The organism is Chromobacterium amazonense, from assembly GCF_001855565.1.
Lineage (GTDB): Bacteria > Pseudomonadota > Gammaproteobacteria > Burkholderiales > Chromobacteriaceae > Chromobacterium > Chromobacterium amazonense.
Genome location: NZ_MKCR01000032.1, coordinates 169059 through 224780 on the forward strand (window position 1 = coordinate 169059; position 55722 = coordinate 224780).

The following is a 55722-nucleotide window of genomic DNA, read 5'->3' on the forward strand; positions in this document are numbered from 1 at the left end:
CTGACCAGCGCCGATGATCGCCACATCGTTGAAGGCGTGATTCAGTTGGCGGCGATCTTTAATCGCAAGGTGATCGCCGAAGGCGTGGAAACGCTGGAGCATGGCGCCGCGCTGCGCGCGCTGGGGTGCCGCTATGCCCAGGGTTTCGGCATCGCCCGGCCGATGGAGGCCGCCGCCGTGCCGGACTGGTGCCGGCATTGGCGCGATGACGCGGTCTGGCGCCAGCTGGACCCCGGGGCGCCGGGGCTGGACATTCAAATGAAATGACATAGGGAATATTCGTCGCTAAGCTCAAGGCCTGCGGCACCGAACCTGTTGCTGGTGTGGGCCTGTTTTTATCGGAGTGAAGCGATATGGAAATGACTCGCCAAGATGACGGTGGCGAATGGATGGCAGTGTCGGGATCAGAGTTTGCGGTTGATAAGCCGCTGTTAAGGTGTTCCCAGTGGAAAATCCGTTTGGCTCTCGCAGCCGATGCGGCTGCGTTGACGGCACTCTATTCCCAACTGACTGGCGATCCGGCGGTGCGGGTATTGCCGGAGCGTCTAGCGTTGCTGGCCGATGGTCTGCGAACTCAGATTCTGGTGTGCGAATACGATGGCGAGCTGATAGCCACTGTTTGGCTCGGATTTTGCGAAGACGCGATGTATGGCGAACAACCCTTCGCCGTGCTGGAAAACCTGATAGTGGATGCGCGTTGGCGTGGCCGGGGGGCGGGGGAGGCGCTGCTGCGCGAGGCGGAGCGTCGTTGTATGGCTCGCGATTGCAGCAAGATCATGCTGCTCAGTTCGGCCAGCCGTGTGGACGCGCACAGATTTTTCATGCGGCAGGGCTTTCACGGCGATGCCAAGCGCGGTTTCGTCAAATACCGGCGCGATCTGGCGGCGCAGTCGATCTGAGCGCCCGAGCATTGCGTTGCATTCGATGTGGCGCAATGCCCGGATTCCCCATCATTCTGTTAAGCCGATGCCTCTGAGCCAGTTCTTGCCCCGCTAGGATCAAACCGGCTGCAGCGTTTGCTCTGTCGCCCCGCTCCGCAGCAGCCTCTGCAGGATCATCTTCAACACCACGCCATACATGGGCAGGAAGAACAGCATGCAGATCAGCACCTTGAAGCTGTAATCCACCAGCGCGATCTCCACCCAGTTGGCGGCCATGAAGGCGTCGCTGCTCTTGTAGAAGGCGATGAAGAAAAACGACAGCGTGTCGCTGACATTGCCCAGGAACATCGCCGCCGCCGGGGCCGCCCACCAGGCCTTGAGCTGGCGCAGCCGGTTGAATACCTGCACATCCAGTATCTGGCCCAAGGCATACGCGGCAAAGCTGGCCACGGCGATGCGGGCGACAAACAGGTTGAACTGCTGCAGCGCCTGCGCGCCTTGCCAGGCGCCCTGATAGAACAGCGTGGACACCAGATAGGAGATGGCCAGCGCCGGCACCATGGCCGCCAGAATGATGCGCCTGGCCAGCGGCGCGCCGAAGATGCGCACGGTCAGGTCGGTAGCCAGGAAGATAAACGGAAACGTGAAAGCGCCCCAGGTGGTGTGAAAGCCGAATACGGTGATCGGCAGCTGCACCAGGTAATTGCTGGACGCAATGATGGCGATGTGAAACAAGGAGAGCCACAGCAGCGCTGACAAGCGCTGACGGCTGGTAAAGGCAAACATCGGAATATCCTTTTTGCTGACTGGGGTGAGGGAACCCAGTGAATAAACGCCGCGGCAGCGGCAAGGGGCAGGATATTACCGGTTTGCCAGGGAGATGGGAAGCGCGCGCTGCGCCGTGCATCGGATATGCGGAACGATTTGTTGTTTGTTTGTCAGTCCTGTCTATAACTATTCTAAGTGATTTCCCTGGCACTGCGGATGGTTGGAAGGAGTGGGCGATGACGATAACCAAGCGGCTGATGTTGACGATAGCTCTCGCCCTGATCGCGATGATCGTGGTGGGCGTTCAGGGTTTGTGGCAGCAGAAGAAGGCCAATGAACGCTTTGATTATCTGAAGATCAATACCTTCCCCAGCATCCATGCTTTGGACGAGGGCAAGGAGGCGCTGGCGGGCATCCGGCTGACCCTGGCGCGCAGCGTGGCGTTGAGCGATCCGGCAGCCAAGGCGGCGCAGCAGGCGCGCATGCTGGAACTGGATAAGCGTTTCGACTCGACGATGGACAAGTACGAGAAGGATCTGGTCTCGGACGATACCGACCGCAAGATGCTGCAGGCTGACCGCGACGCCATGAAAACCTATAGACAGCAGCGCGAGAAATACTTGCAGCTGGTGCAGGCCAATGATGTGGCCGGCGCCGACAAGCTGATGCTGGGCGATATGGCGGAGGAGGCCAAGACGCTGAATCAATTGCTGCTGGACCACATCGAATACAACTACAAGCTGGCCGATCAGTTGTCGCAGGACAATGCATCGGCCTATCAGGCCGGCGTTGTCATGTCGGTGGTGGTGGTGGTGCTGGCCATATTGATCTGCGGCGGCTTGAGCGCGCATCTATACGTCAATATCCGCAACAGCCTGGCCAGCTTGCTTGGCACCATGCAGGCCGTGCGCACGCAGCTGGATTTCCGCCAACGCGCGCCGGTGGCGCGGATGGACGAGATTGGCCAGGCTGCGACGGCGTTCAACGAGCTGATGGGGCGGCTGCAGCAGAGCTTTCTGGAAATCCGCGGCAGCGTGAGCCAGATGCAAGGCGCCATCGTGATGATGGCTGATTCGTCCTCGCACATCGCCGGCAGTTCGGTGACGCAGAGCGAGTCGGCCTCGGAAATGGCGGCCGCCGTAGAGCAGGTGACGGTCAGCATCAACCATGTGGCGGACCGGGCGCGCGAGGCGAATGCGCAGGCGCGGGAGGCCGGCGAGATCGCCGAGCGCGGCAGCGGCGTGGTGCTGGGCACGGTGGACGGCATCAGCGCGGTGGCGCAGGCGGTGGGCGAGGCGGCGGACCGCATCGGCAAGCTGCGCGATGACAGCACCACCATCGCCACGGTTTTGGGGGTGATCAAGGACATTGCGGATCAGACCAATCTGCTTGCGCTGAACGCGGCGATCGAGGCGGCGCGAGCCGGCGAAATGGGACGCGGCTTCGCCGTGGTGGCGGACGAGGTGCGCAAGCTGGCCGAGCGCACCGCCAGCTCCACCACGGAAATTTCCGGCGTGATCGACAAGATGCAGCACGGCACGCAGGCGGCGGTGGCCGGCATGCAACAAGTGGTGGAGCGGGTGAATCTGGAGGCGGAAAAAGCGCGCGGCGCCAGCGAGGCGATTCAGGAAATCAAAACCAATTCCGAACGCAGCGTGGAGTTGATCAGCGAAATTTCCAGCAGCATTGTGGAGCAGGGCAGCGCCAGCAATATCATCGCGCAGAAGGTGGAGCAGATCGCCCAGATGGCCGAGGGCAGCTCCAAGGATGCCAATGATTCGGCCAGTTCCGCCAACCGGCTGAAGGATCAGGCGGAAAGCATACAGCGGACGGTGGCGCAGTATCAGGTATAAGACGAGGGTGCGGGTCGGGGAAAACAGGGCCGCCAGGCCCTGTTTCATTTTCGGCGTCAGCCGATCAGCCGCATCTTGAACTGCTTGCCCTTGATCTTGCCTTGCGACAGCTTGGCCAGGGCGGCTTCGGCGATGCTGCGCTCCAGCGCCACGAAGCTGTTGAATTCGAAGATGTTGATCTTGCCGATCTGGCTGCCGGCAAAGCCGGCCTCGCCGGTCAGCGCGCCCAAAAGGTCGCCCGGGCGCAGTTTTTCGCGCTTGCCGCCGGCGATCTCCAGCGTCACCATCGGCGGCAGCAGCGGGCCGCCCGGCGCCGGGGTCAGCTCTGCCACGTCGGCCCAGGTCAGGTCGGCCTGCTGGTAGTTTTCGATCTGCACCAGGCGCTTGGCTTCGCTGTCGGTGGCCAGGGTCAGCGCCAGGCCGTGCTGCTCGCCGCGGCCGGTGCGGCCGATGCGGTGGATGTGGACTTCCGGATCATGGGTGACGTCGACGTTGATCACCACGTCCAGTTCCTTGATGTCCAGGCCGCGCGCCGCCACGTCGGTGGCCACCAGTACGGTGGCGCTCTTGTTGGCGAAGCGCAGCAGGATCTGGTCGCGCTCGCGCTGCTCCAGGTCGCCGTGCAGCGTCAGCGCGTGGAAGCCCTGCTCCTGCAGCTCGCGCACCAGCTCCTTGCAGCGCTCGCGGGTGTTGCAGAAGGCCAGCGCCGAAGTGGGGCGTAGGTGGCGCAGGATGCGGCTGACCGTCTCCAGCCGGGTTTCCGGCTTCACTTTGTAGAACCACTGCTCGATGTGGTCGGCCTTGTGCAGCGACTCCACCTTCACTTCCACCGGATTTTTCAGGAACTGCGCGCTGGCCTTGCGGATGTCTTCCGGATAGGTGGCGGAGAACAGCAGGGTCTGGCGGTTCTTCGGGCAGGCGCGGACGATGCCGACGATCTCCTCGATGAAGCCCATGTCTATCATGCGGTCGGCCTCGTCCAGCACCAGCGTCTTCACGCCGGAGAGGTTCAGCGTTTCGCGGAACAGGTGGTCTTGCAGCCGGCCCGGCGTGCCCACCACGATGTGAGCGCCGTGCTCCAGCGAGCCGATCTGCGGCCCCATCGGGGTGCCGCCGGTCAGCGTCACCACCTTGATGTTGTCTATGGCCCGCGCCAGGCGGCGGATTTCCTGCGCCACCTGGTCGGCCAGTTCGCGCGTCGGGCACATTACCAGCGCCTGCACGCCGAACCAGCGCGGATTCAGGCTGGCCAACAGGCCCAAGCCGAACGCAGCCGTCTTGCCGCTGCCGGTCTTGGCCTGGGCGATCAGATCGCGGCCTTCCAGAATGGCGGGCAGGCTGGCGGCCTGGATGGCGGTCATCTGGTGGTAGCCCAGGCTGTCCAGATTGGACAGCAAGGGGGCGGGCAGGGGCAGGGTGGAAAAAGCGGCTGGTTTCACAATGACTTGGCGCGGTTGGCTAAAGGCTGGGCAGTGTAACAGCAGTGAGGCTCGCGGCCAAATGCCCAGCGCATTTTCAGTTGAAAAAACGCCCGGTGCAACCGGGCGCTGGTGTCTTCCCATCTAGTTTAATCAGATGCCGCGGTTTTTGCCTGGCTGGCGTCACACCCGGAAGCGCGACACCGAATCCGTCAGGCGCTGCGCCAGCGTTTCCAGCTCCGCCGCTGCGCCCACGGTCTGCTGAATATCGGCGTCGTTGGTGCGCGCCATGTCGGCGATGGCGTCGATGTTTTCATTCACCGCCTGGCTGGTGAGGCGTTGCTGCTCGGTGACTTCGACGATCTGCTGCAGGCCGTTGCGGACTTCGGCCACCGACTGGTTGGCGGCGCTCAGCACGTTGGCCACGCTGTTTGTGGAGTGCCGGCTGGCCTCCAACGATTGCAGGCTGGCGTTGACGGCTTGCCGCACCGCGTCGGTCTTGCTGTTCAGCGCGCCGGTGACCGAGTCGATCTCGCTGGCGGATTTGGCCGATTTCTCGGCCAGTTTGCGCACCTCGTCCGCCACCACGGCGAAGCCGCGGCCCATTTCGCCGGCGCGGGCGGCTTCTATCGCCGCGTTCAGCGCCAGCAGGTTGGTCTGCTCGGCGATCTCGCGGACTTCCTTGGTCATGCTGGTGATGACGGCGGTGGAGTTGACCAGATCGCTTTCCGCCTGCGCCATCAGCTGCACCGCGCTTTCCACCTGGCCCACTTCCTGTTGCAGCTGCTGCAGGCTGCGCTGGCCCTGCTCGGAACGCTGCAGGCTTTCCTCGGCGCCGTTGCTGACGTGTTCCGCCTTGCCGGCGATCTCGCCGATGTGGCAGGCCAGCTGTTCCACCGCCTCCGCTGCGGCCAGCGACTGGCTGTTCTGGCGGTGCGAGCTGGCGGCCAGCTGGTTGGCGCCGCCGGACAGGCGGCGCGAAGCCAAGGCCACCGCGTCCGCGCTTTCGCTGACCTGACGCACCAGGCCGGCCACCGTGCCCAGCATTTGGTTGAACAGGCGGGCGGTGACGCCGATCTCGTCGTTGCTTCTGGTCGGCAGCCGGCGCGTCAGGTCGCCTTCGCCCTTGGCCAGCTCGGCCAAGCCCTTGGCCATTTCCTGCAAGGGGTCGGTCACGAAACGGCGGATGAACAGATACACCACGCCCAAGAGCGGCAGCGAGGCCAGCAGGGCGAACAGGATGCTCTGCGTGCGGAAGCTGTCCACCGCGGCATACGGTTTTTCCAGCGAGATGCGCATGCTGACCGCGCCCAGCGGCGTTTTGTCCGCCACCTGGTGGCAGGCCATGCAGTTCTTGCCCAGATAATTGGATGAGGCCAGCGCCGGGTACACCACCCTCAAATGCTCGCCCAGCTCGGGTGTGGATTCGATCTGCACATGCGGCTTGCCGTCCTGCAGCGCGGCGCGTTCCAGCGCATCGGTGGCGCGCCCCTTGTCGCCGGCGTTGCCGGGGCCGAACTGCTTGTTGACGGGTTCGCCGCGTATCACCCGCAGGTCGCGCACGGCGGACAGCTCGCGGATCTGGTCCAGAAACACATCGCGCTGGCCCACGGTGCCGGTGATCATCATGCCGGTCAGCCCGGCCAGCGTCATTTCATTCATGCTGTGCGCCAGGTCCTTGGCCTGTTCTACCGCGATGTCGCGGCTGGCGCGCGTTTCCCACGCGATCAATCCCCCCCATGCCAGTACCAGGCAGCTCCAGATGGCGCCGGTCAGTCGCAGCCAGATCGGCCAGTCGGAAAATTTTCTCATTGCATGCCGGAGCGGCGTGGCCCCGTCTCCTGTGTGTGGTTTGTGTTTTGATCGTCGCTGAGCGGGCAGCTGAAAATAACTTTAGCATGGCTATGCCGTAGGAATTCTAGTTCGGAGAGTGTGGGCCGCGTCTGGCCAAGATCAAGGAATGCGCGGATACCGCTTGCCGCGGTGGCGGATTTGCTATCAAAGCCCGTTCAAGGCCTTATGGCTTGGGTTGGCCGGCTTTTTCTGCAACAATCGCGCCCTTGCCGACGCGGCTGACTGCGCCGGCTATGGTGAAATCGAGATCGGATAGCGTGGAGATGGGCATGAGTGACGGAGCGGGGCGCGGTGTCGCCATCATAGGCGGCGGGCCGGCGGGCTTGATGGCGGCGGAGATGCTGGCGCAACGCGGCATCCAGGTGGATGTCTATGACGCCATGCCCTCGGTGGGCCGTAAATTTCTGCTGGCAGGCATTGGCGGACTGAATATCACCCATTCCGAACCGTTTCCGGCCTTCGTAGGCCGCTATGGCGCGCGCGCGGCACAGATCGAGCCGTTGCTGCGCGCCTTTGACGCCGATGCGCTGCGCGCCTGGGTGCATGGCCTGGGGGTGGAAACCTTCGTCGGCAGTTCCGGCCGAGTGTTTCCGTGCGAAATGAAGGCTGCGCCGCTGCTGCGCGCCTGGCTCAGCCGGCTGCGCGAGGCGGGCGTGCGCATCCATGTGCGCCATCGTTGGCAGGGCTGGAACGCGGACGGCAGCCTGCGTTTCGATACGCAGGGCGGCGAACTGGCGGTGTGCCCGGACGCGGTATTGCTGGCGCTGGGCGGCGGCAGTTGGAAAAAACTCGGTTCGGATGGACGCTGGATGCCCTGGCTGGCCGAGCGCGGCGTGGCCACGGCGCCGCTCATGCCGTCCAATTGCGGATTTGATGTCGGCTGGAGCGCGTTTTTCTCCGACAAGTTCGCCGGCGAGCCGCTGAAGGCGGTGGGGCTTTCCTTCGAAAGCAGCGATGGACGTAGCTTCAAGCGGGTGGGCGAGTGCGTCATCACGCAGGGCGGCATCGAAGGCAGCCTGATTTACGCTTGCTCGGCGCTGCTGCGCGACGAGATCGCCCGCTCCGGCGCCGCCACCTGCCATCTGGACTTGATCCCGGCCTGGGACGAAGCCAGGGTGCTGGCCGAGGTGACGCACCCGCGCGGCTCGCGCTCGCTATCCAGCCATCTGCAGAGCAGGCTGAACCTGAAGGGTGCGCGCGCCGGCATCCTGCGCGAGTGCCTGGACAAGGAGAGTTTCCAGCATCTGCCGACGCTGGCCGCCGCGATCAAGCGCTTGCCGTTGAGGCTGGCGGCGCCCCGGCCCATCGATGAGGCGATCAGCACGGCCGGCGGAGTCTGTTTCTCCGCGCTGGACGAACGGCAGATGCTGAAGGCGCTGCCCGGCGTGTTCTGCGCCGGCGAGATGCTGGATTGGGAGGCGCCCACCGGCGGCTATCTGCTGACCGCCTGCTTCGCCAGCGGCCGCGCCGCCGGCATCGGGATAGCGGAATGGCTGCAGGCTGGCGCGTCAAAATAGTTTTACTTGAGGGCGGCAAGCGAGCCTGACAGAATACCCGGATCACATTATTTCGCCTGACCCAGGCGTGATTCGTAAACTGTTTTTCTTGCTTGCCATGAGTGAAAAAAGCAATCCCTGCCAATCCTGCGGCGCCTGCTGCGCCAACTTCCGCGTTTCCTTCTACTGGGCTGAGGCCGATGACGGCGGCGGCGCCATCCCCAGCCAATTCACCGAGAAAGTCAACGATTGGACCCGCTGCATGCGCGGCACCTGGTCCAATAGCCCGCGCTGCGTCGCCTTGCAGGGCGAGGTGGGCCGTAGCGTGGCCTGCGGCATCTATGCCGCGCGCCCGAGCGCCTGTCGCGAGGTGGAGGCAGGGTCGGCGCAATGCCATAAGGCGCGAGCGGCGCACGGGCTGGCGGTGTTGCGGGACGATGCGGTGGCCGTAAATGAGCCTCAGCCTTTGCTGACGGGCTAACCATCGTCCGCAACGCGCTACGCGGTTTTACAGGCGATAACGGTTGACCGCCTGGTTCATGGCCACGACGGCCTCGTCCAGTTGTTCCGCCGTCTTGGCGGTTTGATGGGCGGCGGCGCTGGACTGGGTCGCCATTTCCGCGATTTTTTCCACCTGCACGGCGACGCTGTTGCAGGCATGGGCCTGCTCGCGTATCGAGTCCGCGATTTCTCCCACCATCTGGCTGGCGGTATTGGACGACTTGCCGATTTCGCCGATCGTGATCAAGGCCTCGTCCGCCCGGACGACGCCCGATACCACCAGTTGCTGCGTTTCGCTCATGCGCGTGGTGGTCTGGCGCGAGGTATCGGTCACGCCGCGGATGATGTGGTCGATTTCGCCGGTCAGGATGGCGGTGCGCTCGGCCAGTTTGCGCACCTCGTCCGCCACCACGGCGAAGCCGCGGCCCATTTCGCCGGCGCGGGCGGCTTCGATCGCCGCGTTCAGCGCCAGCAGATTGGTCTGATCGGCGATGTCCTTGATGCTGCTGACCGAGTTGGCGATCCGGTTGTTCTGCTCTTCCAGTTCATGCAGGCTGGTGCTGGCATGGTCGACGGTATGGGAAATCGAGCGGATTTCCTCCACCGTGCGCGCGATGACCTGCTGGCCAGTGTCGACATGGCGGCTGGCTTCCTCGGTTTGCTGATTGCTGTATTCGGCCCGGTCTCCCACCTGATGGATGCTGACCGACAGCTGTTGCATGGTGGCGGCGATGGCGGAGGAGGCCTCGTTTTGCCTTTCCGCCGCCTGCAGCACATTGCCGGCGGCGCTGGCCAGGTCGGTGGCGTAGGCTGCCACCTTGGCGCAATTGCCGGCAATATCGCTCATGCTGTGGCGGATGCGCTCTATCAGCAGGTTGAAGGCGGCGGCGGTATTGCCGATTTCGTCGCTTGGGTTATGTACTTTGACCTGCAGCGTGAAGTCCAGCCGCTCGCCTATCCGGTTCATGGTCTGGTTCAGGTCGTGTAGCGGCCGGCTGATGGAGCGGTGGCAGCGCAGGCCGATGGCGATGAGCAGCAGCGCCAGCAGCGCCGTGGCGGCCAGGGTGATGTCGCGGGTGGTTTCGATCAGCCTATGGGCAGTCGCCACCTCCTGCTCCACATGGCGCTTGTTGTAGTCGATATGCGCGGCGATGCCCTTGGTCAGCGCATTGCCGGCAGGCAGGGCAGAGGTGGCGCGCAGGCGCAGCGCTTCGGCCAGATTGCCGCGCAGCGCCGCGTCCATCAGCGGCACCATGGTGCCCCAATAGCGGTCCAGCAAGCGAACGTTTTCCTGGTATAGCGCGCGGTCATCTTCGTTGTCGACCTGCGCTCCGTACTGATCCAGCGTTGATTTGGCGGCTGCATAGGCGGCATCGACCTTGGTTTTGGCCGCCAGGCGGTCCGCTTCGCTATCCGCCACCAGCACTTGCATCCCCACCAGCCGGATGGAGGCGATGGCGTTGCCGAATTGGTTCAGCGTGATCAGCTTGGGATAGTCCGCTTGGGAGAAATTGCTGGCGGTATCCGCCAGCCGGGACTAGGTGTACAGGCTGTAGGCGCTGATGCCGGCCAAGGTAAGGATGGAGAGTAAAATCAGCAGCAGGATTTTTTTGGAAACCGACATGGCAATGGACTCCGTCAAGGTGCGAGTGCTTGATAAGTATTGCGGGCTACTGGAATATTTCTGTTTGGATATTTATATATAAACAATATTAAAGTTATGGTTTATTGAAAAATACATGCAATTGACAAGCAACTTCCTTGCCTGGCGATTAACCCATGTCTATGAATTTCAAGCAAGTGTTGTGGCGGTGATTGTGCAGTTTGGTGTGTAATCCATTAGGTGGATGTGGGATTGTATTACATTCGCAAGGCAGGAGGGCGTCGAGGCTCGCCATGTCCTAGTGGCATGGCAGATGAAGCGGGTTTTGCCTTTGGGTCGTCCAGGCTGCGTATTGCAAAAGAAAAGGCTTGCCGCGGCAAGCCTTTTGTCATGACGGGATGCGAAGATGTCCTACTCTGGCTGCTTGTCGTTGCTGGCCAGCTCGATCTGCGCTTTCTTCACCCGCTTGTCCGCCGCCAATTTTTGCTGCAGCGCCAGCAGGTCGGCCTGCGGCGGGCTGTCGAAGACCACTACGCTGGCGGTGCGGTAGCGCGGCGTCAGGCCGTGATCGCGGGCGAGCGCCGCCTCGTCCTGCGCGGAGGCCAATTGCACCAGCACGGCTCCGCTGACGGATGCCGGCACCGTCTGCTTGGCGCTTTGCACCACGTCGCCGCGCTTCAGCGTCGGCGTCGCGGTTGCTGGCGCGGCCGCCAGCTTGGCGGAAACGCCCATCTTGGGCTGCGGCGTCTGTTTGTAATACACCTTGCCGTTGATGGAAACGGCTTGTCCGGCAGGCTTGGGCAGGAAGGGCAGGTCGGCCGCGTGAGCCGTGGCGGAAAGCGCCAGCAGGGCGGGGATCAGGGAAAGAATGGCTTTCATGTTGCGCTCCGGTGGCCGAAGAAGCGGATCGACCACGATTTCAGTTTGCCCGCCGCGTTTGGCAGCGAGTAGGTGGTGTTTTTGCCGTTGACCCGATGGACGAACTGGTATTCGCCGCCATTGCTGTCTATCACGCGCAGCCGCCATTGGCCTTTGGCCGGTTCGCCATAGAAGTGGTTGGATAGCAGCCGCTGCTGGTTCAAGCCATATTCCTCCGCCACCAGCGCGGTGCGCGGCGACAGCAGCACCGAGCGGGTGCCGGACGGCGAGATCAGCTCCACCGCCAGGTCGCTGGCGCGGCCGTGCTGCGCATCCACCAGGATTTGCACGGCTTCCACCGTCAGGTTGTCCGGCTGGTTGAATACGCTTTCCACGCCTTTTTCATCGCCGTCCGGGATGGCAGCCTGCGCGTTCACGGTTTGCCAGCGGGTTTTTTCCAGCGGCGGCAGCGGGCGCTGATAGAACAGCGCTTTTTCCACCGCCTTGTCCACGTCTATCAGGCCAAAGCCATAGAACGGATGGAAAGACAAGCCTGCGGCGTTTTTCTGCCATCCCGGCAAGGCCTGGTAGCTATGGGCATTGCCTGCCGAATCCTTGAACGCCAGCGTCACGCCAGGCTGCGCGGCGTCCACCTTGCGGGCGGTGGTGATCAGCAGATGGCGCACGTCGCGGGCGGAGAGCGCGGGATTGGCCGACATCACCAGCGCGAACGAGCCGGATGTGGCCGGCGCCGCGGACGAGGTGCCGTTCATCACGCTGTTGTAATCGCAGTTCGGATCGAGCGCGGTGCCGCCATGCAGGCTGTTGGCGGCCTCGCCGCTTACGTTGTAGCCGCGATTGCAGCCGGAAAGGTCGGTGGTGACCATGGCCGGTGAGTCGGTGCCGTATTCGCCGCCTGGCGCGGTCAACAGCACGTTGGCGCCGACCGACGAATAGGACGAACGCACGCCGTCCGCGTTCAGGGCCGATACCACGACATTCCAGTAATTGCTGTTGTCGGTGGTGAGGTTGGAGTCCTGCACCGGCAGGCCGTTATTGCCTTGGTAGCCCAGCAGATAGCCGCCGCTGACGCGGAAATAGTTGTAGGCGTTGCCGGCGGATTTGACGAAAACCGCGCCGCGGCCCCAGTGGCTGTTGCGGCTGACTTCCTCGTAGGTTTCCTCTTCGGTTTTCAGTTCGATGTCGGCGTCGGGGTTGCCTGGCTGCGAGGTGATGGCGGACGAGCCATAGCTTTGGTTGAAAACCCGGGCGTCGGTAAAGGCTTCCAAGGGTTTGCCGCCAGGCTGCTTGCCATGGGAGAGCAGCCAGCCCTCCATGGTTTGCGACAGCAGCCAGTTGAAGCCCTTCAATCCAGCCGACGGCGCGACGCCGCGCCCGCCAATGCCGTTGTAGCCGACGGCGGCGGCGATGCCGGCGACCGAGGTGCCGTGGGCGTTGTCCGGCGATGCTGGCGTCGGGTCATCGCTGCCGGTCACCAGGTTTTTTGATCCCGGCACGATATTGGCCGCCAGGTCCGGATGGCGGATTTCCAGACCATCATCGATCACGGCGATGGTGGTGCCCACGCCGCGGATGCCGCGCAAATGGGTGAAGGCGAGATCAAGATCAATGCCCTTGGCCCCGCCGCGCTTGGAGAACGCATTCTGTCCGGTGTTCTGCAGATGCCATTGCTGATTGGCCAGCGGGTCGCCGGCCTGCAACGGGTAGGCCGGCTGGCCCGGCGCCGCGGCATGGCCGGCCTGCGAGGCCAGCGCCAGCGCGATGGCGCTGCTGATGAAACGAAGTTGCATGGTGGTTTCCTCTGTTTTTTCCTTTGTGCGGCATATTGCCGCTCCATCCATACTATTTGTTAATTTTTATTGCGTAAATACGTTTTTGTCATTATTTGATTCGAAAGGCGGATAAGCGTGCGCGCGCGCTTCGCCTGCTGTGGGCGGCAAGGAGGGGGCGTGTTCCGGCGGGGAGAGGAGGCGACGCGGCGCGGGCCGCGTCGTGGAGGCGGCTTAGTCTATTTTGGCCAGCGTATCGAAGTTGCTGTGGTTGCAGTCTTCGAATTCCCGTCTCGGCTCTTTCAGCTTGATCTGGTAGGATTTGCCCTGGGCGGTGAGGATCAATTCCTTGTCGGCGCTGGCCAGCGGTTTGGGCATGAGGAACCAGCGCTGCCCTTGGCGGGAGTTGGGCTGGGTGATGTAGATGCCGCTGGAAGGAGGGTTTTCCGGTTGCTGCGGGTCCAGCAGAGACACTCCGACCGGCGTTTGCCCCAGTATCTCAATGCCGACCTTGGTGCCGTTGTTCTGGCGCAGGATGCGCCGGATGATGCCCAGCAGCGGCGGGTGACTGTCGGTGCGCACCAGAATCAGCCGTCCGATGGCCAACTGCTCGATGGCCTTGCCGATGAAGGTCAGGCCCATGCCGGTGCTGCTGATGTCGTTGATGCGCCATTCATCGACGCGGTCGGCTTCCAAGCCGCTGACGTCCTGCACCTTGATCTGGAAGGCCACCCGTTCGAAGCCGATGGAGACGTGCGCGCTGGAGGCGTGCAGCGATCTTTCCGATTTGCGCAGCGATTTGCCGCCGTCGTTTGACCAGCGGATAGCCAGCTTTTCGCATAAATCCGCCCATTCCTCGCGCTCCAGTTCGCAGTCCAGCGCGGCCAATTGCGACGGGATGCGAGTGTCTAGGTCGAACATCAGGTCGGCCAGGCGGGTGCTGATTTCATATGACGACCAATAGCGGTGCCATTTGCCGGCCATGCCCCGCAGCATCGGTTGAGGCGGCTCCGCCATCGACAAATTGAAGACGAAAACCGGCGTCTCCAGCGGCGGCTGCCTCTCAAGCGGAATCTGCTGGCAGATCAGCAGCAGCAGTTGGTCGACCGCGATGATCTCCTTGTGCAGCATGTTTTCCGTCTGCGCCAGATACAGCATGCCCGCCTGCAGCAGCAGATGCTCGCAGGTGATTTCCTGGCGCGAGTGGGGATACAGCAGCAGCGGGGTGCGGGCGAAGCCGGCTTCCTCGGCGTAGATGTAGAAGCGGAAGCCCTGCTGCCAGGCGCTGCCTTCCGGCTTCAGGTAACGCAGCGCGTTCCAGGCCAGCAGACGCATCTGGTGATGCAGCCCGCGTATGGTGACCAGTTGCAGTTCGGCCTCGGCGGTTTGGCTTGGCGCGTTTTTATGCAGCCTCAGGCAAATCTGGTAAGCGGTGGACAGCTCGTGCCAATACGCCAAAATGGTGGGCAGATAGCCTTTGCTGCCTGGTTTGGCATGCAGGTAGTCGCTGCACAGCTGCTGATGGATGTCGGCGGCCTTGTCGTCCACGTAGAGCAGCGTTTTGACGCGCTCTTTCAACGATATCTCGGTATCGGCGTTAATTTTGGAAATAGCCTTGATGATTTCCACCAAGGCAGTAAAGTATTCAGCCTGCGGCAAGTCTCGTACCAGCAGGGTTGCCGATTGCGCCACGCCGGATGCCGGCGTGTTTTTGCTCAGAAGCGAAGTGACTAGCGATTTGAAATCAAACATTGAGCCCAGCTTTATTAATGAAAGTGATGTACTCGCTTATTTGTCACTCTATCTTACGTCACGCGTTGATGATGGTGAAACTACAATCTCAAAATTAACAAACATGGCCTTGATAAGGAAATTCTCATTTTGGGTATCGGTCGCGGCGTTCGTTTTGGCGGCCTTGGCCGCGGTTCCATCCGCGCACGCGGCGGATGAGGCGCAAGTGTCTGAAGGGGTTGGGGTTGTGCTCGGCGGCGGCGGCGCGCGCGGTTTCGCCCATCTTGGGGTTTTGAAGGAGCTGGAACGGCTGCGCATTCCGATTTCCTGCATCGCCGGCACCAGCGCCGGCGCCTTGATCGGTGGCATTTACGCCAATGGCTTGCCGCTGGACGAGATGGAGAAAGAGTTCAACGGCGCCGACTGGGATCTGATGCTGTCCGGCCGGCCGGCGCGGGCGAATATCCCGTATGACCGCAAGCGCAATGACTACAAGAATTATCTCGATGCCAGCTTTGGCCTGAAGGGCGGCGAACTGCGCCTGCCGCGCGGCGCCATCAACTCCCAGGGCATCGAGATGTACATCCACAACATCACGCGCGACCGCAATATCGACAGCTTCGACAAGCTGCCCATCCCGTTCCGCGCGGTTGCCGCCGATTTGCTGACCGGCGACGCGGTCGTGTTCGACAAGGGCTCGCTGTCGCGCGCTCTGCGCGCCAGCATGGCGGTGCCGGGCGTGTTCGACCTGGTGGAAGACGATGGCCGCCTGCTGGTGGATGGCGCGATTGCCCGCAATGTGCCGGTGCAGGACGTGAAGGGGCGCTGCGCCAAGCATGTGATTGTGGTGGATGTCGGCTCGCCGCTGATGAAGGCCGACGAAATCCAGTCCTGGTTCGACGTAGTGGCGCAAAGCTCCAATCTGGCGGTGATGCGCAACGTCAGGCAGCAGATGAAGTTGCTGGACAAGAACGACATCGTGATCCGGCCGGACCTCACCGGCTATACCGCCGCTTCATTTGGCGACCACCGCGCCATCGTCAAACGCGGCGAGGAGGCGGCGCGCAAGATGGATGCCCAGCTGTCGGCGCTTTCGGTCTCGGAAGAGCAGTACGCGGCATGGAAAAGCCGCTTGCAGCGGCCGCGCTATCCGGTGCTGGACGAGGTCAAGGTGGAAGGCAAAGACGGCACTTTCACCAAGGTGGCCACCTTGCAGCAGTCCTTGAGCTTCAACGGACCAGCCGTCCCTGTCGGCGTGGTGCGGCAACGCCTGGATGAAATCTTCGCGGGCGGCGAATACGACAAGCTGTCTTATCGAGTCGATAACATCACCGGCCGCAACGTGATGACAGTGATGCCGGTGGAACGCAGCATAGGCCAGAACTCGCTGCATTTTGGACTCAATCTGAACAGCGACACGCCGGGCGACAGCGCATTTACTTTCCGCGCCGCACATGAGTGGGCGGCGCTGAACGATGCGGGCGCATCCTGGCGCAATGACGTGGCGATCGGCTACCAGCGGATGTTCAATAGCGAGCTGTATCAACCGCTGTGGCGCGGCAGCCCGTTTTTTGCGGCGGCTTCGCTGGGCGCTTACCAGAAGCAGTTCCGTTTGTTTGATGCCAACCATACCGCCCTCTCAACCATTAATGACGATGTGGTGGGCGGTCAGCTCAACCTTGGCTTGGCGCTGGGCAAATACGGCGAGTGGCGTATCGGGCTGTATCACGAAAACAATCGCATATCCGTTGCGCAGGGATATCCGTTTGATATCGACGACGGCGGCCGTTTCCGCGATGTCGGCTTGAGCACCCGCTTGGTGGTGGATCAATTTGACAATCCGCGCTGGCCGCGCGCGGGTTACTACTTCAGCGGCAAATTGCGCAAGGGCATGCCGGGCCTGGGCAGCGATACCGACCAGCAAGCTTATGATCTGGTGGGCGAGGTGGCCAAGACCTATGGCGACTTTACGGCGCGCTTCACGCTGAAAGCGAGCGGGGATCGCAAGAAGAATGTTCCCCAGGAGTTGGGCGGCTTTTTGAATCTGACCGGTTATCAGACTGGCGAGCTGGTCGCGGACCAAACCGCGCTGGCGCGCTTGATGGTTTATTGGCGTGCCGCCTCCTTGCCGCCAGTGCTGGGCTCTGGCGTCTATGCCGGGGTGTCGCTGGAAGGCGGGCGGCTGTGGGGGCAGAACAATCTCGATTTTCAACCCAATAGAGAGAAAAGCTGGATTCCAGCCGGTTCGCTGTTCTTGGGCGCGGATACCATCCTGGGGCCGTTCTTTGTCGGGGTCGGCACTGCCCGCGGCGGGCAGTTGACCGGGTATATCTACCTCGGCGTCGATTATTGAGCGCGCGGCGCGCTGTGATGGCCCGGCGATCCATTGGCGATGGAGCGCGGGGCTGTCCTTAAGGTCTGCTGCATTGCGATATTGGTACGAACGTTTGATTTAGTCCTGGCATTTGCGCTTGTCATGTCCTATCCCGGTTAAGGGCCGCCATCCGGCGGCCCTGGTCAAGAACACATCGGGAGAGATAATGAAACGTTTGTTGTCGCGCAGCGCGTTCGCGCTCGTTCTGCTGCTGCTGCCGTTCGCATCGGCTCTGGCATCCGCTGGCTATACCCAAACCCGTTATCCCATCGTACTGGTGCATGGCCTGTTTGGTTTCGGCCAATTGCTGGGCGTGGACTATTTCTACCAGGTGCCGGCGGCTTTGAAGGCCGACGGCGCCCAGGTGTTCGTGGCCGAGGTGTCGGCCACTGACAGCAATGAGGCGCGCGGCGAACAGCTGCTGCAGCAAGTGCGGCAGATATTGGCCATCACTGGGGCGCAAAAGGTCAATCTGATCGGCCATAGCCAGGGCGCGCCCACCGCGCGCTACGTAGCCGGCGTGCGGCCGGATCTGGTAGCCTCGGTCACCACGGTGGGCGGCGTCAACAAGGGTTCCACCGTGGCCGACATCGTGCGCGGCGTGGCTCCTCCGGGAACGGTCAGCGAAGCGGTCGCTTCGGCCATCGCCGGCGCCCTGGCCAAGGTGATCGCCTTCTTCTCCGGCACCAGCGACTTGCCGCAGCAACCCATCGCCGCGCTGAACTCGCTGACCACCGCCGGCTCCCTGGCCTTCAACGCCAAGTTCCCGGGCGGCGTGCCGGCATCGGCCTGCGGCGAGGGCGATTACCAGGCGAATGGCGTGCGCTACTACTCATGGACCGGCGCGGCCACCACTACCAATATCCTCGATCCGCTGACCATCCCGATGGGTGTGTTGGGCCTGGCTTTCGGCTCCACGCCGTCCGATGGTCTGGTTGGCGTGTGCTCGGCCCACCTGGGCCAGGTGATTCGCGACAATTACCAGATGAACCACGTCAACGAGATCAATCAGAGCTTCGGCTTGGTCAGCCTGTTCGAGGTGAGTCCGGTCACGCTGTATCGTCAGCAGGCCAACCGGTTGAAGAACGCGGGGCGGTAAGATGAGACGCCGCAGTGGGTGGGGATTGGCCTTGCTGGCCGGCTGCGCGGCGCTGGCCTGGTGGTATTGGCCACCCCCCGCCTCGGGACCGTCCAGCTTGCCGGGCGCCGTGGCATGGGGCGGTCCGGCGGCCTCGCTGCGCGGCACCTCGCCGGACGGCGCGGTCAAGGCCGATGGCGCGGGCGCGCTGCGGGTCGATCAGGAGCTGCGCCGTTTGTTCGACTATTACCTGGCCACGCTGGGCGAGCGCACTTTGCCGCAAATCCGCGCCGAGCTGCAGCGTCATCTGCAAACACGCTTGCCGGCCAAGCCGTTGGCGCAGGCGATGAACCTGTTCGACCGTTACGTCGCCTATCGCCAGTCGCTGGCCGGCATGGCGGTGGCGGCCAGCTCCGACCTGTCGCAAAGGCTGGCCAGGGCGAGGGCGGTGCGGCTGCAGTATTTCAGCGCGGCCGAGGTGGCGGGGCTGTTCGGCGACGAGGACCGCTATGACGCGTTCACCGCGCAACGCTTGGCCATTCTGGCCGATGCCTCATTGAGCGCGGCGGAAAAGCAGCGGCGAATCGCCCTGCTGGAGCGGCAGCTTCCGCCTGAGCTGCGCGCGGCGCGCGAGGAGCCGGTCAAGCACCTGGCGCTGGCGGAGGCGGAGGCGGCCTTGCGCCAGCGCGGCGGGGGCGAGCAGGAGCTGTACCAGTTGCGCGCCTCCATGGTGGGGCAGGCAGCGGCCGATCGCTTGTCTGAACTGGACAGGGAGCAGGCGGCATGGGGGCAGCGGGTCAATGATTTCACCCGCGAACGCGCCGCCATCCTGGCCAATGGCCGACTCAGCGCCAAGCAGCAACAGCAGGCGGTGGCGCAATTGCAGGCGCAGCGTTTCTCGGCGCAGGAGGCCTTGCGTCTGCCTGGCTTTGTCGCCAGTCATTGAGTGTCGGCTGCAACGAAAACAGGCGCCCCATGGCGCCTGTTTCTGTTGGAGCAATCAGGGTCAGGGCTGGTTGAAAAACAGCCGCTGCAGCGCCTCGCCCGGTTCCGCTTCCCGCATGAAGGCTTCGCCCACCAGGAAGCTGTGCGCGCCGCTGGCCTGCATCAGCCGCACGTCTTCCACGCTGGCGATGCCGCTCTCGGTGACGGCGATGCGGCCGTCGGTGATGCGCGGCAGCAGTTTCAGCGTGGTGGTTAAGCTGACTTCGAAGCTGCGCAGGTTGCGGTTGTTGACGCCCACCAGCTCGGTCTTCAACTGCAGCGCGGCGTCCAGTTCCGCCTCATTGTGCACTTCCACCAGCACCGCCATGCCCAGCTCGTGGGCCAGCGCTTCCAGCGCCATCATCTTGGGCAGCTCCAGCGCGGCGGCGATCAGCAGGATGCAATCCGCGCCCATGGCGCGGGCTTCGTACACCTGGTATTCGTCGACGATGAAGTCCTTGCGCAGCGCCGGCAGATGGCAGGCGGCGCGGGCGGCTTCCAGGTAGGCGGCGTCGCCCTGGAAGTATTGGCGATCGGTCAGCACCGACAGGCAGGCTGCGCCGTGGGCGGCGTAGCTGGCGGCGATGGCGGCGGGCTGGAAGTCGGCGCGGATGACGCCCTTGCTGGGGCTGGCCTTCTTGATTTCGGCGATGACCGCGGCCTTGCCCAGCGCGTGCTTGGCGCGGATGGCGGCGACGAAGTCGCGACGGTCGCCGCGCGCCTCTGCCTCGGCGCGCACCGCGGCCAGCGGACGCGCGGACAGCGCCGCGGCGATTTCCTGGCGTTTGGTGGCGATGATGGTGTCGAGAATATCGGACATGCTGATTCGGAGGTTGAAAGTCGAATTGGCCATCATGCAGAACATCCCGCCCGATGGCAAGCCGGATCGGGACGGGATGGGGGCGATTCAAGGGCGGCTCAGGCCGCCGTTGGGCTCGTCAGCAGGCTCAGCGCGATACGAAACCGCCGTTGATGAACAGGGTCTGCGCGGTGGTCCAGCGGTTTTCAGGCGATACCAGATGCTTGACCAGCGGCACCAGGTCGGCCACCTGGCCCAGCTCGCCGTTGATGCTGGCGGACTTCAGATAGGCCACGGTTTCCGGCGTTTCCACCGAGTAGAAGAAGGCCGTGTCCATCGGGCCGGGAGCCACCACGTTGACGGTGACGCCGCGGTGGCCGATTTCCTTGGCCAGCGCGCGGGTGAAGTCCTCCAGCGGCGCCTTGCTGCCGGCGTAAGCGCCGTAGTGGCCGGTGGTGGCCGCCAGCAAGGAGGTGCCGATGCTGAGGATGCGGCCGTTGTCGCGGATGCGGCGGCCGGCTTCTTGCAGGCAGAAGAACGCCGCTTTGGTGTTCAGCGCGAAGATGGCGTCGAATTCCTCCTCGCTGACTTCCGTCACCGGCTTCTTCACCATCATGCCGGCGGTGTTGATCAGGATGTCCAGATGGCCGAAGCGTTGCTCCACCGCGTCGAACAGGCGGCGCACTTCCGCCGTCTTGGTGATGTCGGCTTGCACTGCGAAGGCCTGGCCGCCGGCGGCGTGGATCTTGGCCGCGGCTGCTTCGGCGTCGGCGCGCGAACCGGCGCTGTTGTAGTGGATGGCAACGGCGGCGCCTTCTGCTGCCAGCGCCTCGGCAAAGGCCCGGCCCATATTGCGCGATGCGCCGACGACCAGAGCAACTTGACCTGCGAATTGGGATTGGCTCATTTCACTTCTCCGTAAGATTGACCGCAAAGCGCGGCGGGCTGTGGATGCTTCGCAGTGTATTGCTGGCATAGGGCAAGATAAATCGGCCTGATTTGATTACACTGTCCAAAAAATCGTGCTAATTGGAGGGCGGATGGATCGGATACAAGCCATGCAGGTATTCGTCACCGTGGTGGATGCCGGCGGCTTCACCAAGGCGGCGCAGCAATTGCAGCTGCCGCGGGCGACGGTTTCCAGCGCGGTGCAGCAGCTGGAGGCGCAGCTGGGCGCGCGGCTTTTGCACCGGACCACGCGGCGGGTGCAGCTGACGCTGGACGGCAGCGGTTTCTATGAGCGTTGCCGCCAGCTGCTGGCGGATTTCGACGAGATCGAGGCGTTGTTCAGCCAGCAGGGCGCCGGGCCGCGCGGCAAACTGCGCATCGACGTGCCCGGGCCGATAGGCCGCCAGGTATTGGCGCCGGCCTTGCCGGATTTTTTTCGGCAATACCCGGACGTCCAGCTAGAGCTAGGCGTAACCGACCGGCCGGTGGACTTGATCCAGGAGGGCGTGGATTGCGTGATCCGCGTGGGATTCCTCAGCGAATCGCGCCTGGTGGCGCGGCGCATCGGCTTGATGCCGCAAGGCAATTACGCCAGTCCGGATTATCTGGCGCGGCATGGCATGCCGCAGTCGCCGGACGATCTGGACGCTCACCTGGCGGTCACTTATGCCTCGCCGGCCAGCGGCAAGGCGCTGGGCTGGGAGTATGCGCAGCAGGGCGAGTGGCGCGAGCGGCCCATGCGTTCCTGCGTCAGCGTCAATCACGTGGAAACCTACACCGCCTGCGCGCTGGCCGGGCTGGGCCTGATCCAGCTGCCGCGCTACGACGCCGCGCAATATGTGGCGGCGGGCCGGCTGGTGGAAGTGCTGGCCGACTGGCCGCCGCAGGCTTTGCCGGTGTCGGTGCTCTATCCGCATCGCCGCCATTTGTCGCGGCGGGTGCAGGTGTTTGTCGAGTGGGCGGGCGCCTTGATGCGGGAGCAGCTGCAATTGCTGGCGTGAGCCGGCGCTTAACTCTCTGCCGGCTCGCGGCTGGAAATGCCCAGCCGCTGCATGCGCGATAGCAAGGTGGTGCGCTTCAGTCCCAGCTTGGCGGCCGCGCCGCGCGGGCCGGCGACGATGCCGTTGCATTCCTTCAGCACCCGGAGGATGCGCTCCTTTTCCGGCTCGCAGGCGTCAAACAGCGACGTTTCCCGCCGCGCGGGCGCGGCGGGCGGCGTACAGGAAGGCGCGGCCTGATGATAGGCGAGATCGGTTTGCGGCAGATTCAGCACCGGGCCGCGCGTCAGAATCACTGCCCGCTCGATGACGTTTTGCAGCTCGCGCACATTGCCTGGCCAGTTGTGCCGCTGCAGCCGCTGCAGCGTTTCCGCTGGGATGCTTTCTATGCAGCGGTTCATGCGCCGCGCGAACTTCTGCGTGAAGAATTGCGCCAATAACGGAATATCGTCCGGCCGCTCTCGCAAGGGCGGCAACAGGATGGGAAACACGTTGAGCCGGTAATACAGATCGCTGCGGTAGCGCTTGTCGGCGATCATGCCCATCAGGTCGCAGCTGGTGGCGGAGATCACGCGCACGTCCACCGGAATGATCTTCTGCCCGCCCAGTCGCTCCACCTCGCGCTCCTGCAGCACGCGCAAGAGCTTGGGTTGCAGCTCCAGCGGAATGTCGCCGACTTCGTCGAGAAACAGCGTGCTCTGGTCGGCCATTTCAAAGCGGCCGAGGCGCTGCGCGGTGGCGCCGGTGAAAGCGCCTTTTTCGTGGCCGAACAGCTCGCTTTCCAGCAGGCCGGCGGGAATGGCGGCGCAGTTCATATTCACCATGCGCTTGCTCGCGCGCGGGCTGTGGGCGTGGATGGCGCGCGCGATCAGTTCCTTGCCGGTGCCGGTTTCGCCAAGCAGCAAGACCGAGCAGTCGCTGGCGGCGACGATCTCCACCTGTTCCAGCACGGCGGACATGGCCGCGCTATGGCCGATGATTTCGTCAAAGTTTTGATAATGCTGGATTTCGTTGGTCAGCTGCAGGTTCTCGCTGGCCAGTTGGTCCTTCAGGCGCGAGATTTCCTGATAGGCCAGCGCATTGTCCAGGCCCAGGGTCAGCCGCGCCGCCACCTGCTGCAGCAGCGGCAGCACCGCGCGGAAATAGCCGCTGTCGCCGGGATAGGCCAGCAGCAACGCTCCCACGGTGCCGGAAGCGCCGCATAGCGGCAGCACGCACAGCGAGCGGCAGCCGGCGCGCATCACGTCGGCAAAGCGCGGATGGACGGCGGCCATTTGCTCCAGCGTCGGCTCGCTGGCCAGCAAGAGTTGATGGCCTAGCATCGCCTCGCGCGCCGGCAGGCGGTCGCGCGGGTAGCGGGTGTGGCGGCAGCGTTCGCGGCCTTCGCGCTCCAGGAAGATGTCGTGCACTTGCAGCTCGCCGTCGTCTTCGCCATGCAGATTGAGGCCGACGAAGCTGACGCCGAAGGCCAGTTGCAGCGCCTGGGCCACTTTTTCCGCCAGTGCTTCCAGCTGCAGCGTGGACAGCACCGCATTGGTGACATCCACCAGGATTTGCAGCTGATCGCGGTCGGCGCGCAGCGTGGCGTCCGGATCGACGGGCGGCGCAGGCTGGCCGCAGGGTTGAGGCGCGAGTATCGGCATGGGTGGGCTCGGAAATGGCGGAAACTTGCAGAGCAAATTTTACCGGCCGGCCGCACCTGCTCAAAGCATATGTGCCGCTTAATCGCCATCGGTTTAATCTGCGTCAGACAGCCAGGGCAAATGATCCAGCGCCGGATCATCGCGCAGCGCGGCGTAAAGCCGGCTCACCGCCTGGCGCACCTGCTCGGTCATCGGGCAGTAAAACGCCACCAGATCGGGCTGGATGCCGATGAACTCCACCACCGGCACGGTTTCCGCCAGCCGCTCCATCACAAAGCTCAGCGGCAGGTCGTGGGTGCTCATGATGAACATCTCGGCCAGCGCATCCGGCGGCACGCGGCGGATTTCGCCGGGGGGCAGGCCCATGTCGGCGGCGTCCACCAGCACCACGCGGCGCGGCGAGCGCGCGGCGATGCGGTGGGTGGCGTTTTCCGGCGCGCTGCCGCCATCCTCCACGTCCCAGCCCGGCAGCGGCTGCTGTTTCATCATGTCAGCGAGCAAGGGGCCGGCGCCGTCGTCGCCCATCATGCTGTTGCCTATGGCCAGGATCAGATCGGGCGTGTCAGTCTTCATGTCGTTTCACCATCAGGTAGAGCGCCGGTTCGGCGTCCATCGCCGCCAGCGCGCGCATCAGCGCGTCGCTCCAGCCGCGCTGCGTGTCGTCCATGGCGTCGCGTCCGCGCGTCAGCGCCAGGGCCAGCATGGCGGCGTGGCTGGCGTCTATCATGATCTCGCCGAAGCGCAAAACGCCGGCCAGCTTGCGCCGCGCCTCGCTCTCGGGCAGCGTCTCCAACCATGCCGCGTAGCCGTCTTCTGGGCAGCTGAGCATGGTTTGCAGGCAGTCGATCACGCCGATGTGGTGGCCCAGCGCCAGTGTCTGGTAGATCACCTGCCGCGCGCCGTCGTCGTCCGGCATGTCTTCTTCGCGTTGCAGGAATTTGCGTCCTAGGGCGTGGAACACGATGCGGCTCATTTCTGGCCTCCTTCCATGCTGATGTCCCACAGCCGGGTGAAGATTTCGTTTTCGCGCGGGTCGTCGATGGCGCACAGGAAGCGCTTGACGCGTTCATCCAGCGTCAGGCCGTCGGCCTGGCTGGCCAGATCCATGAACTGGTCGGCAAGGAGGCGGCCGCTGCGGTAGCCGGCCAGCCGCCGCGCCTCGCGTTCGATGCGCACGCGCGTATCGAGCGGCAGGGACGGGTGCGGTAGCAGGGCGCGGTCGCATTCGCCTTCTACCTGATGGCTGGCGTGCAGCTTTTGCTCCAGCAGCCCCAACGCCATGGCGAAGCCATAGATGGTGGCGGCAGGCGTCGGCGGGCAACCGGGGATGTAGACATCCACCGGCACGATCTTGTCGCTGCCGCCCCATACGCAGTAGAGGTCGTGGAAAATGCCGCCGCTGCAGCCGCAGGCGCCGTAGGAGACCGATATCTTGGGGTCCGGCGCGGCCTGCCAGGCGCGCAGCGCCGGCATGCGCATGGCGCGGGTGACGGCGCCGGTGAACAGCAGAATGTCGGCGTGGCGCGGCGAGGCCACCACCTTGATGCCGAAGCGCTCGGCGTCGAACACCGGCGTGATGGCGGCGAAGATTTCGATCTCGCAGCCGTTGCAGCCGCCGCAGTCCACGCGGTAGACATAGGCGGAGCGCTGGATGTCCTTCAGCAGTTTCTGCTTCAAGTGGGCGATGCCCTCGCTTTCGGTCAGCGGCTTGGGCATGCCGTATTCGTCGCGCGGAATGATCAGCTTGCTGTCCGGTTGGATGGGAATCATATTCTGTTCTCCTCGGCTCTGGTATGGCGCAGCGCGTCGCGTTCTATGGTCTGCTTGCGTTTGCACTCGGGGCAGGCGGCGTACAGGCCGCGCAGCGTGTCGTCCAGATGGAGGCCGCTCTGGCGCAGCAGATCCATCGCGTGGTGGACTTCCTTGCGCGGCGCGAAGGGTCTGCCGCAGCAGGCGCAGTTTTCCAGCCGGAAGCTGGCGCGCTGGATCAAGTCCGCCTTGCTGGCCACCGCCAGCTCGAATTCCTGGGTCAGCTGGATGGCGCGGGTGGGGCAGACTTCCTCGCATCGGCCGCAGAAGATGCAGCGGCCCAGGTTCAGCGCCCATTCGCGCCGCCCGGCGCGGCTGTCGGTTTGCATGGTCAGCGCGCCGGCCGGACAGGCCTGGGTACAGGCGGCGCAGGCGATGCACTGGCAGGCGTTCAACTCCGGCTTGCCGCGAAAACCGGGACTGACCGGAAACGGGGCGAACGGGTATTTCGTGGTCGGCTCGCCCGCCTTGGCTATGATCTTGAATAGCTTGAACATGGCGTTTTCCTATTTCAGCGGCGAATCTTTGCGCTCGCGGCCGTAGCGTTCGATTTCCTTGTACGGCACGGTGGTGGATTTTTTCTTCTTCACGTCCACCAGGGTCACGCGGTCGGTGCAGGAGTAGCAGGGGTCGATGCTGGCCACGATCAGCGGCGCGTCGGACACGGTATTGCCGCGCAGCATGTAGCGCAGCGGCGGCCAGTTGGCGTAGGTGGGCGCGCGGCAGCGCCAGCGGTACAGTTTCTGGTTGTCGCCGGTCATCGCCCAGTGGATGTCCTCGCCGCGCGGCGCTTCGGCGAAGCCCAGCGCGAACTGGTGCGGCTGGTAGGCGAATCCTTCCAGCAGCACCGGTCCGGCCGGCAGGTTTTCCAGCGCGTGCTGGATCATGGCCAGCGAGTCGAAGAACTCGCGGGCGCGGATCAACACCCGGCCCAGCACGTCGCAGCTGTTTTCGGTGTGCACGTCGAAAGGCAGATTGGCGTAAGCGCCGTAGGCGTGGTCGGCGCGGATGTCGCGGGCGAAGCCGCTGGCGCGCAGCAGGGGGCCTACCGGGCTGAAGTCGCGCGCCACTTTGCGGTCCAGTATGCCCACGCCGCTGGTGCGCTGGCGCAGATTGGGCGTGGACAGCAGCATGTCCACCAGCCGGGTGGTTTCCTCGCGCAGCTCGGCCACCAGTTTCAGCGTGCGCTGGCGCTCTTCTTTCAGGATGTCGCGGCGCACGCCGCCTATCAGGTTCATGCCGTAAGTCTTGCGCGCGCCGGTGAGCAGCTCCGCCATGGTCATGGCTTTTTCGCGGACGCGGAAGAATTGCATGAAGCCGGTGTCGAAGCCGACGAAGTGGCTGGCCAGCCCCAGGTTCAGCAAATGGCTGTGCAGCCGCTCCACCTCCAGGAACACGCTGCGTATCATCTGCGCGCGCGGCGGCACCGCCAGGCCCAGCGCGTTCTCCACCGCGCTGGCGTAGGCCACGCTGTGGGTGAAGCCGCAGATGCCGCAGACACGGTCGGACAGGAAGGTGACTTCGTCGTAGCCCATGCGTGTTTCGGCCAGCTTTTCCATGCCGCGGTGCACGTAGAACATGCGGTAGTCGGCGTCGACGATGGTTTCGCCATCCACAAACAGCCTGAAGTGGCCCGGCTCGTCCGAGGTGATGTGCAGCGGCCCCAGCGGCACGTCGCGGGTGACGCCGGCCGCGTCGTTGACGAAGGTGTAGGTTTCGGTGTCGGTGGTGGGGGCGGGGCGCTGGTTATAGGCCATCGCGTCCTTGCGCAGCGGGTAGAGATCGTCCGGCCAGTCGTCCGGCAGCACCAGCCGGCGCTCGTCCGGCAGGCCGACCGGCGTCAGGCCGTACATGTCGCGCACTTCTCGCTCGCCCCACACCGCGGCCGGCACGCGCGGCGTGACGGAGGGGAACTCGGGCCGCTCCGGGTCGATCAGCGCGCGCACCACCAGCCAGCACTTGACCGGCCCTTCCATCGACAGCACGTAGTAGACGGCGAAATGGCCGTTCAGCGGCCGCTCGTCGTTGCCGAACAGCACCGACAGCCAGCCTTCGTTCTGGTAATACAGCCACTCCACCACCTCGGGCAGGCTGGAGAGCTTGACCGTGACCGTCAGTTGATCGGCGGTTTGCCATTCCTCTTCCAGCACCGTGTGCGGGAAGCGTTGTTTCAGGCCGTCCAGATAGTTGCGGCCCAGTTTGTCGTCATTCATGTTTTTCTCCCAGGCCTCAGCGGATGACTACGGGGTGGTTGGCGGCGGCCAGCACCAACTGGCTGGCCTCACGAAGCAGGGTTTGCAGACTGTCCGGCATGAACAGGCCTATCGCCAGCATGGCCAGCATCAGCAGGATCAGCGGCAGCAGTGTCAACCAGCCGGCTTCGCCCGGCTCCACTTCGTCCGGCGCCGGGCCGAACAGCGTGGCCGCCAGCATCCGCGCCAGGCCAGCCAGTACGATGGTCAACAGCAGCAGCACGACGATGGTCAGCGCGACATGGCCTTGCTTGAAGCCGGCGGCCACGATCAGGAACTCGCTGTAGAACACGTTGAACGGCGGGATGCCGCCCAGCGCCAGCGCGCCGGCGCCAAACAGCATGGCCGTCAGCGGCGCGGCGCGCAGCAGGCCCTTCACCGATCCCATGTCCGGCGTGCCGTATTTGAGCAGTACATTGCCGGAGCCGCAGAACAGCAGCGCCTTGGCCAGGCTGTGGTTGACGGTGTGGAACAGCGCAGCCATCACCCCCAGCGGGCCGCCCAGGCCCAGGCCGATGGCGATCAGCCCCATGTTCTCCACGCTGGAATAGGCCAGTAGCCGCTTGATGTGGCGCTGCGACAGGATGAACAGCGCCGCCACCGCCACCGACATCAAGCCGAAAACCAGCAACAGCGTTTCCGAAAAATCCGGCCCCAGCGCGCCCGAAGCCAGCATGTGGAAGCGGATCACGATCAGCAGCGCGCAGTTGAGCAGCACCGCCGACAACAGCGCGCTGACCGGGCTGGGCGCCTCGCTGTGCGCGTCCGGCAGCCAGGCGTGCATGGGGAAGAAGCCGGCCTTGGTGCCGAAGCCGATCAGCACAAAGACAAAAGCGATGCGCGTCAGCGCCGGGTCCAGCTGGTGCGCCACCGTCAGCAGCGTGGTCCATTGCGCCGCGCCGCCGTGGTCGCCCAGCAGGCTGGCGGCGTTGGAGTAGACCAGCAGCACGCCGTACAGGCCGAAAGCCACGCCCACGGTGCAGATCACCATATACTTCCAGGCAGCCTCCAGCGAGGAGCGCTGGCCGTAAAAACCCACCAGAAAGGCCGAACCCAGCGTGGTGGCTTCCACCGCCACCCACATCATGATGACGTTGTTGGCGGTGACGGTCAGAAGCATGGTGAACAAAAACAGCTGGAAGATGGCGTAGAAGCCGGCCAGCCGCTCCGGCCCCACTTCGCCGTGCTGCAGTTCGTGGCGCATATAGCCCACCGCGTACAAACCGGTGGCGAAGCCCAGCACGCCTATCAGCGCCAGAAACAAGGCGCCCAGCGCGTCCACTCGCAGCCAGCCGTCCAGCGCCTCCAGCGGACCGCCGCTTACCACCTCGGCGCAAGCGGCCAGCGACAGCGCCAGCAGCAGCGACACGCTGGCCAGGTGCAGCGTGGACGCCAGCCACGCGCAGGCCTCGCCGGCCAGACGGCTGCCCGCGCACAGGGCGGAGGCGGCGAGCGGAATCGACAACAGAAAAACCAGCCAATGCGTAGCAGTCATGGCCTCAACCCTTCAAAGCGGTCAGTTGCCGCACGTCCAGCGTTTGCAGCGTGCGATGAATGCGGCGCGCCAGCAGCGCCATGATCAGCACCGCGCACACCGCGTCGGTGGCGATGCCTATCTCCACCACTTCCGGCGCCTTGCCGGCCATCAAGGCCAGCGTCAGGTGGGCACCGTTCTCCATCAGGTAGTAGCCGAAAATCTGCTTGAGGATGTTGCGCGAAGTGACGATGCAGGCCAGGCCCAGCAGGAAGTGGCCCAGCGACACCGCCAAAGCCGGCTTCAACTGGACCACCACCGCCAGCCGCACGGCGTCCACCGCATACCAGCTGACCAGCACGATCAGCGCCGCTAGCACGGCCATCCAGGCCGGGCCGAGCAGACCGGTCAGTTCGGGATCATCCGGCAGCGGGCCCAGCAGCTTGATCAGGATCAGCGGCGCCAGCACCACCTTGGTGACGAAGGCCGAGGCCGCCCATAGCGTCAGCTCGTGCGAGCCCTGGGTGATGGCCAGCGCCAGGAATACGCCCACCAGCGTCAGCGATTGCAAAACATAGAACCAGGCGGCCGTCGCCACGCGATTGGCGCAAATCACCAGTAGCGAAGTGACGATGAGCAGCCCGGCCAGATTGTTGACGATCAGCATGCCGTCCATCTGCGTCTCCTTATGCCAGCCACGCCGCGGCGATGAAGCTGGAAGCCAGGCTCATCGCCAGCAGCGCGGCCAGCACGGTTTTCATTTGCCAAGGCAGCGGCTGCGCCGCGGCCACCACGGGGGACGGTTCGCCCGGCGCCGTCTTGCCGAACCAGCGCAGGAACCAGGCGAAGCTGGCCACCGATTCCGCCATCGCCAGCAGCATCAGCGGCAGCAGCCACGGTTCGCTGGCCGACAATTGGAAGCCGGCGGCGAAGATGGCGAATTTGCTGAAGAAACCGTTGAACGGCGGCACGCCGGTAATGGCCAGCGCGGCCACGCAGAAGCTCACGCCCAAGAGCGGCGCGCCGCGCAACAGGCCGCGCAAGGAAGGCAGCAGCCGCGTGCCGCAGCTGTAGCTGAGCGCGCCGGCCACCAGGAAGAACAGGCTCTTGGCGAAGGCGTGGTTGAAAATGTGGGCGACGGCGCCGTTGAAGGCCAGGCGCGAGCCGAAGACCGACAGCGACAGCGCCAGGAAGATGTAAGACAGCTGGGTGATGGTGGAGTAGGCCAACAGCCGCTTCATGTCTTTTTGCGGCAGATACATCCAGAAGCCGTACAGCAGCGTGACGGTGGCCATCACCGCGCCCACCCAGCCCACCAGATGCGGCACGTTGCCGGCGGCGTCCAGCGCGCGGGCGAAGATGTAGACGCCCACCTTCACCATCGACGCCGCGTGCAGATAGGCGGAAACCGGCGTCGGCGCTTCCATCGCGTCCGGCAGCCACATGTGCAGCGGCAGCTGAGCCGATTTGCCCCAAGCCGCCCACAGCACGCCCAGCAGCACCACGATCTTGGCGGAGTCCGGCAGCGTGGCGATGGCGGACAGGCTGAAGCTGCCGCTTTGGGCGAACAGCCAGCCGGCGGCCAGGTACAGGCCCAGCGAGCCGATATGGGTGATCAGCAGCGCCTTCAATGCCGATTGCAGCGCCTTGGGCTTCTGGTAATAGCCAATCAGCCCCCAGGAGCAGGCGCCGGTGATCTCGAAGCACACCAACTGGCCCAAGAGCGTGGACGACAGCACCAGGCCAGCCATCGCGCCGATGAACACCAATAGGTAGGCGTAATAGCGCGGCGCGGCGGCGTGCGGGTGCTCGCGGTTGGCCGGCGTCATGTAGGCGGTGGAGTAGAGCGCTACCAAGAAGCCCAAGCCCACCACGGCCATGCCTATCAGCGTGCTGAGCCGGTCCACGGTGAGGCCCAAGAGCTCGATGCCGGCTAAGCTCAGCAGCGGGTAATGGGCGGCGACGGCGCCGCCTGCCTGGAAGTCGGCCGCCAGCCAGATGGCGCCTGCCGTGGCCGCGAGCGCGAACAGCGGCGCCAGCGCGCGGCCGGCTTCGCGCGGACTGGCCAATACCAGGGCCGCGCCGAGGAAAGGCAGCAGGATGGTCGCCAGAGCGAGGTGTTCCATGAATGCTCCTTAAAGACCGGTGAGATAAAAAACAAAGGACAGCGCGGCCAGGCCGAAGCCCACCCAGGTGACGCGCGCAGTCAACAGGAAACGTCCGCGCGCCATGCTGTTCTCGATGAGGGAAGCGACGACGAACACCGCCAGCAGCTTGAGCGGCAGCCAGCCCGCGGCGGCCAGCAGCGCCCCCGGCGCCAGGCTGTCCGCCGCGCCCAGCGGCAGGAACACGCCCAGCATGAACTGCGCCAGCACCACCTTCTTCAGCGCCAGACCCAGCTTGAGCAGCGCCAGCGAGGGGCCGGAGTACTCGGTCAGCGGGCCTTCCTGCAACTCCTGCTCGGCCTCGGCCAAGTCGAACGGCAGCTTGCCCATCTCGATGAATACGGCGAAGGCGAAGGCCGCCAGCGCCAGGCCGATGGCGGCCGGCGACTGCAGATAGCTGCCGGACATGCCGGTGGCGATGGCGCCCAGATTGGTGCTGCCCTCGATCAAGGCCACCACCAATAGCGAGAGCATCATGGTCGGCTCCACCAGAATGCCCAGCGTCAGCTCGCGGCCGGCGCCGATGCCGGCGAACGCGCTGCCGGAATCAATGCCGGACAGCGAGAAGAAAAAGCGCGCCAGGCCAAATAGATAGACGAAGGTGATGAGGTCGGCCAGCGCGCCGGCCGGCGAGTGGCGGGTGAGCGCGGGCAGCGCCATCGCCAGCATCAGCATGGCGGACAGCTGCACCGCCGGCGCCAGGCGAAAGGCGAGGCCGGCCTGGCCCGGCGCCACGTCCTGGCGGCGGAACAGCTTGAAAATGTCGCGGTAGTCCTGCAGCACGCCGGGTCCGCGCCGCGAGTGCATGCGGGCGCGTATCATCCGTGACACGCCGGTGAACAGCGGGGAGAGCGCCAGCAGCAGCGCGGCCTGGGCGACGGCTAGCGGAATCGATTGCAATGGGGACATGGTTCTCCTCCTAGCGCGCGGCGATCAGCAATAGCGCCAGCAGTGCGATCACCACGTACAGGCAGTACAGGCGGAAGTCGCCGTGCTGCAGCCAGCGGATGCGGGCCGCCAGCCTATCCACCCATTGGGCGATGGGCAGCGTCAGCGTCCTATCCCATATCGGCTCGGCGCGCGTCGCTCCGGCTATGGTTTTCTCCAGCGCGGCGTCCAGCTTGGCGGCCGGGAACAGCTGGCCGCGCAGGCGGTACAGCGGGGCGAACATATGCGTCACCGGCTGGCTCAGGCCTTGCGGGCCGACCGCCATCGATGCCTCCTGCGCATAGCCGCAGGCCCAGGCGTCGCCCTGCTGGCGGCGGGCCAGCCGCGCGCCGCGCAGGATGGACAGGGCCAGCAGCACGCACAAGGGCAGCGAGACCAGAAGCAGCGCCAGGATCGGCATGGACACCATGGTTTGAGCGTGCAGGCCGGGGTGGATGGACAGGCCTTCCGTCACCGATTGCGGCGCGGCGTGCGTCAGCGACGCCGCCACATTGGCCATCAGCGGCGATACCGCGCTCGCCCCTACACCCAGCAGCAACAGAGCCAGCGCGGCCAGCAGCATGGCCGCGCGCATGGGCAACGGCGCCTCGGTCGCCTCCGCCGCATGGCGGCTGCGCGGCGCGCCGGAGAAGCACATGCCGTAAGCCTTGACGAAGGCCATGGCTGCCAGCGCGCCGGTCAAGGCCAGCATCACCATGGCCAGCGGGCCGGTCAGGCGCAGCGCGAAGCCGGCGTCCTGGCTGACGGCGAACAGCGCCTGGTAAGTGAACCACTCCGACACAAAACCGTTGAACGGCGGCAGCGCGCAGATGGCCAGGCTGCCGGCGAGGAAGCTCAACGCCGTCCACGGCATGCGCGCGGCCAGGCCGCCCAGCTGCTCCATGTCCTTGCTGTGGGCGCGGTAGAGGATGGAGCCCGCGCCCATGAACAGCAGGCCCTTGAATAGCGCGTGATTGAGCAGGTGATAGCCGGCGGCGACAAAGCCCAGCGCCGCCAGCAAGGGCTGATGCGCGGCCATGCCCAGCATGCCGGCGCCCACCCCCAACAGAATGATGCCCACGTTTTCCACGGTGGAGTAGGCGAGCAGGCGCTTCAAGTCTTGCTCGGCCAGCGCGTACAACACGCCCAGCACGGCGGACACCCCGCCTATGGCCAGCACCAACAGGCCCCACCAGGCGGTGTGCGCGCCCAGGATGTCCACGCCCACCTTGATGATGCCGAACACGCCTATCTTCACCATCACCCCGGACATCAGGGCCGAGGCGTGCGAGGGCGCGGCCGGGTGGGCGCGCGGCAACCAGCCGTGCAGCGGCACCATGCCTGCCTTGGCGCCGAAGCCGAACAGGGCCAGCAGGAACACGACGGAGGCGAGCGGGCCGTCCAGCCCCAAGGCGCGGAAGCTGTCAAAGTCCAGGCTGCCGCTTTGCGCGTACAGGAGGAAAAAGGCGATCAGGATCAGCACCGATCCGGCGTGGGCGATCAGGAAGTACAGGAAGCCCGCGCCGACGGCATCCTCGTCCTGCTCGAAAATCACCAGGAAATACGACGCCAGCGACATCGCCTCGAACAGGATCAAAAAGTAAAACGCGTTGTCCATCGCTACCAGCGCCGTCATCGAGGCGATGAAGACATTGGCGAAGAAGCCCATCGCGCCTACGCCGCGTCCGCGGTATTCCCGCACATACGACCAGCCATACAGCGAGGCGAGCAGCGTCAGCGCGGAAATGGCCAGCAGCAGCAGCGCGGCCAGCGGGTCCAGCCGCACGACGAAATGGGCGAATTCAAACGGTCCGTTCATCAGAAAGCGTTCTACCGTCCCGCTTTGCAATACCGGCAGCGAAGCGGCCAGGCCGCAGGCCGCGCCGGCCATGCCGAAGACGGACGACGTGCCGATGGCCAGGTTTTCCAAACGGGCCAGCAGCAGGCTCAGCAGCGCGCCCGCGCCATACAGGCAGACGGCCAACAACAGCCATTGCAGGGGAGCGAGGCTCATGATCTTTCCTCCGGCAGGCTCAGGTCCGCGCCCAGCGCGAACAGCGCCGCCTGGCGGCGGGCGTCGGCGGCGCGCGCGAGCGCATCGTTGTCTTCCAGCCGCAGCGCCTGCGTCGGGCATACCTTCAGGCATTCGGGTCCATCGGCCAGACCCTGGCACAGGTCGCACTTGACGGCGATGGCCTTCACGCCGGGCTCCCAGGCCAAGAGCGGAGACAGCATGGCGTTGCTGTCATGCGGCGCGGCGGCCGGTTCGGTTTCCGCCAGCGGCGGCTGCCAGGCCGGGCTGACGGCGGCCACCCCGCTGCAGGTCGTGCCGGCCAGTTGAATGGCGCCGAAAGGACAGGCGATGGCGCATAGCTTGCAGCCTATGCACAGCGTTTCATTGAGATCGACGGAACGGCCGGACAGCGAGATCGCCGCCACCGGACAGACGCGCGCGCAAGGCGCGTCGTCGCAATGGCGACACAGCACCGGCGCGGTGACGGCGGCCGTGCGCGTGACGGCCAGCCGTGGATGCGCCTGAAGGCCGGCCGCGCGGTGCAGCGCGGAACAGGCGGCCATGCAGGTGTTGCACCCATTGCAAAGCTCGGGCTCTGCAATGACGAAGCGGTTCATGATTCCCCCAAGTGAAGCCAGGCGGGGCCCGGAATGGCTTTACTTATGCAGGAGGCGTGCCAGATTGAGCTTTCGATTGAATCTGTTTGTTTTCAGTGATTTGTCTGCGTGTCGACATCGGGTGTTCAGTGTCGATGCGGTGTCGGAGGGGAGGCATCGTCGTCAGAAGTGACGAGGTTGGGGTGGGGCGATGAGAGAGACGATTGCGCGGGCAAGGCCTGCGGCCTGCCCGCCCTACCCGGTGATGTTAATCATCATCACTAGCGATTGGCAGAATGGATGCCAGATCGTCTTCAATATCAAGCCCGTGTGATGCAGCTATGCACGCAATGTGTATGCCAAATGTGCCACGAAGCTCCCCAACCGCGCCATTAAAAATCCAGCTTGCGAAATGATCATGGTGGGCTCCGAACTGAACGATACGATCATCAGCTTGGACGGTATTCAAGAATTTTCGGCATGCGGATCGCATTGCCCGGATGTTTTGTGCTAGTTCATTGTCCGAGTGCAGTTTTCCAAGCTCATCAGTCAGGAACTCTCGTATGCGGATGATCGACTACTACACAGTAGTGAGGGACTTCCATTTCGGATGGAACATAAAGCACTCTCCTATCTTCGAGGAAAGTCAGAACGCGTTTGGCAGCGGCACATTCGGCTTCAGGCGGGTTCCATTGAATGCCGAAGATAGGAATGCTGAAGCCTGTGATCCGGCTGATGATTTCGCGAAATTTCATGAATTATTCCATTGTGAGCTTTGTAGGGCGGGCAGGCCGTAAGGCCTTGCCCGCGCCTGCCATGAATTTAGGCCAGTTTCCTATGTGTCGCCGAGGCCGGCATGCTGATTGCTTTGTGGGAGGTCGCCGATGCCCTATTACCGCAGAGATCATGTAGCAGGCGCATGCTACTTCTTCACGGTGGTGACGGAGCGACGCCAGCCGATATTGACTGATCCTTTGCTAAGGCAGGCTTTGCGCGTGGCAGTGATAGCGGTGCGGCAGGAGCGTCCGTTTGCGATAGATGGCTGGGTCTTGCTGGCGGACCATTTGCATGCGATATGGACCTTGCCTCCAGGTGATGGCGATTTTTCGACGCGCTGGAGCGCAATCAAAAGCCGGGTGACGCGTGCGGTTGGCCGGCATTATTTCCGGGAGGATTGGCATTCGGCGCGCCGGGCGGAGAAACGTCACGGAACCGTGTGGCAACATAGATTCTGGGAGCATCGCATCCGCGATGAGGCGGATTTTTCCGCGCATCTGGATTATTTGCATTTCAACCCGGTGAAGCACGGTTTGGCGGCGAGGGTTGGCGATTGGCCGTATTCCACCTTCCATCGCTATGTGGCGCAGGGGCGATATCCTGCCGATTGGGCGGGAGACGGGGTGATGGCTGAGATGAGGGGGGAGCGGCGCGCGGGCAAGGCCTTTGGCCTGCCCGCCCTACCGGATTGACTATCCGAACGGGCGGCGTCCGGCTCAGCAAATCCTCGGCAACTGCTCGCCGTCGATCCAATCCACCATCCGCCTGCCGCCAAAGGCGGTTTCCATCTGCACAAACTGGTTGGCGTCGGCGATGGCTTCGCCGATGATGGCCGCGTCGCGTCCTTGCGGGTGGGCGCGCATGGCGGCCAGCAGCGCGTCGGCGTCTTCCGGGGCGCACACGGCCACCAGCTTGCCCTCGTTGGCCACGTACAGCGGGTCCAGGCCCAGCAGTTCGCAGGCGGCGGTGACTTCCTGGCGTATCGGCAAGGCGGATTCGCGGATTCGCAAGCCGCAGCCGGCCTGCTGGGCGAATTCGTTCAGCACGGCCGCCAAGCCGCCGCGCGTTGGGTCGCGCAGGCAGCGCAGGTCCGGCGCGGCGCGCAGCATGTCCGCCACCAGGGTATGCAGGGCGGCGCTGTCGGATTGCAGGGCGGTTTCAAAGCCCAGGTTTTCGCGCAAGGACATGATGGCCACGCCGTGGTCGCCCAGGTGGCCGGACAGCAGGATCTTGTCGCCGGGGCGGATGCGGCGCGGCGAAATGTTGATGCCGGCGGGCGCGTAGCCGATGCCGGTGGTGGAGATGAACACGCCGTCGCCCTTGCCTTGCTGCACGACTTTGGTGTCGCCGGTGACGATGGCCACGCCGGCTTCGCGCGCGGCGGCGGCCATGGATTGCACGATGCGGCGCAGATCGGCCAACGGGAAGCCTTCTTCCAGGATGAAGCCGGCGGTCAGGTATAGCGGTATGCCGCCGCACATCGCCACGTCGTTGACGGTGCCGTGCACGGCCAGGCTGCCGATGTCGCCGCCGGGAAAGAACAGCGGCGATACCACGTGGCTGTCGGTGGCCACGATCAGCCGGCTGCCGGCCGGCGGCATGGGCAGGGCGGCGCCGTCGTGCTGCGCGCAAAGGTAGCCGTTGTCGAACTCGGCGACGAACAGTTGCTCGATCAGCCTGGCCATGGCCCGGCCGCCGCTGCCGTGGCTGAGGTCCACCCGGCCGTGCGCAAAGTCTATGCGGTTCATGCCGCGTCTCCGTTCTTGTCGGCCGCGCGGAAGCGGCCATAGGTGAAATGGGCCGCGCACGCGCCTTCGGACGACACCATGCAGGCGCCCAGCGGGCGCTCCGGCGTGCAGGCGGTTCCAAAGGCGCGGCAGTCGGCCGGCTGCTTGTGGCCGCGCAGGATGGCGGCGCACTCGCAGGCCTTGTGGTCCGGCACTTGGCGATAGGGCAGGGCAAAGCGGCGCTCGGCGTCGAAGGCGGCGTAATCGGGCCGGATGCGAAGCGCGCTCAAGGGCACCGTGCCCAGGCCGCGCCAGTCGTACTCGTCGCGCAGCTCGAACACCTGCTCGCATAGCGCTTGCGCCTTGCGGTTGCCCTCGCGGCTGACCACGCGGCTGACCACGCGGCTGAACTGGTTTTCCACTTCGGCGCGGCCGTCGTTGAGCTGGCGCAGCAGCATGAGGATGGACTGCATGACGTCCAGCGGTTCGAAGCCGGAAATCACCACCGGCCGGCAGTATTGGGCGGCGAATCCCTCGTACGCGCCATAGCCTATCACCGTGCTGACATGGGCCGGGCTGATGAAGCCGTCCAGCGCCACCGCGTCCGGATCGCCTTGCGATTCCATGATGTGCACCATGGCGGCAGGCGTGAGCACGTGGTTGCAAAACACGCTGAAATTACCGAGCCCCAGCTTCTGCGCGCGCAGGACGGCAGCGGCGGTGGGCGGGGTGGTGGTTTCGAAGCCGATGGCGAAGAACACGACCTGTTGGTCAGGATGGGCCTGGGCGATGGCCAGCGCGTCGTCGCAGCTGTAAACCATGCGCACGTCGGCGCCCGCCGCGCGGGCCTTGAGCAAGGACAGGCCGCCGCTGGCCGGCACGCGCAGGGTGTCGGCGTAGGTGCACAGTATCCGCCCCGGTTCGCGCGCCAGCGCGATGGCGCTGTCGATGCGGCCGGTGGGCAGCACGCATACCGGGCAGCCGGGGCCGTGGATCAGGCGGATGTTGGCGGGCAAGAGGTCGGGCAGGCCGTAGCGGGCGATGGCGTGGGTGTGGCCGCCGCAGAATTCCATCAGCCGATATTGCCGCGCGGGATCGGCCTCGGCGTGGATGGCGGCGGCCAGACGCCGCGCCAGTTCGCCGTCGCGGAACGCTTCTATGTATTTCATGGGGTTTCCTAACGGTAGGCGGCCGGGTTGTCCGGCGTGGCGCCCATTTCGGCCAGCAGCGCCAGCGTGCGCTCGGCCTCGGCCGGGTCGAGCTTGCCGATGGCGAAGCCGACGTGGACGATCAGGTAGTCGCCGGTTTTCACGTTGTCCACCAGCGAGGTGGAAATGATCTTATGCAGGCCGCCCAGCGCGACTCTGGCTTGGTCGCCTGCCAGGATTTCGGTGACTTGGGCGGGAATGGCCAGACACATGGTGTTTCCTTATTGGTTGAAATGGCGCTGCGCCACCCAGGCCTGGCCCAGCGCCAGGCCGCCGTCGCCGGCCGGCACGAGGCGCGCTTGCAGCATGGACAGGCCGCGCCGCCCCAGCGCCGCGTGCAGGCCGCGCGCCAGGATGGCGTTTTGCAGGCAGCCGCCGCCGCAGGCCACTCGGCGCAGGCCCAGGCGGCGGGCCGTTTGGGCGGCCCAGTCGGCCAGCGCTTCGATCAGGCAGGCGTGGAACAGGGCCGCGCCTGCGGCCGGCGCCATGCCGGACGCCAGTTGGCGCAGCAGCGGCGTGAGGTCGAGATGGTTGTCCTGGTCTATTTGGTGCAGCCGCGGCGGTTTGGGCGGCAGGCCATGGCGTTCGGCCAGCCCCTCCAGCCGCATCGCGGCCTGCGCCTCGAAGCTGGTGAGGGCGGCGATGCCCAGCAGCGCGGCGGCGGCGTCGAAGTGGCGGCCCAGGCTGCTGGTGCGGGTAAGCGCCTTGCCTTGATTCAGCCAGATGGCCAATTGCGGCGCGGCGGCCTCATTGGGGAAGCGGGCGGGGATTTCCTCGTCTGCGCCCCAGCTGTGAAGCGCGGCGGCGGCCATGCGCCATGGCTCGCGCGCCGCGCGGTCGCCGCCTGGCAGCGCCAACGTGGATAGATGGCCCAGCCGCTGGCTGTGCGCGCCGTCCACCATCAGCAGCTCGCCGCCCCAGGCGCCGCCGTCGTCCCCCAGGCCCACGCCATCCAGCGCCAGGCCCAGCACGGTTTCGTCGCATTGCTGTTCCGCCAGAATGGCGGCGATGTGGGCGTGATGGTGCTGCACGGCCAGCGCCGGAATGTTCAGCCGCTCGGCCAGCTCCCGCGCCAGGCGGCTGCTGAAGTAGTCGGGATGCAAATCATGTGCGATGAACTGCGGCCTAACCGACAGCAGCGTTTGCAGATGCCCGGCCGCCGCTTCCAGCGCCCGGCAGTTGGCCACGCGGTCCAGATCGCCGATGTGTTGCGACAGAAAGGCCTCATTGCCGCGGGTCAGGCACAGCGTGTTTTTGAGGTGCGCGCCCAGCGCCAGCACGGACGGGCCGCCGCGCGACAGGCCGATGGCGCAGGGCGTGTAGCCGCGGCCGCGGCGCAGGAACTGCGCATGGCCGTGGCAGCCGACGCGCAGCACGCTGTCGTCGCAGCGGGTGACGATGTCGCGGTCGTGCTCCAGCACGGCGTCGGCCAGATCGGGCAGCAGCGCGCGGGCATCCTCGTTGCGGGTGATCAGCGGCTCGCCATGCGGATTGGCGCTGGTCATCACCAGCAGCAGCGGCTGCGGTTCCGCCAGCCATGATGTTCCATCGGGCCTGCCCGCTGCCTCGTGGAACAGCAGATAGTGCAGCGGGGTGTACGGCAGCATGACGCCCAGCCAGGCCACGTCCGGCGCCACGCCGGGCAGCGCGTCATCGCAGCCGGCGGTTTTGGGCAGCAGCGCGATGGGGCGCTGCGGCGAGCGCAGCAGGCGGCCGGAAAGTTCGTCGATCCGCGCCAATCCTGCCAGCGAGGCGCTGTTGGCGGCCATGATGGCCAGCGGTTTCTCCTCGCGCGCTTTGCGCTGGCGCAGCCTGGCCACGGCCGCGGGATTTCTGGCGTCGCAGGCCAGATGGAAGCCGCCCAGGCCCTTGATGGCGATGATCTCGCCGTCTTGCAGCCGCTTCAGCGTTTCCGCGATGGCGTCTCCCGCCGCCGGCCCCGTCGCGTCCAGCAGTGCGAGGCTGGGGCCGCAAATCGAGCAGGCGTTAGGTTCGGCATGAAAGCGGCGGTGCAGCGGATCGCGGTATTCGTCCAGGCAGGCTGGACATTGGGCGAAGGCGGCCATGCTGGTTTGGGCGCGGTCGTATGGCAAGCGGCTCACCAGGGTGTAGCGCGGGCCGCAGTCGGTGCAATTGATGAAAGGGTAGCGATAGCGCCGATTGGCGGGGTCGAACAACTCGGCCAGGCAGGCGTCGCAGGTGCAGCTGTCCGCGCCTATGGCCGCATGGGCGCCGCCGGACTCGCTGGCCAGGATGGCGAAGCCATCGGGCTGCGCCTGTTCCGGCAGCGGCTGGCGCAGCAACTGGTCGATGCGCGCCAGCGGCGGGCGCTCCAGGAGCAGCCGTGCAGCGAAACCGTCCAGTCGCGCGTCGTCGCCTTGCAGCTCCATGGTGACGCCGTCGCCGTCATTGCGTATCCAGCCGGACAGCGCCAGTTCGCCGGCCAGCCGGTAGACGAAGGGGCGGAAGCCCACGCCCTGGACGATGCCTCTGACTGTCAGTTGTTCCCGCGCCATGATCAGCCTCCCTTGCCGCAGCCGGCTGCCAGCCAGTCCAGCCATTCGCCGCAGCCATCGCCGCTTTTGATAGACAGCCGGATCACCGGCAGGCCGGGGCGCACTTGGCGCGCCATGCCGATGGCGGCGGCCATGTCGAAGTCGACATGCGGCAGCAGGTCGATCTTGCTGATGATCAACAAGTCCGCCGCGCGGAACATGTCCGGATATTTCAGCGGCTTGTCCTCGCCCTCGGTCACGGAAAGAATCGCCACCTTGTGCGCCTCGCCCAGGTCGAACGCGGCCGGGCACACCAGGTTGCCGACGTTTTCTATCAGCAAGAGGCCGCCATCCGGCATCGCCCGCGCCTGTTCCAGGCTGTCCAGCGCCTCCGCCACCATGCGGGCGTCCAGGTGGCAGCCCTTGCCGGTGTTGATCTGCACGGCCGGCGCGCCGGTGGCGCGGATGCGCTCGGCGTCGTTGGCCGTTTGCTGGTCGCCTTCCACCACCGCCACCGGCGTTCGGTCTGCCCAGCGGCGCAGGGTGTCCACCAGCAGGCTGGTTTTGCCGGAGCCAGGGCTGGACACCAGGTTCAGCGCGAAGATGCCGCGCGCCGCCAGCAGCCGGCGGTTGCGCGCGGCGCGCGCGTCGTTGTCGGACAGAATGTCCCGTTCGATGGCGACGATGCGCTCGGCCGGCGTGTCCGGCGCGTGGACGGCGTCCAGCGGGCCTTGGGCCTGGCCGGCCACGCGGTAGCCGCTTCTGGGCGCGCCATGGCCATGGCTTCGTTTGCCGTTGATTCGGACCTGTCCGTGGCCGCAGCCGCAAGTGGTGCACATGATGCTGTCCTCCTAGCTGATTCCGATATCGATCACCCGCATTTCATCGCCGCCTTGCCAGCTGAGATTCTCGCCGCCGCAGCGCGGGCAGCTGGCCGGCAGCGCGCTTAGCTCGGCGTCGCAGCCGCAATCGCCGCAATGAGCTTGGGCCGGGCTGCGCTCGGCCTGGAAGTCGGCGTCGGCGGCCAGGCTGCCGCGCGCCGCCAGCTGGCAGCAGTAGAGCAGGGTGTCGGTCTCCACATGAGCTAGCAAACCCAATGCCAGCCGGACGCGGGTGACGCGGCGGGCGCCGGCGCGGCGCGCGGCGTCCTCCACGATGTGGACCACGTGTTCCGCAAGTGTCAGTTCATGCAAGGTTTTTCTCCTGAATGGGGCGGCCTGGCGGCATCGCGGCGTGGCGTCGCCGCGGCGGCGCGGCCGTGTCGAGATGTCGTCATTTCTGACGATGCCGGCTGGAGGCGGTCTGTCTTCGACACCGAAGGCAAGGCGGCGCGGTCAGCAATTCTTTTCAGAAACAGGGCGTTGCATGGGATGGGCCGCCTTGGCGCGCGGCTGGCATGGCTTATGCAACGCCATGAGGGTGAATTCGCAACGCTTGCAATCGACGTTCGGGCGGCTGCCGCCGCTTGAGGAGGCTGAACATGAATCGGTTCATCATCGCTGAACCCCAAAACTGCATCGGCTGCCGCACCTGCGAGGTGGCGTGCGCCCTGGCCCATGCGCCAAGACCCGGCGAACCATTGTCGCCGGACACCTTCCATCCCCGGCTGACCCTGATCAAGAGCGCGCGCATCAGCACGCCGGTGCTGTGCCGGCAGTGCGACGACGCGCCCTGTCTGAATGCCTGCCCCAGCGGGGCGATTGTTTACGCCGGCAACAGCGTGCAGGTGCTGCAGGAACGCTGCGTGGGCTGCAAGACCTGCATGGTGGCCTGTCCTTACGGCGCGATGCAGGTGGTGACCGTGCCGCAGCGTCCGGAGCCGGGCAGCTTCGCCACGCGGCAGATCAAGGCCAAGGCGCTCAAGTGCGACTTGTGCGCGGGCAAGCCGGCCGGGCCGGCCTGCATCGCCACCTGCCCCACCAATGCCTTGCGCATGGTGGAGCCGCAGGCGTTGGAGGCCGCTTTGCAAAAACGCCGCCAACAGGCCGCGCTGGACACGCCGACGCTGCCGCTTTGACGCATCGCCATCCGGGAAAAAGGACACGGAAAATGGAAAAGGTAATTTCGGTTTGCCCGTACTGCGGTTCGGGCTGCAAGCTCAATTTGCTGGTGGAGAACGGCAAGATCGTGGGCGCGGAAGGCGCGGACGGCGTGACTAATCAGGGCGAGCTGTGCCTGAAGGGCTATTACGGCTGGGACTTCCTCAACGACACCAAGCTGCTGACCCCGCGCTTGCGCCATCCGATGATACGGCGCCGGCGCGGCGGCGAGTTCGAGCGCGTGAGTTGGGATGAGGCGGTGGCCTTCGTGGCAGGCAAGCTAGGGGAGATCAAGCGCGAGCATGGCCCGGACGCCATCATGTGCACCGGCTCCTCGCGCGGCACCGGCAACGAATCGAACTACATCGCGCAGAAGTTCGCCCGCGCGGTGATCGGCACCAACAACATCGACTGCTGCGCCCGCGTCTGCCACGGGCCATCGGTGGCCGGCCTGATGGCCACGCTGGGCAACGGCGCGATGAGCAACTCGATCTGCGAGATCGAGGACACGGATTGCATCCTGGTGTTCGGCTACAACGCGGCCGATTCCCACCCCATCGTCGCCCGGCGCATCCTCAAGGCCAAGCAGAAGGGCGCCAAGATCATCGTCTGCGACCCGCGCTACATCGAAACCGCGCGCGTGGCCGATCTGCATCTGCAATTGAAGAACGGCTCGAACATGGCGCTGGTCAACGCCTTCGCCAATGTGCTGATCAGCGAGGGCCTGTACAAGCCGGATTTCGTCGCCGAACACGCCGAGGGCTTCGAAGAATACAAGGCCGCCGTGGCCAAATACACGCCGGAATACGCGGCCGAGATCACCGGCCTGCCGGCCGAGCTGATCCGCCAGGCCATCCGCATGTACGCCGCCGCGCCCAGCGCCACCATTCTGTGGGGCATGGGCGTGACCCAGTGGGGCCAGGCGGTGGATGTGGTCAAGGGCTTGTCCAGCCTCGCCACGCTGACCGGCAACCTGGGGCGGCCGCATGTCGGCGTCGGCCCGGTGCGCGGCCAGAACAATGTGCAGGGCGCTTGCGACATGGGCGCGCTGCCGAACACGCTGCCGGGCTATTACGACGTCGGCGACGCCGAAGCGCGCGCGCGTTTCGCCAAGGCTTGGGGCGTGGACAGCCTGCCGGCCGAGAAGGGCTGCAGCATCACCGAGGCGGCGCACCGCATCGAGGCGGGCACGCTCAAGGCTTATTACATCTTTGGCGAAGACCCGCTGCAGACCGAGCCGGACCTAGGCATGATGCGGCGCGCCTTCGAGAAGCTGGACCTGATCATCGTGCAGGACATCTTCATGACCAAAACGGCCATGGCTGCCGACGTGATTTTGCCCGCCACCTCCTGGGGCGAACATGAAAACGTGTTCTCCAGCGCCGACCGCGGCTTCCAGCGCTGCTACAAGGCCATTGAGCCGCCGGCCGACGTCAAGGACGACTGGGAAATCTACAGCCTGATCGCCACGGCCATGGGCTACCCCATGCACTATGACAACGCCCAGCAAATCTGGGACGAGCTGCGCGGCCTCTGTCATCTCTACACGGGCGCCAGCTACGACAAGATGGCCGGCCTCGGCTATGTGCAGTGGCCGTGTCCGACGGAGGACCACCCCGGCACGCCATGGCTGTACGAGGGCTTCCAGTTCGATACGCCCAGCGGCAAGGCCAGGCTGTTCGCCGCCGAATGGCGGCCGCCGCTGGAAAAAGTGGATGCCGACTACCCGCTGGGCCTGTGCACGGTGCGCGAGGTGGGCCACTACTCCTGCCGCTCCATGACCGGCAATTGCGCGGCGCTGCAAACCTTGGCCGACGAGCCGGGCTTTGTGCAGATCCACCCGGACGACGCGCAAAAATACGGCATCGCCGACCAGGCGCTGGTGTGGGTGGCTTCGCGCCGCGGCAAGGTGATCACCCGCGCCAACCACAATCCGCGGGTCAACGCCGGGGCGGTGTACATGACCTACCAATGGTGGATAGGCGCCTGCAACGAACTGACGGTGGACCATCTGGACCCGATCTCCAAAACCCCGGAGCTGAAGTACTGCACGGTGCGGCTGGAGACCATTGCCGACCAGGCCTGGGCCGAAAACCACGCGCGCGGCGTCTACGCGCGGCTGAAGGCGGACCTGCGCAAGGCCGCGCTGGCGGAGTAGGGCGATGGTGCCGGAGCCGTTGATCGACCGCCACGGCAGGCGCATCGACTATTTGCGCCTGTCGGTGACCGATCGCTGCGATTTGCGCTGCCGCTATTGCCGGCCGGCGGGCGACGCGTCCTACGCCGAGCGGGCGGACTGGCTGAGCTTTGCCGAAATCCGCCGAGTCGTGAGCCTGTTCGCCGCCATGGGCGTGGGCCGGGTGCGGTTGACCGGCGGCGAGCCGCTGCTGCGCGCCGGCATCGTCGATCTGGTGGCGGACTTGGCCGCCATGCCCGGCGTGAGCGATCTGTCCTTGTCCACCAACGCCACCCAGCTGGCGCGGTACGCGGCCCGTCTCAAGGCGGCCGGCCTGAACCGGGTCAATGTCAGCCTGGATTCGCTCAGGCGCGAATGCGTCAGCGAGCTGTGCGGCCGCGACAGCCTGGACGCCACGCTGGCCGGCCTGATGGCCGCCAAGGCGGCGGGCCTCGCGCCGATCAAGCTGAATATGGTGGCGCTGCGCGGCGTCAACGATGGCGAGATCGAATCCATGGCGGCGTTTTGTTTCGAGCATGGCTTCATTCTGCGCCTGATCGAAGCGATGCCGATGGGCGAGGCCGGCCGCGCCGCGGCGTATCTGCCGCTAGACGGAGTGAGAGAGCGTCTGGTTCGGCAATTCAAACTGCAACCCTGCGCCGCCGAACTGGGCGGCGGTCCCGCCCGCTATTGGCAAACCGCCGACGGGCGCGGGCAGGTAGGCTTCATCACGCCGCTGTCCCAGCACTTCTGCGCCACCTGCAACCGCGTGCGGCTGACGGTGGATGGCACGCTTTATCTATGTCTGGGCCAGGAGCATAAGCTGGAATTGCGGCCGCTGTTGCGCGGCGGCGCCGGCGACGAGACGCTGTGCTCGGCCATCCGGCGGGCGGTGGCGCGCAAGCCCTGGGGGCATGATTTCGCAGCCGCGCCCAGCCGGGTGCTGCGTTTCATGTCGCACACCGGCGGCTGAGCGAACAATCAAATTGACTGACCTGAGGAAACGAAAATGAAAACACGCATCTGGATATCGCTCCCCTTGATGGCCTCGCTGCCGGGCCTGGTGCTGGCGCACATAGGCAGCGATGCCGGCATCCACCACGGCACGGCCTTTTTCATGGGATTTGTCCACCCGTTCACCGGGCTGGATCACTTCGCCGCCATGCTGGCGGTGGGCATCTGGAGCGTGCTTGCCACGCGCCAGGTATGGGCGATGCCGTTTGCCTTCGCCGGGCTGTTGCTGGTGGGCGGGCTGATCGGCTTTACCGGCGCGGCCGTGCCGGTGGTGGAGCCGATGATCGCGGCTTCCCTGCTGGTGTTGGGTCTTATGGTGTGCGCCCGCGTGCGGCTGGCCTTGCCCTGGGGGCTAGCGGTGGTGGGGCTGTTCGCGCTGTTTCATGGCATCGCCCACGGCAGCGAGCTGCCGGCGGCCCAGGCCGTGGCGGCGCTGAGCGGCATGGCGCTGGGCACCATGATCCTGCACATCGCCGGCATGGCCATAGGCGCGTTCTTCAAGGCGCGCAGCGCCTGGTACGCTCGCGTGCTGGGCGGCGGCATCGCCTTGCTGGGCGCGGGGTATCTGGCCGGGGTGCTGTAGTTCGATGCCATTGCGGCATGCCATCATGCCGTCCGCCATGAAGGCGGGCGGCATTTCATTTGTCGCCTTGAGGCAAAGAGGCGGACGTGGTCCGCAAAAGGTAAATGACAATAATCAATAAATCGGCAGTAAATATTGAAATTGAATAATTGGCTGGGTTATTGTTCTGTTTTTCTTACAAATCGGACGGAGCAATGGCGAGAACCATTTCCCTGAAAAGACGCTTGTTGCTGCAGACCATAGGCGCCATCGTGCTGGTGTGCATCCTGGGCGCTTTGCTGATGAACGCCTTGCGCCAGCAAATGCTGTCTGATCGGCGCGATTTGCTGCGCAGCCAGGTGGAGACCGTGAACAGTCTGGTGGCGCGGCATGAGGCGCAAGCGGCCGCAGGCCTGGTGCCGGAGGCGGAGGCGCAGCGCCTGGCGCTGCAGGAGCTGACGCGCTTGCGCTTTGACGGCGACGAGTATTTCTTCGCGCTGGACAAGGAGCTGAAATGGCTGGCCCATGGCATGAATCCCAAGCTGGTGGGCCGCAATATGCACGGCGTCAAGGACGGGGCCGGGGCCGATATCGGCGCGCTGTTCGAGCAGGCTTTGCGGGACGGCGGCAGCAAGGGCTATGTGCAGTATGTCTGGGCCAAGCCCGGCGCGGCCCAGCCGCAGCCGAAAATGGCTTACTTCCAGGCTACGCCGCGCTGGGGCTGGATCATCGGCACCGGTTTGTATCTGGATGACGTCAACGCGGTGCTGTTGAGCCAGCTTTTGAGCGTGGGCGGCCAGGTATTGCTGTTCATGGCGGTGAGCCTGTCGCTGGGTTGGTGGGTGTATCGCAGCGTGATGCGCGAACTCGGCGCGGAGCCGTCCGAGGCCGCCGCCATCGTGCGCGAAATCGCCGCCGGCAAGCTGGACCGCGAGATCAAGCTGGCGGAGGGCGATCGCGACAGCTTGCTGTCGAATATCCGCGAGATGCAGGGGCAGCTGCGGCGGTTGGTCGGCGAGATCATGCGCGACGCCGATGAGCTGGGCCGCCTGAACGCCGACGTGGTGGGCGGCGCCCGCATGGTGGCGGACAACTCGCAGGGCCAGAGCGAGGGCGCGGCCGCCATGGCGGCGTCGGTGGAGCAGCTGACCGTCAGCATCAACCACATCGCCCAGCATGCGGTGGACGCGCGCACCGTGTCGCAGGGGTCCGGCCAGCTGTCCGCCTCCGGCAGCGAGGTCATCGCCAAGGCCGTGGCGGAGATGCAGGGCATCAGCGAGACGGTGGACATGACGGAAGCCGCCATCGCCGAGCTGGCCAGCAAGACGTCCACCATTTCCAGCATCATGCAGGTGATCAAGGATATCGCCGATCAGACCAATCTGCTGGCGCTGAACGCCGCCATCGAGGCGGCGCGGGCCGGCGAGACCGGCCGCGGCTTCGCGGTGGTGGCGGACGAGGTGCGCAAGCTGTCCGAGCGCACGGCCAAGGCCACTGAGCAGACGGCGGAGATGATCAGCGAAATTCGGGCCAGTTCCGACCTGTCGCGGCAGAATATGAGCGAGACGGTGGCGCGGGTTCGCACCGGGCTGGAGCTGGCGGAGCAGGGCGGCGAGCTGATCCAGCGCATACACGGCAGCGCCAGCCAGGTGGTGCAGGTGGTCAACGACATCTCGCACGCGCTGCAGGAGCAGGGCACGGCCAGCCAGGACATCGCGCGGCACGTGGAGAAGATCGCCCAGGTGGCGTCCGGCAACGCCGTGGCCGCCACCCAGGCCTCGGAAAGCATACAGCGCATCGAGGAGGTGACGGGCAGCCTGCGTTCGTCTGTTGCGCAATTCCAGGTGTAGCGCAGCGGAATTCCCTGGCGGGGCAGTGTGATGAAGCCGGTTGGCGCGAGCCAGCCGGCTTTTGTGTTCGCAAAGCCGATGTGACGCTCGTCAGCTGCTGCTATTTAAGTCGTTTGCATAGAATGAGGGCTTTGAGAAGGCTATTCGGCAAGTTTTTTTTGCATCCGCAGCCGGACGGCAGTAGCATGGCGCCCGCTCGTCGCGCAAGGCGATGGGCCTGGTGATGCGATGGCGGCATGTGCGGTCGGTAGCAAGGGATGTCAACATGCCGCAGGGGCAGTATGGAAATGGCAATGAGAGAAAGCGGCAGGGTAGCCGCATGATGGTGGCGACGCATGTCGCGTTTGGCGCGTTCTGCGCGGTGGCCGCCGCGCTGGTCTTGCATGCGCCGCCGCTGATGGCGGCATTGCTGCTGGCCGGGGGGCTGGCAGGCTCGCTGCTGCCGGATATCGACCATCCCAAAAGCTGGCTGGGCCGGCGCATTCCCTTTCTCTCGCGCCCGGTGGCTTATTTGTTTGGCCATCGCGGCATTACCCACAGCCTGCTGGCCGTGGCGGGCGTGTTCTACGCCAGCGCGGCCTGTCTGCACGAGTGGGGTGTCCGGCTGGGTCACGCCATGCCTTTGGTGCTGGGCCTGTGCGTCGGTTACGCCTCGCATCTGGTAGGCGACTGGCTGACTCCGGCGGGCATTCCGCTATTGTGGCCGGTGCGGGTGCGTTTCCGCGCGCCGCTGATGTTGCTGGGTCCCAAGATGGCCGAACCGCTGATGACGGTTGGCCTGTGGTTCGGCGCCGGCTTTCTGATGAGCAAAACCTTCTGAGTTGTTGCGTCTGCGCAGGTGGCGTCGATTTTTGCAAGCATATTGAGTAGATTCGATTGCGGACTGATTTATACAGTCGTATAAATCAGCCATGGGTGCCTCGAAAAAATCCGGCGATACCCGGCAGCGCCTGCTGATCCAGGGGCTGGACATGGTGCGGCGCACCGGCCTGCGCGGCCTGGTGGTGCGCGAGGTGGCCGCCGCCGCCGGGGTGAATCCGGGCAGCTTCGTTTACCACTTCGGCAACCGCGAGCGCTTTGTCACCGAACTGGTCGAGCTGTGGTACGCGCCTATCTACCGGCAGTTGCGCCAGACAGCCCGTCTGCGGCAGCCCGGCGATGCGCTGGCGCGCTTGCGGGACGTCATCGAACAGCTGCTGCAGCTGGCGGCGGAGCATGCCGGTTTCGCCAGCCATCTGGCGGCGGACGCTTTGGCCGGCGAGCCGGCGGCGCAGGCGTTTTTGCTGCGGCTGCCGTCGCGCCATATGCGTTTGCTGTTGGTGTTGCTGGCCCGGGCCCAGCGCCAGGGGCGGCTGGTGGACGCGCCGCCGCCGCAACTGCTGTGCTATTTGGTCTCGGCCATCGGGCTGCCCTTGCTGTTGGCGCGGGGGCCGCTGGCCGCCAGCGATTGGCTGCCGCAGCAGGCAAGACAACTGCAGCGCTGGATGGCGGATATTCCGGCGGCGCGGCAACGCCTGGCCTGGGCGCTGGCCGGCATCACCAGAACGGGAGAGTAAGCATGCGCAAGCGGTGGATGGCGGTATTGGCCCTGTTGCTGCTGGCGGCGGCCGGGACCGCTTACTATTTCTACCAGCGCGCGGCGGAGGCGGCGCGCCAGTCCACTCTGTACGGCAATGTGGACATCCGCGACGTGACGCTGTCGTTCCGGGTGTCCGGCCGTCTGGCCAAAGTGCTGGTGGACGAAGGCGACCAGGTGCAGCCGGGGCAGATACTGGCCCAACTGGATGTCGAACCGCTGCGCAACAGCCTCAACGCCGCCATCGCCAACGAGGCGGCCCTGGCGGCGCGCAACGCGCTGATCCACAAGGGCAACCGCAGCGAGGACATAGCCCAGGCGTGGGCCAGGCTGGAAGCGGCCAAGGCGGCGCTGGTCCAGGCGGAAAGCGAATATCGGCGGCAAAGCCGGCTGACGCCGGATGGCGCGAGCAGCCTGCAGCTGTTGGAAACCGCCCGCTCGCAGCGCGATCAGGCGCTGGCCCAGCGCGATGCGGCCCAACAGCAGTGGAAATTGCTGGCCAGCGGTTACCGGCCGGAGGAAATCGCCGAGTCCGACGCCCAATTGAAACAGGCGCGCGCCGATCTGGCCGCCGCCCGGCTGGCCCTGCGGGACGCCAATCTGCAATCACCCAGCGCCGGCATCATTCTGACGCGGGCGGTGGAGGCCGGCAGCCTGGTGCAGGCGGGCGCGCCGGCGTTCAATCTGTCGCTGCGCCAGCCGGTGTGGGTGCGCGCCTATGTAACGGAAAGCCAGCTGGGACGTTTTTCTTCAGGCACCAAGGTGACGATTGCCAGCGACAGCCACCCGGACAAGCGCTATCACGGCGTGGTCGGCTTTGTTTCGCCGACCGCCGAATTCACGCCCAAGTCAGTCGAAACCGTCGATCTGCGCACCGCCTTGGTCTACCGTATCCGCGTGGTGGTGAGCGACGCCGACGCCGGCCTGAACCAGGGCATGCCCGTGACGGTGAGGCTGGCGTCATGAGCGCCGCCATCCGCGCCGAAAAGCTGGCCAAGCGCTTTCCCGGCGCCAGCATGGACGCGGTGGCGGAAGTGGACCTGGAGATTCCAGCGGGCTGCATCGCCGGGCTGGTGGGGCCGGACGGCGCGGGCAAGACCACGCTCTTGCGCATGCTGGCCGGTTTGCTGTTGCCCAGCGGCGGGTCGGCCCGGGTGGCGGGGCTTGACCCGCAAGCGGACGCCGACGCCTTGCGGCGCAACATCGGCTATATGCCGCAGAAATTCGGCTTGTACGAAGACCTGACGGTGCAAGAAAACCTGGACCTGTACGCCGAGTTGCGCGAGGTGGGCGCCCAGGACAAGAGCGGGGAATTCCAGCGCCTGCTGGCGCTGACCGACCTGGCGCCGTTCACCGGCCGCTATGCCGGCAAACTGTCCGGCGGCATGAAGCAGAAGCTGGGCCTGGCCTGCGCGCTGCTGGGCAAGCCCAGGGTGCTGCTGCTGGACGAGCCAGGCGTCGGCGTGGATCCGATCTCGCGCCGCGAGCTATGGAAGCTGATTCGCGCGCTGTCGGCCGAAGGCATCGCCATATTGTTGAGCACCGCGTATCTGGACGAGGCGGAGGCCTGCGACGTGGTCTATCTGATGGACCATGGCCGCATCCGCGCCGGCGGCCCCCCGGCCGAGCTGATCCAGCCGCTGGCCGGCCGCTGTCTAAGCTTGTCCGGCATTGCCGGCAACCGTCGTCAGATCTTGCAGCGGCTGTTGCGCCAGCCTGAACTGATGGACGGCACGATACAAGGCAGCGGCTTGCGCCTGTTGCTGCGCGATGAAAACCGCTGGCCGGATTTGCGATTGGCCGATGCCGGGCCGGACGCCGCGCTGCGGGCCGCGCCGCCGCGGCTGGAAGATGCCTTCATCAGCCTGCTGGGCGGCGGGCCGGGCGGCGATTCGGTGCTGGCCGCGGTGATGCCGCCAGTGCCCGTCCACCATGAGGAGGCTGTGATCGAGGCGCGCGGGCTGACCAAGCGCTTTGGCGATTTCTACGCCACCGATGATGTCAGCTTCGCCGTGCGGCGCGGCGAGGTATTCGGCCTGCTGGGGCCGAATGGCGCCGGCAAGTCCACCACCTTCAAGATGGAGTGCGGCCTGCTCAAACCGAGCAGCGGCCAGGCCCTGGTGATGGGGTTGGATTTGAAAACCAGCCCGACCGCCGCGCGGCAGCAGCTGGGCTATATGGCGCAGAAGTTTTCGCTGTATGCCCAACTGACGGTGCGGCGCAATCTGATGTTCTTCTCCGGCGTCTATGGCTTGTCCGGCAAGGCGCGGAAGGAAAAAGTCCGGCAAATGGAGCAAGTGTTCGGCCTGGGGCCGTATATGGACGAGGTGGCCGCCACGCTGCCCTTGGGTTTCAAGCAGCGGCTGGCGTTGGCCTGCGCGGTGATGCATGAGCCGCCCTTGTTGTTCCTCGACGAGCCTACGTCGGGCGTGGACCCGGTGACGCGGCGCGAATTCTGGACGCATATCAATGGCCTGGCGGAGAAGGGCGTCACCGTGCTGGTGACCACCCACTTCATGGACGAGGCGGAATATTGCGACCGCATCGCCCTGGTGTATCGCGGCAAGCTGCTGGCGCTGGATACGCCGGATGCGCTGAAGGCCAGCGTCGCCAGTTCGGCCAGGCCCAATCCGACGATGGAGGATGCGTTCATCCAGTTGGTGGGGGAGGCGGATCGATGAACTGGCGCAGACTATGGGCCTTGTGCCGCAAGGAGAGCTTCCAGATCGTGCGCGACCCGAGCAGCATCCTGATCGCCTTCATCCTGCCGGTGGCCTTGCTGTTCATCCTGGGTTACGCGGTGAATCTGGATTCGGCCCATATCCGCCTGGGCCTGCTGAACCAGGATGGCGGCGCCGCCGCGCAAAGTCTGGCGGCTACTTTCCATGCCACGCCGTCGTTCGAGGTGAAGCCGGTCAAGTCGCGCGCGGAACTGGACGAAATGCTGGCCCACGGCAAGATACGCGGCGCGGTGATCATCGCCAACGATTTTTCGCGCAACTGGCAGCGGCGCAGCGGCACGATACAGCTGCTGACGGACGGCGCCGAGCCCAATACCGCCAATTTCGTCGCCGCCTATGCGCAGGGCGCCTGGCTGCAGTGGCAGCAGGCGGAAGCGGATGAGCATGGGCAGGCGCCGCCGCCGGCCATTGAGGTTGAGCAGCGCGTCTGGTTCAACCCCAGCGCTGAGAGTCCCAACTTTCTGGTGCCCGGCACCATCGCCATCGTCATGACCATTGTCGGCGCGCTGTTGTCGTCGCTGGTGGTGGCGCGCGAATGGGAACGCGGCACCATGGAGGCGCTGCTGTCCACGCCGGTCAGCCGCGCCGAGCTGTTATTGTCCAAGATCTTGCCGTATTACGTGCTGGGCATCGCCGCCATGCTGTTGTGCCTGTTGGTGGCGGTGTTTGTCATGCAGGTGCCGTTCCGCGGGCCGCTGTGGCTGCTGTGGCTGATGTCTTCGCTGTTCCTGGCCAATGCGCTGGGGATGGGATTGTTCCTGTCCACGGTGATGCGCACCCAGTTTGACGCGGCGCAGGCGGCGCTGACTGCCGGCTATTTGCCGGCGCTGATGTTGTCCGGCTTTGTGTTCGAGATTTCCAGCATGCCGCTGCCCTTGCAGTGGCTGACCCGCATCCTGCCGGCGCGCTATTTCGCCAGCACGCTGCAGACGCTGTTCCAGGCCGGCGTGATCCCGTCGCTGCTGTGGTTCAACGCGGGCAGCCTGATCGCGCTGGGCGCGTTCTGGCTGGGGCAGACCGTGCGCAAGACTAGACGAACGCTGGATTGATGCCATGTGGCAACGCTTGCTGTGGCTGATCGTCAAGGAATTGCAGACCATCATGGGCAACCGCCAGGGACGGCTGTTGCTGGTGGTGCCGGTGCTGTTGCAGCTAATGGTGTTTCCGTTTGCCGCCACGCTGGAGGTCAAGCATGCCAGCTTGGCGGTCTACAACCAGGATGCCGGCGCGGCGTCGCTGGAGTTGGTGAAGCGGCTGGCCGTCAGCGCCACCTTCGATCATGTGGTGCCGGTGCATAGCCTGCCCGAGCTGCGCGATTGCATAGACCGGCAGTGCGCGCTGCTGGCGGTGGTGTTTCCGCAGGATTTCTCGCGCGCGCTGGCGTCGGGGCGGAACGCGCCTCTGCAGGTGATCGTCGATGGGCGGCGCTCCAACAGCGGGCAGATCGCCAGCGCTTATATTGGCCAAGTCGTGGCGGGCTATCAGGCCGAGCGCGGCGGCTCCATGCCGCAGGTGGCAGTGCGCAATCTCTACAATCCCAATCTGGAATATCAATGGCATGTGCTGCCCAGCCTGGTGGCCATCATCACCACCATAGGCTGCCTGATCGTGACCGCCCTGTCGGTGGCGCGCGAGCGCGAGGAGGGCACCTTCGACCAGCTATTGGTATCGCCGCTGACGCCGGCCTACATCATGGCCGGCAAGGCGGTGCCCGGCATTCTGGTGGCGCTGCTGCAAGGCAGCCTGATCGCGCTGGCGGCGGCATGGGTGTACCGCGTGCCGTTCGACGGCTCGGTGGCCTTGCTGTTGCTTAGCATGGCTAGCTATGGCCTGGCGCTGGCCGGCGTCGGCCTGTTCATCTCTTCCCTGTCCCGCACCCAGCAGCAGGCTTTTCTGGGCGTGTTCTCGTTCATGGTGCCGGCGGTTATCCTGTCCGGCTATGTCTCGCCGATCGAAAACATGCCCGAAGCGCTGCAATGGCTGGCGCGGATCAACCCCCTCAGCTACTTCATTCCCATTCTCAAGGGGACATTCCTGAAGGGATACGGCTTTGCCGATGCCTGGCCTTGGCTGCTGCCGCTATGGCTGATCGCGCTGCTCACGCTGAGCCTGGCGTTGTGGTGCTTCCGTCGCCATGTGGAATAGGCGCTCTGAAGCTGGCGGCGTGCGGCAGTCCTTCCAGCGCGCCGCGCAGGATGCGTTCGCAGCGCGGCAGCGTGGCCGGGCCGTTTTCCAGCAATTCATATAAGCCGGTGAACAGATAAACCAGGTACTCCGCGCTCAGACCGACGTCCAGCGTCGCGGGCAGTTCGCCTTGGGCGATGGCGCGGCGCAATTGCCGCCGCGTGTAGTGCATGGTGAGCCTGTCCGCCATCTCGCGCCGCCGCAGCACGCTGCGGTTCTCTTCGATTTGTTCGCACTTCAGGTAGAGAATCTGGCTGACCCGCTGCGGCGAGCCCGGCTCCAGAAACTGCGCCAGGTAGTAGCAGCCGGCGGCCAATAGCGTGTCGCAGGCGGAGCCGCGCTGGGCGGGGAAGCGCAGCGCGTCCAGCGCGAAGGCGCGGTCTATCATGGCCTGGCATACCTGCAGCTTGTTGTCGTAATGGCCGTACACCGCGCCGCGCGATACGCCGGCGGCGTCGGCGATTTCCGCCATCGTGGCATTGGCGATGCCTTTGGCCAGAAACACCCGCTCCGCGCCGTCCAGTATCGCGTCCCGGGTTTTTTGAGAGTCTTCCTTGGT

General features: G+C 65.2%; 51 protein-coding genes (2 of these 51 running past the window's edge). 21 read left to right on the forward strand and 30 right to left on the reverse strand.

Features of this window, described 5'->3' with window-relative positions; translation table 11 throughout:
* A protein-coding gene (locus tag BI343_RS16240; RefSeq protein ID WP_071110485.1) for a sensor domain-containing protein crosses the window boundary here: on the forward strand, window positions 1-267 show its final stretch. Its footprint begins 3939 nt before the window's first position; only the last 267 of its 4206 coding nucleotides appear in the window; its start codon lies off the left edge, out of view; it ends in the stop codon at window positions 265-267.
* Between the two features lie 86 nt (window positions 268-353).
* Window positions 354-899: a GNAT family N-acetyltransferase gene (locus BI343_RS16245; RefSeq protein ID WP_211269451.1), complete on the forward strand. Its 546-nt coding sequence runs from the start codon at window positions 354-356 to the stop codon at window positions 897-899.
* A gap of 99 nt (window positions 900-998) precedes the next feature.
* Here the strand turns inward: BI343_RS16245 and BI343_RS16250 are convergent, their stop codons facing one another.
* Window positions 999-1667: a 7-cyano-7-deazaguanine/7-aminomethyl-7-deazaguanine transporter gene (locus BI343_RS16250; protein ID WP_071110486.1), complete on the reverse strand. Its 669-nt coding sequence runs from the start codon at window positions 1665-1667 to the stop codon at window positions 999-1001.
* Between the two features lie 218 nt (window positions 1668-1885).
* Here BI343_RS16250 and BI343_RS16255 point away from each other — a divergent pair, with 218 nt between their 5' ends.
* A complete protein-coding gene (locus BI343_RS16255; RefSeq protein WP_071110487.1) occupies window positions 1886-3502 on the forward strand; it encodes a methyl-accepting chemotaxis protein in 1617 nt (538 codons plus the stop codon).
* Between the two features lie 56 nt (window positions 3503-3558).
* Here the strand turns inward: BI343_RS16255 and dbpA are convergent, their stop codons facing one another.
* Window positions 3559-4941, reverse strand: a complete 1383-nt coding sequence (dbpA, locus tag BI343_RS16260; RefSeq protein ID WP_071110488.1) for an ATP-dependent RNA helicase DbpA — start codon at window positions 4939-4941, stop codon at window positions 3559-3561.
* A 162-nt stretch (window positions 4942-5103) separates the two neighbouring features.
* The gene (locus tag BI343_RS16265; RefSeq protein ID WP_071110489.1) at window positions 5104-6732 is read right to left on the reverse strand and encodes a methyl-accepting chemotaxis protein; all 1629 of its coding nucleotides are present in this window, start codon (window positions 6730-6732) and stop codon (window positions 5104-5106) included.
* 311 nt (window positions 6733-7043) lie between these two features.
* Here BI343_RS16265 and BI343_RS16270 point away from each other — a divergent pair, with 311 nt between their 5' ends.
* Together BI343_RS16270 and BI343_RS16275 are read left to right on the forward strand one after the other, a co-directional pair.
* Window positions 7044-8291 (forward strand): TIGR03862 family flavoprotein, encoded by a 1248-nt coding sequence (locus BI343_RS16270; protein WP_244886676.1) that lies wholly within the window; start codon window positions 7044-7046, stop codon window positions 8289-8291.
* Between the two features lie 97 nt (window positions 8292-8388).
* Window positions 8389-8751, forward strand: a complete 363-nt coding sequence (locus BI343_RS16275; RefSeq protein WP_071110491.1) for a YkgJ family cysteine cluster protein — start codon at window positions 8389-8391, stop codon at window positions 8749-8751.
* Between the two features lie 27 nt (window positions 8752-8778).
* On the opposite strand, the gene BI343_RS16280 is transcribed toward BI343_RS16275, so the two are convergent.
* From BI343_RS16280 to BI343_RS16295, 4 genes are all read right to left on the reverse strand, one after another.
* Window positions 8779-10203, reverse strand: coding sequence for a methyl-accepting chemotaxis protein (locus BI343_RS16280; protein WP_071110492.1), 1425 nt, complete (start codon window positions 10201-10203; stop codon window positions 8779-8781).
* Window positions 10204-10785: 582 nt separating this feature from the next.
* A complete protein-coding gene (locus BI343_RS16285) occupies window positions 10786-11253 on the reverse strand; it encodes a hypothetical protein (protein WP_043628142.1) in 468 nt (155 codons plus the stop codon).
* Window positions 11250-13043, reverse strand: coding sequence for a S8 family serine peptidase (locus BI343_RS16290; RefSeq protein WP_071110493.1), 1794 nt, complete (start codon window positions 13041-13043; stop codon window positions 11250-11252). The genes BI343_RS16285 and BI343_RS16290 overlap by 4 nt, the downstream gene beginning before the upstream one ends.
* A 213-nt stretch (window positions 13044-13256) precedes the next feature.
* Entirely contained in the window at window positions 13257-14774 is a 1518-nt protein-coding gene (locus BI343_RS16295) for a PilZ domain-containing protein (protein WP_071110494.1), read from the reverse strand.
* Window positions 14775-14979: 205 nt separating this feature from the next.
* Here BI343_RS16295 and BI343_RS16300 point away from each other — a divergent pair, with 205 nt between their 5' ends.
* The 3 genes from BI343_RS16300 to BI343_RS16310 all read left to right on the forward strand — a co-directional run bounded on the left by BI343_RS16300 (window position 14980) and on the right by BI343_RS16310 (window position 19151).
* On the forward strand, window positions 14980-17106 hold the full coding sequence (locus BI343_RS16300; RefSeq protein ID WP_169829030.1) for a patatin-like phospholipase family protein: 2127 nt from the start codon (window positions 14980-14982) through the stop codon (window positions 17104-17106).
* A gap of 187 nt (window positions 17107-17293) precedes the next feature.
* Window positions 17294-18226, forward strand: a complete 933-nt coding sequence (locus BI343_RS16305) for an esterase/lipase family protein (RefSeq protein WP_071110496.1) — start codon at window positions 17294-17296, stop codon at window positions 18224-18226.
* A 1-nt stretch (window position 18227) separates the two neighbouring features.
* Window positions 18228-19151: a lipase secretion chaperone gene (locus BI343_RS16310; RefSeq protein ID WP_083341024.1), complete on the forward strand. Its 924-nt coding sequence runs from the start codon at window positions 18228-18230 to the stop codon at window positions 19149-19151.
* Between the two features lie 60 nt (window positions 19152-19211).
* On the opposite strand, the gene trpC is transcribed toward BI343_RS16310, so the two are convergent.
* Together trpC and BI343_RS16320 are read right to left on the reverse strand one after the other, a co-directional pair.
* Window positions 19212-20009 (reverse strand): indole-3-glycerol phosphate synthase TrpC, encoded by a 798-nt coding sequence (gene trpC, locus BI343_RS16315; protein WP_071110595.1) that lies wholly within the window; start codon window positions 20007-20009, stop codon window positions 19212-19214.
* A gap of 127 nt (window positions 20010-20136) precedes the next feature.
* A complete protein-coding gene (locus tag BI343_RS16320; RefSeq protein ID WP_071110498.1) occupies window positions 20137-20895 on the reverse strand; it encodes an SDR family oxidoreductase in 759 nt (252 codons plus the stop codon).
* A 133-nt stretch (window positions 20896-21028) separates the two neighbouring features.
* Between BI343_RS16320 and BI343_RS16325 the strand changes: the two genes are divergently transcribed.
* The gene (locus BI343_RS16325) at window positions 21029-21937 is read left to right on the forward strand and encodes a LysR family transcriptional regulator (RefSeq protein ID WP_071110499.1); all 909 of its coding nucleotides are present in this window, start codon (window positions 21029-21031) and stop codon (window positions 21935-21937) included.
* 8 nt (window positions 21938-21945) lie between these two features.
* Here the strand turns inward: BI343_RS16325 and BI343_RS16330 are convergent, their stop codons facing one another.
* The 14 genes from BI343_RS16330 to BI343_RS19835 form a co-directional block, all read right to left on the reverse strand.
* Window positions 21946-23577: a sigma 54-interacting transcriptional regulator gene (locus BI343_RS16330; protein ID WP_071110500.1), complete on the reverse strand. Its 1632-nt coding sequence runs from the start codon at window positions 23575-23577 to the stop codon at window positions 21946-21948.
* 93 nt (window positions 23578-23670) lie between these two features.
* Window positions 23671-24150: a hydrogenase maturation peptidase HycI gene (hycI, locus tag BI343_RS20090; protein WP_071110501.1), complete on the reverse strand. Its 480-nt coding sequence runs from the start codon at window positions 24148-24150 to the stop codon at window positions 23671-23673.
* Window positions 24140-24550, reverse strand: a complete 411-nt coding sequence (locus BI343_RS20095; protein ID WP_071110502.1) for a formate hydrogenlyase maturation HycH family protein — start codon at window positions 24548-24550, stop codon at window positions 24140-24142. The genes hycI and BI343_RS20095 overlap by 11 nt, the downstream gene beginning before the upstream one ends.
* A complete protein-coding gene (locus tag BI343_RS16345; RefSeq protein WP_244886682.1) occupies window positions 24547-25293 on the reverse strand; it encodes an NADH-quinone oxidoreductase subunit B family protein in 747 nt (248 codons plus the stop codon). Before BI343_RS16345 ends, BI343_RS20095 begins: the two co-directional genes overlap by 4 nt.
* 50 nt (window positions 25294-25343) lie before the next feature.
* Entirely contained in the window at window positions 25344-25883 is a 540-nt protein-coding gene (locus BI343_RS16350; RefSeq protein ID WP_071110504.1) for a formate hydrogenlyase complex iron-sulfur subunit, read from the reverse strand.
* A gap of 9 nt (window positions 25884-25892) precedes the next feature.
* The gene (locus BI343_RS16355) at window positions 25893-27599 is read right to left on the reverse strand and encodes a hydrogenase large subunit (protein WP_071110505.1); all 1707 of its coding nucleotides are present in this window, start codon (window positions 27597-27599) and stop codon (window positions 25893-25895) included.
* Window positions 27600-27615: 16 nt separating this feature from the next.
* The gene (locus BI343_RS16360; protein WP_071110506.1) at window positions 27616-29133 is read right to left on the reverse strand and encodes a hydrogenase 4 subunit F; all 1518 of its coding nucleotides are present in this window, start codon (window positions 29131-29133) and stop codon (window positions 27616-27618) included.
* Window positions 29134-29137: 4 nt separating this feature from the next.
* Window positions 29138-29788 carry a hydrogenase 4 membrane subunit gene (hyfE, locus tag BI343_RS16365; RefSeq protein ID WP_071110507.1) on the reverse strand — a complete coding sequence of 217 codons (651 nt, stop codon included), beginning with the start codon at window positions 29786-29788 and terminating at the stop codon, window positions 29138-29140.
* A 10-nt stretch (window positions 29789-29798) separates the two neighbouring features.
* A complete protein-coding gene (locus BI343_RS16370) occupies window positions 29799-31238 on the reverse strand; it encodes a hydrogenase 4 subunit D (protein ID WP_071110508.1) in 1440 nt (479 codons plus the stop codon).
* A 9-nt stretch (window positions 31239-31247) separates the two neighbouring features.
* Window positions 31248-32186: a respiratory chain complex I subunit 1 family protein gene (locus tag BI343_RS16375; protein WP_071110509.1), complete on the reverse strand. Its 939-nt coding sequence runs from the start codon at window positions 32184-32186 to the stop codon at window positions 31248-31250.
* 10 nt (window positions 32187-32196) lie between these two features.
* Window positions 32197-34218 carry a hydrogenase 4 subunit B gene (gene hyfB / locus BI343_RS16380; protein WP_071110510.1) on the reverse strand — a complete coding sequence of 674 codons (2022 nt, stop codon included), beginning with the start codon at window positions 34216-34218 and terminating at the stop codon, window positions 32197-32199.
* Window positions 34215-34781 (reverse strand): 4Fe-4S dicluster domain-containing protein, encoded by a 567-nt coding sequence (locus BI343_RS16385; protein WP_244886677.1) that lies wholly within the window; start codon window positions 34779-34781, stop codon window positions 34215-34217. The genes hyfB and BI343_RS16385 overlap by 4 nt, the downstream gene beginning before the upstream one ends.
* 301 nt (window positions 34782-35082) lie before the next feature.
* Complete coding sequence (locus BI343_RS19830) at window positions 35083-35283, reverse strand: hypothetical protein (protein ID WP_139165766.1); 201 nt, start codon at window positions 35281-35283, stop codon at window positions 35083-35085.
* A 76-nt stretch (window positions 35284-35359) separates the two neighbouring features.
* Complete coding sequence (locus BI343_RS19835; protein ID WP_139165767.1) at window positions 35360-35569, reverse strand: DUF6650 family protein; 210 nt, start codon at window positions 35567-35569, stop codon at window positions 35360-35362.
* 129 nt (window positions 35570-35698) lie between these two features.
* Here BI343_RS19835 and BI343_RS16395 point away from each other — a divergent pair, with 129 nt between their 5' ends.
* Complete coding sequence (locus BI343_RS16395; protein WP_071110513.1) at window positions 35699-36283, forward strand: REP-associated tyrosine transposase; 585 nt, start codon at window positions 35699-35701, stop codon at window positions 36281-36283.
* Window positions 36284-36307: 24 nt separating this feature from the next.
* Here the strand turns inward: BI343_RS16395 and hypE are convergent, their stop codons facing one another.
* Genes hypE through BI343_RS16425 form a run of 6 tightly spaced genes read right to left on the reverse strand, consistent with a single transcriptional unit; the run spans window position 36308 to window position 42214 of the window.
* Window positions 36308-37339 (reverse strand): hydrogenase expression/formation protein HypE, encoded by a 1032-nt coding sequence (gene hypE / locus BI343_RS16400; RefSeq protein ID WP_071110514.1) that lies wholly within the window; start codon window positions 37337-37339, stop codon window positions 36308-36310.
* Window positions 37336-38487, reverse strand: a complete 1152-nt coding sequence (gene hypD, locus BI343_RS16405; RefSeq protein WP_071110515.1) for a hydrogenase formation protein HypD — start codon at window positions 38485-38487, stop codon at window positions 37336-37338. Before hypD ends, hypE begins: the two co-directional genes overlap by 4 nt.
* An 8-nt stretch (window positions 38488-38495) precedes the next feature.
* Window positions 38496-38738 (reverse strand): HypC/HybG/HupF family hydrogenase formation chaperone, encoded by a 243-nt coding sequence (locus BI343_RS16410; protein WP_071110516.1) that lies wholly within the window; start codon window positions 38736-38738, stop codon window positions 38496-38498.
* 9 nt (window positions 38739-38747) lie between these two features.
* A complete protein-coding gene (hypF, locus tag BI343_RS16415; protein ID WP_071110517.1) occupies window positions 38748-41087 on the reverse strand; it encodes a carbamoyltransferase HypF in 2340 nt (779 codons plus the stop codon).
* Window positions 41045-41860 (reverse strand): hydrogenase nickel incorporation protein HypB, encoded by an 816-nt coding sequence (hypB, locus tag BI343_RS16420; protein ID WP_071110518.1) that lies wholly within the window; start codon window positions 41858-41860, stop codon window positions 41045-41047. Before hypB ends, hypF begins: the two co-directional genes overlap by 43 nt.
* Window positions 41861-41872: 12 nt before the next feature.
* A complete protein-coding gene (locus BI343_RS16425; RefSeq protein ID WP_071110519.1) occupies window positions 41873-42214 on the reverse strand; it encodes a hydrogenase maturation nickel metallochaperone HypA in 342 nt (113 codons plus the stop codon).
* A gap of 287 nt (window positions 42215-42501) precedes the next feature.
* On the opposite strand from BI343_RS16425, the gene BI343_RS16430 reads away from it, so the two are divergent.
* The 11 genes from BI343_RS16430 to BI343_RS16480 all read left to right on the forward strand — a co-directional run bounded on the left by BI343_RS16430 (window position 42502) and on the right by BI343_RS16480 (window position 55124).
* Window positions 42502-43038 carry a 4Fe-4S dicluster domain-containing protein gene (locus BI343_RS16430; protein WP_043622916.1) on the forward strand — a complete coding sequence of 179 codons (537 nt, stop codon included), beginning with the start codon at window positions 42502-42504 and terminating at the stop codon, window positions 43036-43038.
* A gap of 32 nt (window positions 43039-43070) precedes the next feature.
* The gene (gene fdhF, locus BI343_RS16435; protein WP_071110520.1) at window positions 43071-45218 is read left to right on the forward strand and encodes a formate dehydrogenase subunit alpha; all 2148 of its coding nucleotides are present in this window, start codon (window positions 43071-43073) and stop codon (window positions 45216-45218) included.
* Between the two features lie 4 nt (window positions 45219-45222).
* The gene (moaA, locus tag BI343_RS16440) at window positions 45223-46209 is read left to right on the forward strand and encodes a GTP 3',8-cyclase MoaA (RefSeq protein ID WP_071110521.1); all 987 of its coding nucleotides are present in this window, start codon (window positions 45223-45225) and stop codon (window positions 46207-46209) included.
* Window positions 46210-46245: 36 nt separating this feature from the next.
* Window positions 46246-46833, forward strand: coding sequence for a HupE/UreJ family protein (locus BI343_RS16445; RefSeq protein WP_071110522.1), 588 nt, complete (start codon window positions 46246-46248; stop codon window positions 46831-46833).
* A gap of 194 nt (window positions 46834-47027) precedes the next feature.
* Complete coding sequence (locus BI343_RS16450; protein WP_071110523.1) at window positions 47028-48662, forward strand: methyl-accepting chemotaxis protein; 1635 nt, start codon at window positions 47028-47030, stop codon at window positions 48660-48662.
* 319 nt (window positions 48663-48981) lie between these two features.
* Window positions 48982-49482: a metal-dependent hydrolase gene (locus BI343_RS16455; protein ID WP_071110524.1), complete on the forward strand. Its 501-nt coding sequence runs from the start codon at window positions 48982-48984 to the stop codon at window positions 49480-49482.
* A 91-nt stretch (window positions 49483-49573) separates the two neighbouring features.
* Window positions 49574-50218, forward strand: a complete 645-nt coding sequence (locus BI343_RS16460; RefSeq protein ID WP_071110525.1) for a TetR/AcrR family transcriptional regulator — start codon at window positions 49574-49576, stop codon at window positions 50216-50218.
* 2 nt (window positions 50219-50220) lie between these two features.
* Window positions 50221-51204 carry a secretion protein HlyD gene (hlyD, locus tag BI343_RS16465; RefSeq protein ID WP_071110526.1) on the forward strand — a complete coding sequence of 328 codons (984 nt, stop codon included), beginning with the start codon at window positions 50221-50223 and terminating at the stop codon, window positions 51202-51204.
* On the forward strand, window positions 51201-52919 hold the full coding sequence (locus tag BI343_RS16470; RefSeq protein ID WP_071110527.1) for an ATP-binding cassette domain-containing protein: 1719 nt from the start codon (window positions 51201-51203) through the stop codon (window positions 52917-52919). Before hlyD ends, BI343_RS16470 begins: the two co-directional genes overlap by 4 nt.
* Window positions 52916-54028 carry an ABC transporter permease gene (locus BI343_RS16475; RefSeq protein ID WP_071110528.1) on the forward strand — a complete coding sequence of 371 codons (1113 nt, stop codon included), beginning with the start codon at window positions 52916-52918 and terminating at the stop codon, window positions 54026-54028. Before BI343_RS16470 ends, BI343_RS16475 begins: the two co-directional genes overlap by 4 nt.
* Before the next feature lie 4 nt (window positions 54029-54032).
* Window positions 54033-55124 (forward strand): ABC transporter permease, encoded by a 1092-nt coding sequence (locus BI343_RS16480; protein ID WP_071110529.1) that lies wholly within the window; start codon window positions 54033-54035, stop codon window positions 55122-55124.
* Here BI343_RS16480 and BI343_RS16485 read toward each other — a convergent pair.
* A protein-coding gene (locus BI343_RS16485) for a TetR family transcriptional regulator (RefSeq protein ID WP_071110530.1) crosses the window boundary here: on the reverse strand, window positions 55078-55722 show its 3' portion. 12 nt of this gene lie beyond the right edge of the window; only the last 645 of its 657 coding nucleotides appear in the window; its start codon lies beyond the right edge, outside the window — the gene reads right to left on this strand; the stop codon is at window positions 55078-55080. The two genes, BI343_RS16480 and BI343_RS16485, sit on opposite strands and share 47 nt — an antisense overlap.

Excerpts from the sequence above, each read along its gene's own strand:
- BI343_RS16475 (WP_071110528.1), top strand. The coding sequence starts at position 52,916 with ATGAACTGGCGCAGACTATGGGCCTTGTGCCGCAAGGAGAGCTTCCAG.
- BI343_RS16270 (WP_244886676.1), top strand. The coding sequence starts at position 7,044 with ATGAGTGACGGAGCGGGGCGCGGTGTCGCCATCATAGGCGGCGGGCCG.
- BI343_RS20095 (WP_071110502.1), bottom strand. The coding sequence starts at position 24,550 with ATGAGCCGCATCGTGTTCCACGCCCTAGGACGCAAATTCCTGCAACGC.
- BI343_RS16430 (WP_043622916.1), top strand. The coding sequence starts at position 42,502 with ATGAATCGGTTCATCATCGCTGAACCCCAAAACTGCATCGGCTGCCGC.
- hypB (WP_071110518.1), bottom strand. The coding sequence starts at position 41,860 with ATGTGCACCACTTGCGGCTGCGGCCACGGACAGGTCCGAATCAACGGC.
- hyfE (WP_071110507.1), bottom strand. The coding sequence starts at position 29,788 with ATGGACGGCATGCTGATCGTCAACAATCTGGCCGGGCTGCTCATCGTC.
- BI343_RS16255 (WP_071110487.1), top strand. The coding sequence starts at position 1,886 with ATGACGATAACCAAGCGGCTGATGTTGACGATAGCTCTCGCCCTGATC.
- BI343_RS16375 (WP_071110509.1), bottom strand. The coding sequence starts at position 32,186 with ATGTCCCCATTGCAATCGATTCCGCTAGCCGTCGCCCAGGCCGCGCTG.
- BI343_RS16355 (WP_071110505.1), bottom strand. The coding sequence starts at position 27,599 with ATGAATGACGACAAACTGGGCCGCAACTATCTGGACGGCCTGAAACAA.
- hycI (WP_071110501.1), bottom strand. The coding sequence starts at position 24,150 with ATGAAGACTGACACGCCCGATCTGATCCTGGCCATAGGCAACAGCATG.
- hyfB (WP_071110510.1), bottom strand. The coding sequence starts at position 34,218 with ATGAGCCTCGCTCCCCTGCAATGGCTGTTGTTGGCCGTCTGCCTGTAT.
- BI343_RS16285 (WP_043628142.1), bottom strand. The coding sequence starts at position 11,253 with ATGAAAGCCATTCTTTCCCTGATCCCCGCCCTGCTGGCGCTTTCCGCC.
- BI343_RS16350 (WP_071110504.1), bottom strand. The coding sequence starts at position 25,883 with ATGTTCAAGCTATTCAAGATCATAGCCAAGGCGGGCGAGCCGACCACG.
- moaA (WP_071110521.1), top strand. The coding sequence starts at position 45,223 with ATGGTGCCGGAGCCGTTGATCGACCGCCACGGCAGGCGCATCGACTAT.
- BI343_RS16480 (WP_071110529.1), top strand. The coding sequence starts at position 54,033 with ATGTGGCAACGCTTGCTGTGGCTGATCGTCAAGGAATTGCAGACCATC.
- hypD (WP_071110515.1), bottom strand. The coding sequence starts at position 38,487 with ATGAAATACATAGAAGCGTTCCGCGACGGCGAACTGGCGCGGCGTCTG.
- BI343_RS16275 (WP_071110491.1), top strand. The coding sequence starts at position 8,389 with ATGAGTGAAAAAAGCAATCCCTGCCAATCCTGCGGCGCCTGCTGCGCC.
- BI343_RS16445 (WP_071110522.1), top strand. The coding sequence starts at position 46,246 with ATGAAAACACGCATCTGGATATCGCTCCCCTTGATGGCCTCGCTGCCG.
- BI343_RS16345 (WP_244886682.1), bottom strand. The coding sequence starts at position 25,293 with ATGCCCAAGCCGCTGACCGAAAGCGAGGGCATCGCCCACTTGAAGCAG.
- BI343_RS16385 (WP_244886677.1), bottom strand. The coding sequence starts at position 34,781 with ATGGCCGCCTGTTCCGCGCTGCACCGCGCGGCCGGCCTTCAGGCGCAT.
- BI343_RS16455 (WP_071110524.1), top strand. The coding sequence starts at position 48,982 with ATGATGGTGGCGACGCATGTCGCGTTTGGCGCGTTCTGCGCGGTGGCC.
- BI343_RS16410 (WP_071110516.1), bottom strand. The coding sequence starts at position 38,738 with ATGTGTCTGGCCATTCCCGCCCAAGTCACCGAAATCCTGGCAGGCGAC.
- BI343_RS16310 (WP_083341024.1), top strand. The coding sequence starts at position 18,228 with ATGAGACGCCGCAGTGGGTGGGGATTGGCCTTGCTGGCCGGCTGCGCG.
- BI343_RS16245 (WP_211269451.1), top strand. The coding sequence starts at position 354 with ATGGAAATGACTCGCCAAGATGACGGTGGCGAATGGATGGCAGTGTCG.
- BI343_RS16450 (WP_071110523.1), top strand. The coding sequence starts at position 47,028 with ATGGCGAGAACCATTTCCCTGAAAAGACGCTTGTTGCTGCAGACCATA.
- BI343_RS16320 (WP_071110498.1), bottom strand. The coding sequence starts at position 20,895 with ATGAGCCAATCCCAATTCGCAGGTCAAGTTGCTCTGGTCGTCGGCGCA.
- BI343_RS16280 (WP_071110492.1), bottom strand. The coding sequence starts at position 10,203 with ATGCAAGTGCTGGTGGCGGATAGCGAAGCGGACCGCCTGGCGGCCAAA.
- BI343_RS16265 (WP_071110489.1), bottom strand. The coding sequence starts at position 6,732 with ATGAGAAAATTTTCCGACTGGCCGATCTGGCTGCGACTGACCGGCGCC.
- fdhF (WP_071110520.1), top strand. The coding sequence starts at position 43,071 with ATGGAAAAGGTAATTTCGGTTTGCCCGTACTGCGGTTCGGGCTGCAAG.
- hlyD (WP_071110526.1), top strand. The coding sequence starts at position 50,221 with ATGCGCAAGCGGTGGATGGCGGTATTGGCCCTGTTGCTGCTGGCGGCG.
- trpC (WP_071110595.1), bottom strand. The coding sequence starts at position 20,009 with ATGTCCGATATTCTCGACACCATCATCGCCACCAAACGCCAGGAAATC.
- BI343_RS16325 (WP_071110499.1), top strand. The coding sequence starts at position 21,029 with ATGGATCGGATACAAGCCATGCAGGTATTCGTCACCGTGGTGGATGCC.
- BI343_RS16295 (WP_071110494.1), bottom strand. The coding sequence starts at position 14,774 with ATGTTTGATTTCAAATCGCTAGTCACTTCGCTTCTGAGCAAAAACACG.
- BI343_RS16250 (WP_071110486.1), bottom strand. The coding sequence starts at position 1,667 with ATGTTTGCCTTTACCAGCCGTCAGCGCTTGTCAGCGCTGCTGTGGCTC.
- BI343_RS16470 (WP_071110527.1), top strand. The coding sequence starts at position 51,201 with ATGAGCGCCGCCATCCGCGCCGAAAAGCTGGCCAAGCGCTTTCCCGGC.
- hypE (WP_071110514.1), bottom strand. The coding sequence starts at position 37,339 with ATGAACCGCATAGACTTTGCGCACGGCCGGGTGGACCTCAGCCACGGC.
- BI343_RS16290 (WP_071110493.1), bottom strand. The coding sequence starts at position 13,043 with ATGCAACTTCGTTTCATCAGCAGCGCCATCGCGCTGGCGCTGGCCTCG.
- BI343_RS16330 (WP_071110500.1), bottom strand. The coding sequence starts at position 23,577 with ATGCCGATACTCGCGCCTCAACCCTGCGGCCAGCCTGCGCCGCCCGTC.
- BI343_RS19835 (WP_139165767.1), bottom strand. The coding sequence starts at position 35,569 with ATGAAATTTCGCGAAATCATCAGCCGGATCACAGGCTTCAGCATTCCT.
- BI343_RS16305 (WP_071110496.1), top strand. The coding sequence starts at position 17,294 with ATGAAACGTTTGTTGTCGCGCAGCGCGTTCGCGCTCGTTCTGCTGCTG.
- BI343_RS16460 (WP_071110525.1), top strand. The coding sequence starts at position 49,574 with ATGGGTGCCTCGAAAAAATCCGGCGATACCCGGCAGCGCCTGCTGATC.
- BI343_RS16360 (WP_071110506.1), bottom strand. The coding sequence starts at position 29,133 with ATGACTGCTACGCATTGGCTGGTTTTTCTGTTGTCGATTCCGCTCGCC.
- BI343_RS16370 (WP_071110508.1), bottom strand. The coding sequence starts at position 31,238 with ATGGAACACCTCGCTCTGGCGACCATCCTGCTGCCTTTCCTCGGCGCG.
- hypF (WP_071110517.1), bottom strand. The coding sequence starts at position 41,087 with ATGGCTGGACTGGCTGGCAGCCGGCTGCGGCAAGGGAGGCTGATCATG.
- BI343_RS16395 (WP_071110513.1), top strand. The coding sequence starts at position 35,699 with ATGCCCTATTACCGCAGAGATCATGTAGCAGGCGCATGCTACTTCTTC.